A 57,177-nucleotide genomic window follows, 5' to 3' on the forward strand; every position below is an offset into this window, starting at 1 on the left:
CGATGTCACCCGGCTCCACCCCCGCTGTGGCGTCCACTAGTGCAAGCGCAATTCCGACCCCGAGCGTGGGCGAGAACGTCCCTGACGTCGTGACGCCGACCACGCCGCCGTCCGCCACGACGTTCTGTCCCTGCCGCAGTACCCCGCGGTCGAGAGCCTTGACGCCACGGAGGACTCGCGCCGGACCCGCCGCCTTTTCTGCCAGCAGAGCGTCCCTGCCCCAGAATCGGTCCTTCTTCCATCCGATCGCCCAACCACATCGGGCTTGAAGCGGCGAGATGTCCAGCGAGAGCTCATGTCCGTGGAGTGGATAACCCATCTCGGTACGCAAGGTATCTCGCGCGCCGAGGCCTGCTACCTGACCGTCGGAAAGCTTCACGACGTCGACGAGGGCACGGAAGAGTGCCTCGGCGTCGTTCCACGAGCAGACCAGTTCGTATCCGTGCTCACCGGTGTAACCCGTGCGGCACACGCGCACCGGCACCTCGTTGCCTTCGGCGTCGGACCACTGCGCGTCGACGAAAGCCATGTACTCCAAATCCACTGGGAGACCCAACTGCTCGACCACAGCGCGAGAATCTGGCCCTTGCACCGCGAACACGCCGAAATCGCGATGCTGGTCGCGAACGACGACGCCTTCGGGAGCCTCGGCGGTCAACGCGGCGACGACCGACGCGGTGTTGGCGGCGTTCGGAATCAGGAACACCTCTTCGGGCGAGACGAAGTAGGCGATCAAATCGTCCACCACTCCCCCGGACGTGTTGCAACACAACGTGTATTGCGCCTTCCCTGGGCCCACTCGGGTGAGGTCGTTGGTCAGCGTGGAGTTGACGAAGTCCGCCGCACCGGGTCCATCGACCGACGCCTTTCCGAGATGACTGACGTCGAAGACGCCGACGGAGGCACGGACTGCCTTGTGCTCCGCTACGACACCAACGTAGGAGACTGGCATTTCCCATCCGCCGAAAGGCGCGAACGTCGCTCCCAGTTCGACGTGGACGGCGTGTACGGGTCCGCGAGCAAGTTCTTCTGCACTCATAGCGGCCAACGCTAGCGGACGGCCGCCCGTCGGGCCCGAGTCACTACGATCGTGTACGACCGGGAACAATCAATACTTCAGGAGCTGCCACGTGCCATCGACTTCACCCCGCACTCTCGGACCCGAGCTGGCGCTGGCCGGCCGCCTCGGAAAAGATGTCGACGTTCTCGTCGTCGCACTCAGTACAAGTGAAGACGGACTGGAACTCGTCATCACCGACGACATCTCCGGAGATGCGCTCGCCGCCGAGTTGCTCGATGCCTTCGAGGCTGTCGGTGCAACAGGCAAGGCTGACGAGATCACCCGCATTCCCGCCCCCGCAGCGCTGGACGTGACGAGTGTCCTCGCAGTCGGGCTGGGTAAGTCGGCCGACATCGACATCGAACGCATCCGCCGGTCCGCCGGTACTGCAGCTCGCGCGCTGTCGGGTACTGCGATCGCGGCGACGACGCTCTCCGCCCTCGACTTGGGCGCTGCGGCAGAAGGTTTCTTCCTCGGTGCCTATACCTTCACCGAGTTCAGATCTGCACTGTCGGCACCTACTCCGGAAGCCGGGCCCCTCGGGCGCGTCGAACTGCTCGTCGCCGACCCCCGCGCACGTGAGGCCAAGGACGAGCTGACCCGTTCCGTTGCCATTGCGGAGTCAGTCGCGATCGCCCGCGACTTCGTGAACACCCCACCCAGCCACCTGTACCCGGAGGAGTTCGCCGCACGCGCGAAGGCACTGGGCACCGACGTCGGACTGAGTGTCGAAATTCTCGACGACAAGGCCTTGGAGAAGGGCGGCTACGGCGGAATCCACGGCGTCGGCAAGGGTTCTTCACGTCTGCCCAGGTTGGTGCGTCTGACGCATTCCGGTGGTAAACGTAAGTCCAAGAAGGTGGCGTTGGTCGGAAAGGGAATCACTTTCGACACCGGCGGCATCTCGATCAAGCCTGCTGCCGGCATGGAAAACATGACCTCTGACATGGCCGGTGCTGCGGCCGTGATCGCGACCGTGATTCTCGCTGCCAAGGTGGGCCTCGAACTCGACGTCGTCGCCACGGTCCCCATGGCGGAGAACATGCCGTCCGGCACTGCACAACGGCCGGGCGACGTACTGACGCAGTACGGCGGCATCACGGTCGAGGTCATCAACACCGACGCCGAAGGACGACTGGTACTCGCCGACGCCATCGTGCGTGCGTGCGAAGACGATCCCGACTACCTGATCGATACCGCAACGCTGACGGGCGCGCAGGTCGTTGCACTCGGCAACCGGACGCCGGGAGTCATGGGCACCGACGAGTTCCGCGACCGCGTCGCCGAGATTTCGCAGGCTGTGGGCGAAGACGCTTGGGCCATGCCGCTCCCAGGTGAAATTCGACGCGAGTTGGACTCGAGAGTCGCCGATCTCGCCAACGTCACCAACGGACGCGCGGGCGGAATGCTGGCTGCGGCATTGTTCCTGAAGGAGTTCGTGGCGGACGGCGTTCAGTGGGCGCATATCGACGTCGCCGGTCCGGCATTCAACACCGGCGGCCCGTTCGGCTACATCGGCAAGGGCGGAACCGGAGTACCGGTCCGCACGATGTTCGCCGTTCTCGAAGACATCGTCGAGAACGGTTAGACGCGTCACACCATGTGGTTGATTCGAGTGCGTCCGGGGGGGCGCTCGGATCAGTACCGCTATTCGGTAGCCCTGCGCTCGATAATTTTCTGTCGAGCATCGTGATCTCGCATCCGCTGGGGATAGCCCGTCTTTCGGACGTCGTAGACGGGGATCTTCAGGTCGGGTCCAAGCTTTCTGATGTGTTTCTCATCCACGACGCGCCGTGTCCACTCACCATCGTTTGCCACCAGAACGACAGTGACAGGAGTCACTGTCGTCTTCGGCTCCACGAATGCTTCGACGCCGATTCTCGCCGCCGTCCAGTCCGCGAGATACTGCGCTACCGACCCCTCTCGGGGGCCTCTACCTTTGCCACTGCGTCGAGTGAGGCGATCGAACAAACTCACTGAACCACTCCTGTCTTGGGTGCGTGAAGATCGACCTTCGCGTTCGCACAAGCCTTGTTACTCATGAGTTTGCCAGTGCGAGGGCGGCCCCTCGGGGAACGTGGGAACTCCAAGGATGGAAGGATGAGGATAGAGGGTTCAACTCTCTCGTTGTAGAGAACGATTTCCGGTCTCGTCGAAAGGGCGTCTACGTGTCTGCAGTAAAAGTCCGTGGATCGTGGAAAGAAGTTTTCTTCGATTCGGCGCGGACACAGACAGCGCCGAAGATCGCAATTAACGCAAGTATCGTCCGCGAACCTTGCAACGCCAGCACAATGGTCTACGACCACAAGTCGTAAGAACTAAATTACCCGCACACAACTGTCGAGGAGTCAACAGACATGGCCTTCTCCGTCCAGATGCCAGCTCTTGGTGAGAGCGTCACCGAGGGAACTGTCACCAGGTGGCTCAAACAGGAGGGCGACACCGTCGAGGTCGACGAGCCGTTGCTCGAAGTGTCGACCGACAAGGTCGACACCGAAATCCCGTCCCCCGCTGCTGGTGTTCTGACGAAGATCGTGGCACAGGAAGACGACACCGTCGAAATCGGCGCCGAGCTCGCTCAGATCGGCGAAGCCGGCGAGGCTTCCGGGTCTTCCTCCGAGCCCGAGCCCGCTGTCGAAGAGCCCGCCGCCGAACCTGTGGCTGCTGCAGAACCGGAGCCGCAGGCCGAGGAAGAAGCACCGGCACAGAGTGCGCCGGCCGCGAGCTCCGACTCCAGCTCTTCTGGTACCCCGATCAAGATGCCGGAGCTGGGCGAGTCGGTCACCGAAGGCACTGTCACGCGCTGGCTGAAGGCCGTAGGCGACGAAGTCGCCGTGGACGAGCCGCTGCTGGAGGTGTCCACCGACAAGGTCGACACCGAGATTCCTTCCCCGGTGGCGGGAACGCTCCTCGAGATCAGCGCCGAAGAAGACGACACTGTCGAAATCGGCGGCCAGTTGGCCGTGATCGGCACGGGCGCCCCTGCTGCCAAGGCTCCGGAGCCGGCAAAGCCTGCTCCCAAGCAAGAGGCCCCCAAGCAGGAAGCCCCCAAGCAAGAGGCCCCCAAGCAGGAAGCTCCCAAGCAAGAGGCACCCAAGCAGGAACCTGCGAAGACTCCCTCCGCAGACGCATCCCCGTACGTCACGCCTCTGGTTCGTAAGCTCGCAGCGGACAACGACGTGGACTTGTCCACGGTCAAGGGCACCGGCGTCGGCGGACGAGTCCGTAAGCAGGACGTCCTTGCAGCCGCCGAGGCGAAGAAGGCTCCGGCCGCTCCCTCTGCTGCTCCGGCCGCCGAGTCGAAGCCTGCCGCACCGGCTACAGCCGGAGTGCGACCAGAACTGGCGCATCTACGCGGAACCACACAGAAGATGAACCGCATTCGCCAGATCACAGCGAAGAAGACACGCGAGTCTCTTCAGTCCTCTGCTCAGCTGACTCAGACCTTCGAGGTCGATGTCACCCGGGTAGCAGGTCTGCGTGCCAAGGCCAAGGCCAAGTTCCAGGAGAACGAAGGCGTCAATCTGACGTACCTTCCGTTCTTCGCGAAGGCGGTTGTCGAAGCCCTCAAGGCTCACCCGAATGTCAACGCCAGCATCAACGAAGAAGCCAAGGAGATCACCTATCACTCCGAGGTTCACCTCGGTATCGCTGTGGACACCGAGCAGGGCTTGCTGTCCCCTGTCATCCACAACGCGGGCGACCTCTCCTTGGCTGGTCTTGCCCGGGCGATCAACGACATCGCCACTCGTGCTCGATCCGGTGGCCTGAAGCCCGACGAGTTGTCCGGTGGCACGTTCACGATCACCAATATCGGCAGTCAGGGCGCGTTGTTCGATACCCCGATCCTGGTACCGCCACAGGCAGCCATGCTCGGCACGGGCGCGATCGTCAAGCGTCCCGTCGTGGTCAAGGACGACGCTGGCAACGAGTCCATCGGTGTCCGGTCGATGTGCTACCTGCCACTGACCTATGACCATCGGCTGGTCGACGGCGCGGACGCAGGCCGTTTCCTGAGCACCATCAAGCAGCGGCTCGAGATCGCATCGTTCGAAGCGGACCTAGGTCTCTAGAGCGGGTCGAAAGGCGAGCAGTCTGTACTGTGGACTGCAGGTGAGCCAAGGTTCAGCGCTCGGCCGATCCTCGAATCAACGGGGACCGAACTAACAGTGTCGGGGCATCATCCGCTTGGCGGATGATGCCCCGGTTCTGTCGAGGAGGCTTTCGAATTCATGCGTGTAGTCATTGCGGGTTCATCCGGATTGATCGGTACCGCGCTGGTCGCGTCGTTGCGAGGCAAGGGGCACGAGGTTGCCAGATTGGTTCGTAGAGCACCTGCCGGTCCGGACGAGTTCGAGTGGGACCCGCCGCAGGGATCGTTGAACGATCGCGCGTTGCGTGGTGCAGACGCAGTTGTCAACCTTTGTGGGGTTGGCATCGGAGACAAGCGTTGGTCGGGCGCCTACAAGCAGAAGGTGCGCGACAGTCGGATAACTCCCACCGAGGTGCTGGCGGAGAACTGCGCAAAGTTTCAGGTTCCGACACTGGTCAATGCCAGTGGGATCAACTTCTACGGCGATACCGGCGACCGGGTGGTCGACGAAACGGCCCCTGTCGGCGAGGGGTTTCTGGCGGAAGTGTGTCGAGACTGGGAGAACGCGACTTCGGCCGCTACTTCCGGCGGAGTCCGCACCATCATGCTGCGCAGCGGCGTGGTCTTGTCGCAACGCGGCGGAATGCTGGACAAGCTGAGGCCTCTCTATTTGATGGCGCTCGGCGGACGCCTCGGCAGCGGACGGCAGTACTTTCCGTGGATCTCACTCGAGGACGAGATCGCGGCCACGATTCATGGCATCGAGAACGCGTCGGTATCGGGCCCGGTCAACATGGTCGGGCCAGCCCCAGTCACCAACGCGCAGTTCAACAGCGCCATGGCCCGTGCCGTCCATAGGCCTGCGCCCTGGGCTGTACCGGGCTTCGCCTTGAAAGCGATCATCGGCGAATTTGCCCAGGAAGCAATTCTGACCGGACCTCGCGCTATCCCGAAGGTGTTGGAAGACACGGGATTCGTTTTTGCGCACAACACGATCGGCGAGGCACTGCGAGTAGCTGTCGGTCGCTGACTCGGCGTAGCGTGCCTGGCATGACAATCGCGGGAATCTCCGCACGGGAGAGTTCGGATCCGGTCGACGTCCGGAGACTCGGTCGCATCGACTACCTCGAGGCGTGGGCACGTCAGCGCGAACTCGCCGACATGCGTGCCGAGGGGCAGGGGTTCGACACACTACTTGTCCTCGAGCATCCGCCGGTGTTCACTGCCGGCAGGCGTACGGCCCCCGAGGACCGTCCGCGCGACGGCGCACCTGTCATCGAGGTCGATCGCGGCGGCAAGATCACCTGGCACGGTCCGGGACAGCTCGTCGGATACCCGATCATTCGCCTCGCACAGCCCATCGACGTCGTGAAGTATGTGCGCCGGATCGAAGAAGCGCTCATTTCCGTATGCACCGAGATGGGTATCACTTGTGGCCGCATCGACGGCCGCTCCGGTGTGTGGTTGGCCGCAGGACACAGTGTCGCGGACGATTCGAATGACGGGCCGTGGTTGCCGGAGCGGAAGATCGCAGCCATAGGTGTACGCGTTCAGCGAGGTGTGACTCTGCATGGCTTCTCACTCAACTGCAATGCGTCCATGGCCGGCTTCGACGCGATCGTGCCCTGTGGGATCGCCGACGCGGGTGTGACCTCATTGTCCGCGGAACTTGGCCGAGACGTCACTGTCGACGAAGTCGAACCCACCGTCACCGAGGCCGTTCTGGCTGCTCTGGACGGCGGATTGCCAGTGACCGAACACGACGTCGCGCGCCCCTTGCTGGAGTCGGTCACCAGTAACCCGCACTTCACCACCACGAAGTTCGGCGCGTAGCATCGAACGTGTGACTGTGGCTCCAGAAACACCCTCGAACGCTGCGCCGTCCCTCGGGTCATCCCCCGACACTTCGCTCACCGCCAGCACCCCACTCGCCCCACCCGGACGCAAATTGCTTCGCCTCGAAATCCGAAACGCGGAGACACCGATCGAACGTAAGCCCAACTGGATCAAGACCAAGGCCAAGATGGGCCCGGAGTACACCGAACTCAAGGGTTTGGTCAAGCGCGAGGGTCTGCACACCGTCTGCGAAGAGGCCGGCTGCCCCAACATCTACGAGTGCTGGGAAGACCGTGAGGCGACGTTCCTCATCGGCGGTGAACAATGCACTCGCCGTTGCGATTTCTGTCAGATCGATACCGGCAAGCCCGACGACCTCGACCGCGACGAGCCCCGGCGTGTCGCGGAAAGCGTTCAGGCCATGGGCCTGCGCTACTCGACGATCACCGGAGTGGCGCGCGACGACCTCGAAGACGGCGGCGCTTGGCTGTACGCCGAAACGGTCCGTTACATCAAGAAGTTGAACCCCAACACCGGCGTCGAATTGTTGATTCCGGACTTCAACGCCAAGCCCGATCAGTTGGCCGAGGTCTTCTCTTCGCGACCGGAAGTTCTTGCGCACAATGTAGAAACGGTTCCGCGTATCTTCAAGCGAATCCGCCCGGCTTTCCGCTACCAGCGATCCATGGACGTCATCACCGCAGCTCGAGACGACGGCCTGGTCACCAAGTCCAACTTGATCCTCGGTATGGGCGAGACTCCGGAAGAAGTACAGGAGGCTATTCGCGACCTGCACGAGGCAGGCTGCGACATTCTCACCATTACCCAGTACCTGCGCCCGTCGCCACGCCACCACCCAGTGGAGCGGTGGGTCAAGCCCGAAGAGTTCGTCGAGCATTCCGATTACGCCACCGAGGTGGGCTTCGCCGGGGTGCTGGCAGGGCCGCTGGTCCGCTCTTCGTACCGGGCAGGGCGCCTGTACGCACAAGCGATGCAGCATCACGGTCGCGTACTCCCCGAGAGCATGAGTCACTTGGTGGACGGTGGCGAAGCTTCTCAGGAGGCAAGTTCGTTGATTGCTCGTCTCGCTGCTCGCTAGGCATCGAACCGGCTAGCGATGCACGTGACTTCAGCGCCGACACGTATCCTGTGAAGCATGGCGAACGGCGGTAAAGCGGGCAAAGCAGGTAAGCCCAGCAAAGAAGCAAAAGCGGCAGCGAAAGCTGCCCGTAAGCAGGCATCGAAAGAGCGTCGCGGCCAGTTGTGGCAGGCGTTCAACATGCAGCGCAAGGAAGACAAGCTTCTTCTGCCGCTGATGATCGGCGCCATCGTCGGTATCGGTCTGGTGCTGTTTCTGATCGGCTTGATCTTCGGTCTGCAGTGGTTCCTACTGCCCATCGGACTACTCGTCGGAGTGCTCGTGGCATTCATCATCTTCGGGCGTCGAGTCCAGAAGTCGGTGTACACCAAGGCAGACGGGCAGGCGGGCGCAGCTGCGTGGGCTTTGGACAACTTGCAGGGATCCTGGCGCGTGACCAACGCGATTGCCGGCACGACTCAGCTCGACGCAGTGCACCGCGTCATCGGCAAACCCGGGATCATTCTCGTCGCGGAAGGCGCGCCCCAGCGTGTGAAATCACTTCTCGCCCAAGAGAAGAAGAAGACCGCGCGGATCGTCGGCGACACCCCGATCTACGACATCGTCGTCGGCAACGGGGAGAACCAGGTTCCGCTGTCCGGTCTCCAGAAGTATCTGACGAAGCTGCCCAAGAACATCGACAGCAAGCGCATGGACACCATCGAGTCCAGACTCTCGGCACTCGGCACCAAGAGTGGTCCCGCGATGCCGAAGGGACCGCTCCCCGGCGGCGCCAAGATGAAGGGCGTTCAGCGAACGATCAAACGTCGCTGATCGCTAGCGAACCCGCACCATCGCGGTGCCCGTCGCCCGGTCGTGCATACCGCGACCGTCGTGGTCCGAGATCACGGCCGGGACGACAAAGATGATGAAGAACGTTCGAACCAGTGCACGCACGAATCCGACGCGGGCCTGCGCATCCACCCGCGCCACCTGAATTCCGGCGACCAGCTGACCTGGCGTGAACGAAAAAATACTCACCGAGCCGACGCCGAGAACGAACCAGACCAGCAAGGTCAAGCTGGACACCTGGATCGCGGCCCCGGTCGCGCCGACGATCAGTGCCGACACTCCCATCGACATCAACCAGTCCAGCAACAATGCGCCGGAACGACGGCCGAGCCCTGCTATCGCGCCGGGCCCTTCCGCTGGGAGTCCGAGTCGCTCTCCTGGAAACTTCTGCTCGGTTCCGTCCTCGGATCGAGCAGCCGAGGGTCCGGACAACCAAGAACCTGTCATTCGTGCCATGGACACCAGGATAGGCGCCGACGTGAATACCCGGATCGGCCGTCACCGTAGTGTGTGCGGTGAGCACGATTCTTTTTCTTCTGCACGCCGAGAGAGTGTCGCGGCTCACTCGAGTACACGCACTGATCGAAACGACGTGTAACACGGGCGAAACACAAGCTTGACCGGCGGGCAACACCAGGTCCATAACGTTTGGTCGACGGACTCAACAAAGGAGCAACAGCGTGGCGTTCAGCACGGCCGAAGAGGTCATCAAATTCATCGCCGACGAAAGTATTGAATACGTCGACATCCGTTTCACGGATCTGCCAGGTATTCAGCAGCACTTCTCGATCCCGGCTTCTGCATTCACGCAGGATGTCTTCGAAGACGGCCTCGCGTTCGACGGTTCGTCCGTTCGCGGCTTCCAGTCGATTCACGAATCCGACATGATGCTTCTGCCCGACGTGTCGACGGCGCAGGTCGACCCCTTCCGGGCCGCGAAGACGTTGAATATGAACTTCTTCGTTCACGATCCGTTCACCCGCGAGTCCTACAGCCGCGACCCGCGCAACGTCGCCCGTAAGGCAGAGGAGTACTTGCTCTCCACCGGCATCGCGGATACTGCGTTCTTCGGCGCCGAAGCCGAGTTCTACATCTTCGACTCGGTCAATTACGACTCGAGCATCAATGGCGCCTACTACGAACTCGACTCCATTGCGGGTTCGTGGAACACCGGCAAGAAGACGAACGCCGACGGCAGCCCCAACCTTGGTTACAAGGTCCGCGCCAAGGGCGGGTACTTCCCAGTGGCTCCGTACGACCACTTCGTCGATCTTCGCGACGAAATCTCCACGAACCTCACGAACGCGGGCTTCGAACTCGAGCGCGGACACTCCGAGGTCGGTACCGGCGGCCAGCAGGAGATCAACTACAAGTTCAATACGCTGCTCGCTGCTGCGGACGATTTGCAGCTGTTCAAGTACATCGTGAAGAACACCGCTTGGAAGAACGGCAAATCGGCGACCTTCATGCCGAAGCCCCTCTTCGGCGACAACGGCTCGGGCATGCACGTGCACCAGTCGCTGTGGAAGGACGGCAAGCCCCTCTTCCACGACGAGGCCGGATATGCCGGACTGTCGGATCTGGCTCGCCACTACATCGGCGGCATTCTCCATCACGCACCGTCGCTGCTGGCGTTCACCAACCCGACCGTCAACTCGTACCACCGTCTGGTGCCGGGCTACGAAGCCCCCATCAACCTCGTGTACAGCCAGCGGAACCGTTCGGCCGCAGTCCGAATCCCGATCACGGGAAACAACCCCAAGGCCAAGCGCGCGGAATTCCGCGCACCGGACTCCTCGGGCAACCCGTACCTCAACTTCGCCGCCCAGATGATGGCCGGCCTGGACGGGATCAAGAACAAGATCGAGCCGCTGGCCCCGGTCGACAAGGATCTCTACGAGCTGCCGCCCGAGGAAGCCAAGAACATTCCTCAGGCACCGACGTCGCTGGAGACTGTCATCGACCGCCTCGAGGCCGATCACGAGTACCTGACCGAGGGTGGCGTCTTCACCACGGACCTGATCGAGACCTGGATTTCGCTCAAGCGCGAGCAGGAAATTGCTCCGATCAACCTGCGGCCGCACCCGTACGAGTTCAACCTGTACTACGACGTGTGATCCACACTCTGCGTTGACGTGTGATCCACAGGTAGCGTTCGCTTCACCAGAGCCACCCGCCCTTGCCATAGAGCAGGGCGGGTGGCTCTGTTCGTGGGCATGGTTGTGTGTACGCACGGTAACGACTTGCGTGAAACGGGTTTGAATCCGGGTGACATCAGCCATTCTCGAACAGAAAGACTGGCACGGATTCTCCAAAGAAACCGTGTATACGGGAAGTTGGTGGGTTTACCTTCAATGGACGCACTCTGGAATTTCGTCTCCGGACGACGACAACAGTTGCTGACAGATTCGTATCTCCACGTCTCTGCCGTCATCCAGTCGATCATCATCGCTACGATCATCGCGGTCATCGTGGGAATTGCGGTCTACCGCTCCCCCGCGGGATCCGCGATCGCGACGGCGCTGGCCAGCACGATTCTGACCATCCCCTCCTTCGCCCTCCTCGGATTGTTGATTCCGATCCTCGGGTTGGGGGTGGCTCCGACCATCACGGCACTGGTCCTGTACGCGCTCTTGCCGATCGTCAGAAATACGATCATCGGCCTCGCAGCGGTCGATCCCGCCGTCACCGATGCTGCTCGCGGAGTCGGTTTGAACCGTGCCCGGATTCTCGCTCGGATCGAGATGCCGTTGGCGTGGCCGTCGATCTTGGCAGGCATGCGAGTCAGTACGCAGATGATCTTCGGCATCCTCGCCATTGCGGCGTACGCGAAGGGCCCCGGACTCGGCAACCTCATCTTTTCGGGCCTGTCCCGCGTCGGTAGCCCCACCGCTGTTCCTCAAGCACTGGTCGGCACCGTTCTGATCGTCATTCTCGCCTTGATTGTCGACGGCATCCTCGTTCTCGTCGGCCGTCTTACAACCTCGAAGGGCATCGCGTGACCCCAACAGCGAACAATCAGAATGTCTCGGGCGTCGATATCGTCCTCGAGTCCGTCAGTAAGCGCTATCCCGGCCAGAAGGCTGCAGCGGTGGACAACGTGTCGTTGACCGTCCCTGCAGGTGAGATCGTCGTCTTCGTCGGGCCTTCCGGTTGCGGCAAGACCACCACGATGCGCATGATCAACCGACTCATCGAGCCCTCCTCGGGAAAAATCACCATCGACGGTAAAGACGCTTTGTCGATCGACCCGGACGAGTTGCGACGGGGAATCGGTTACTCGATTCAGCAGGCCGGGCTGTTTCCGCACCTGACGATCGCAAAGAACGTCGGGACGGTGCCTGGGTTGATCGGGTGGGACAAGAAGAGGATCGCGGCTCGGACGGACGAGATGCTCGACCTCGTGGGACTGGATCCGGATACCTATCGCGATCGCTATCCGCGTCAGCTGTCCGGTGGCCAGCAACAGCGCGTCGGTGTCGCGCGAGCGCTCGCAGCTGATCCGCCCGTGCTGTTGATGGACGAGCCCTTCGGTGCGGTGGACCCGATAACCCGAGGGCTGCTCCAGGACGAGTTGATGCGACTGCAGTCCGAGCTCGGCAAGACGATCGTCTTCGTCACCCACGACTTCAACGAGGCAGTCAAGCTCGGTGACCGCATTGCGGTCCTGGGTGACCGCTCGACGATCGAGCAATACGACACTCCGGAGGCGATCCTGGCGAACCCTGCCAGCGACATGGTGGCTGGGTTCGTGGGCGCGGACGCGTCGCTGAAACAGCTCACACTCACCCGAATTCGTGATGTTCGCCTGATTCAATGTCCCACTGCGAAGGAAAGCGATCCGGTGGACGCGATCCGCGCGAAGATCGCGACCCGCAAGTGGCCGTGGGGATTGATTCTGGACGACCGAAACAGGCCGTTGCGTTGGGTCGGTCCCGCTCATTTGGCACACGCATCCTCGCTGCGAGGAGTCGGTCTACCGGTCGGCGAGCTCGTATCCATTCAGTCCACGCTTCAAGATGGGTTGGAAGCGCTTCTCGCCGAGAGCACCGCGTCGACGGTCGTCACCGGTCTTCGCGGTGAGTACGTCGGGTTGATCTCGATCGATGTTCTCGTCGGCCATCTTCAGCAGATGCGCGAAGCCCACGAGCACGATCACGACGACGATGATGCCGATGCCGATGGAGTCAGTGGGGAGTTGCCCGCATGACCGCATCCGTGGACAGTCTCCTCGCGGCCGAGATGGACGCGGCACCTGACGAAGGTGCCGCGGAGCGAAATGCCGTCAAACGCGCTGATCGCCTACGCCTGCTGGTGCAACCCGCCATCGTTCTGATTCTGGTTGTCGGCGTACTTGTCTGGGCTTTCAGTCGTGATCTGACAGCGACTCAACAGGGCAGCATCACTGCGAGCAACCTCGCCACGCTCACATGGCAGCACATCTTGCTCACCGCGGCAGTCGTGATCATCGTCGTGATCATCGCCGTCCCGCTCGGAACTCTGCTCACCCGACCCGGATACACCCGTCTCGCACCATTTTTCGTGGGCATCGCCAACATCGGCGCGGCTGCACCTGCAGTCGGTTTGCTGGTCCTCTTCTACCTGGCGACGCGTCAGACAGGTTTCTGGATAGGCGTACTGCCCATCGCCTTCTATTCGCTGCTTCCGGTGTTGCGCAATACGATTCTGGGATACCAGGAGGTCGACAAAACACTCATCGATGCCGGCCGCGGCCAAGGGATGTCCTCGCTGACAGTGCTCCGAAGGCTCGAGTTCCCGATGGCAGTGCCGTACATTCTCGCCGGCCTACGCACCTCCCTGGTCCTCGCGGTCGGAACAGCGACGCTGTGTTTCCTCGTGAGCGCAGGTGGACTCGGCATTCTCATCGACACCGGATACAAGTTGCGCGACAACGTCACCTTGGTAACCGGTGCCGTACTTGCGGTGTCCCTGGCACTGTTCGTCGATTGGCTCGGCGCCTTGGCCGAGCAGTTCCTGGGCCCCAAAGGATTACGATGAAGAAGACGACCACCGTATTCGCACTCGCCATGGCGGGGGCACTTCTGGCCGGCTGCGGACTCGAATCCGGGGGCGCGGTTCCGCTCTCGGTCGGTCCGGGAAGCATCCAGCCGGTCCCCGAACTCGAGGGCGTCAAGATGACCGTCGGTTCCAAGGACTTCACCGAACAAATCACGCTCGGCTACATAATCGAGTTCGCAATGGCCGCCGCCGGTGCAGAGGTTCGGGATCTGACCAACATTCAGGGCTCCAACAGCACACGTGACGCCCAGTTGAACGGCCAGATCGATCTCACATACGAGTACACCGGCACCGGGTGGATCAACTACCTCGGCAACGAGACACCACTACCCGACTCGACCGAGCAGTACGAAGCGGTGCGCGATGCCGACCTCGCGGCAAACGACATGGTGTGGGAACCTCCCGCCCCGATGAACAACACCTACGCGCTTGCGATGAACAAGCAGACCGCGGCAGAAACGGGTGTCAAGACGCTGTCGGACTACGCCAACCTTGTTCGAACCAACCCGTCCGCGGCCACGACCTGCGTCGAAACCGAGTTCAACGTTCGTCAGGACGGCTACCCCGGCATGGCCGCAAAGTACGAGTTCGATCCGAATCTTGCGCCTCGGCAGATTCTCCAGACCGGAATCATCTATCAGGCCACCGCCGACGGAACTCAGTGCAAGTTCGGTGAGGTGTTCACTACCGACGGACGCATCATCGCGCTCGATCTCGTTCTACTCGAAGACGATCGAGCGTTCTTTCCCAAGTACAACCCGTCACTGATCATGAAGAAGGACTTCGCCGATGCCCATCCCGAGGTGCAGGAAGTCATGGCGCCTATCACCGCGAAGCTCGACGATAAGGTCATGACCGAATTGAACCGCCAGGTGGACGTCGAGGGCAAGGAGCCCGCCGACGTCGCACGCGACTGGCTCGTCTCGGAAGGTTTCGTCACCACCGGCTGAACAACGGTGGAGTGGTCAGGCCCCGAAGGTCCGCTCCACCACAGCCTTTGCTCGACGCGTCACACGGAGGTAGTTGTCGAGGAACTCCCCCGCATCGGCGTTCTTCCACCCGGCCACCTTTGCGACGGCGGAGAGAACATGCCCCGGTGCAGGGAGTTGGTCCGTCGGCTTTCCGCGCACGAGTACGAGTGCGTTGCGTGCCTTCGTTGCGAGAATCCATGCTTCGCGCAATAGTTCGACGTCGGTCTCGCTCATCAACTCGGCCGCGCCGATTGCGTCGAGAGTTTGCAGAGTCGAGGTGTTGTGCAGGGACGGCACATTGTGCGCATGCCTGAGTTGGATGAGCTGCACCGTCCACTCGATGTCGGCGAGCCCCCCTCTACCCAGTTTGGTGTGGGTGGCGGGGTCGGCGCCCTTCGGCAGACGTTCGGAGTCGATTCGTGCCTTGATGCGGCGAATTTCTCGTACGGACTCCTGCGAGACGCCGCCTTCCGGATATCGAATCTTGTCGACCATGAGCAGAAACTTGATGCCGAGATCCTGATCGCCGGCAACCTGGTGGGCCCGCAGCAGCGCCTGGACCTCCCAGGCCTGAGCCCACTGCGCGTAGTACGCCTTGTACGACGCGAGAGTCCTGACCACCGGCCCGTTTCGGCCTTCCGGCCGCAAACCGGTGTCCACCTCCAACGGTGGGTCGGTACTCGGCGCACCGAGTAACTTACGAATCCGATCGGCAATACTGTTGGCCCACTTGACGGCGACACTGTCGTCGGAGCCCTCGACGGGTTCGCATACGAACAACACATCTGCATCGCTGCCGTAGCCGAGTTCTCCGCCGCCGAGTCGGCCCATACCGATCACAGCCAGGCTGGCAGGGGCAGGCTCCCCACGTTCGGCTTCGCTCGCCCGAATGGCAGCTGCCAGTGCAGCGTTGATCACCGCGGCCCATACCGAGGACAAAGCCGTGCACACCTGCGGCACATCGAGCATGCCGAGGATGTCGGCCGACGCTACCCGCGCGAGCTCGTGTCTACGCAGAGCCCGCGCGGCGTCGATGGCACGAACCGGATCGTCATACCGACCCGAAGACGACAGGATCGCTCGGTACGTTTCCTCGGGTTCGACGTCGAGAAGCCTCGGTCCGGTCGGTCCGTCGGCGAAGAGTCTGATGACCTCGGGAGCTTTGATGAGCAGATCCGGCACGTAGGCCGAGGATCCGAGCACGATCATCAAACGCTGAGCGACGGCACCTTCGTCGCGCAGTATCCGCAGAAACCAGGTTTGGTCCGTAGTGGCCTCGCAGAGCCGCCGGTAGTTGAGTAGGCCGGCGTCCGAGTCCGGGGTATCGGCCAGCCATTCGAGAAGTGTCGGCAGCAGCACCGCTTGAATCTGGCCACGTCGTGAGCCTGAACCGACGAGCGCGCGCAGGTGCCCTATCGCGTTCTGAGGCGCGGCAAATCCCAGCGCGGAGAGTTGGCGCACGGCGGCTTCCGGAGTCAGCCTGACGGTGTCGGAATCGAACCGTACGACGGAATCGAGTAGGGGTCGATAGAACAGTTTCGCGTGCAACCTGCGAATCCGGAGCGCGTTGCGTTTGATCTCGGCAGTCAGCACTCCGAGTGCGTCACGATTGCCGTCGGGGCGCATATGCGCTGCTCGGGCGAGCCAGCGCAGCGCTTCCTCGTCGTCCGGTGGTGGAAGCGTGTGGGTTCGCTTCATCCGCTGAAGCTGCAGACGGTGTTCGAGTAGTCGCAGGAATTCGTAGGACGCGGTCAGGTTCGCGGCGTCGTCGCGCCCAACGTATCCCCCGTCGCTGAGCGCGACCAGGGCGTCCACAGTGCCGAGAACTCGGAGAGTTTCGTCGGTACGGCCGTGGACGAGTTGCAGCAGCTGTACTGCGAATTCGACATCCCGCAGGCTTCCGCGACCCAGTTTGATCTCGCGTTCACGGAGCTCGGGTGGGACCATCTCCTCGACGCGACGGCGCATCGCGCGGACCTCGGGAACGAAATCCTCTCGCTGCGAGGCCAACCACACCATCGGGTTGAGTGCGGCGACGTAGCTGTGACCGAGCTCGAGGTTCCCGGTCATCGGACGTGCTTTGAGCAGAGCCTGGAACTCCCACGTCTTGGCCCACCGCTTGTAGTAGGCGACATGCGAATCGAGGGTGCGGACCAGTTCGCCACGCTTCCCCTCCGGTCGAAGCGCTGCATCGACCTCGAAGAACGCCGAGGAGCCGATCCGCATCATTTCGCCCGCGATCCGACTGGAAACCGCATCCGCAGGTTCGGCCACGAATACGACGTCGACGTCGGAGACGTAATTGAGCTCTCGCGCACCGCATTTGCCCATTGCGATCACGGCGAGTCGGGTCGGCATCGGATCGTCCGGGCAGACTGTCGCGACGGCGACAGCCAGCGCTGCGGTCAAGGCGGCGTCCGCCATGTCGGAGAGCTGATTTCCCACGAGCTGGTACGGCACGACGGGCTCGTTCTCCACGGTGGCAGCGAGATCCGCCGCGGCGAGAACCATCACTTGGTCACGGTAGGTTTTACGCAGTGCGACAACGGCATCGGGTCCGGTAAGACCCGCCCGGTACAACTCCGGTGAGGCATTCGGACCGGTCTCGGGCACTGCGTCGACAGCGGCCAGGAGTTCGTCGGTGAGCTGCTGCTTGCTGGGTAGTTCCACTCGCGCGGACGGACCCACGGCGCGGCCTTCGGGTGTGCTGAGCAGACGCCAGGTATCCGGATCGGAAACAAGGTGATCGGCAAGCGCGCTCGAGGCACCGCAGAGACCCAACAATCGACCGCGAAGGCCCTTGTCCGAACGCAAGGCCTGGTCGACTTCGGAGAAGCCGTCGCCGAGCAAATCCTGCAGCCTCGTCAGTGTCCGCAGCGCGAGATCCGCGTTGGCTGCACGCGACAACGACCACAGCAGTTCGAGACTGTTCTCGTCGACCCACCCGAGCTTCTGTAGATCAGCGGGCGCAGTGGCCTCGACCAGACCGAGACGTCCTGGCCCTGGGACGATCGAACGTGATGTGGGTGGACGCACCATCAGCGAACACCTCGACTCTGGCGTAACACAGGTTCACCTCACCGCGGGCGGGAACTAGCTCTTACTCGAACGAAGTAAAATCTAACCCATTCCACCGGCATCCGATGACAGTGCGCAGATCACAATCCCAAGTAGGCCTTCAGCTCGTACGGCGTGACATGCGAGCGGTATTCCTCCCACTCCCGACGCTTGTTGCGCAGGAAGAAGTCGAAGACATGCTCGCCGAGGGCCTCGGCGACGAGCTCGGAGCCTTCCATAGCGTTCAGAGCCTGATCGAGATTGCCTGGGAGTTCCTTGTATCCCATGGCGCGACGCTCGGCGGATGTCAACGCCCACACGTCCTCTTCGGCCTCTGGTGGCAACGTGTAGCCCTTTTCGATGCCACGTAGACCGGCAGCGAGCAGGACTGCGAAGGCAAGGTAGGGGTTGCAGGCGGAGTCGGGGCTGCGGATCTCGACGCGACGCGAGGACGCCTTGTTCGGGGTGTACATCGGAACCCGAATGAGGGCCGAGCGGTTGGACGGTCCCCAAGACGCTGCCGTCGGTGCTTCTCCACCGCGGATCAACCGCTTGTAAGAGTTGACCCACTGGTTGGTGACGGCGCTGATCTCGTTGGCATGTTCGAGGATTCCGGCGATGAACGACTTGCCGGTCTCCGAGAGCTGCATCGGGTCGTCGGGATTGTGGAATGCGTTGGTGTCGCCCTCGAACAGGCTCATGTGCGTGTGCATCGCCGAGCCGGCCTGATCACTGAACGGCTTGGGCATGAACGTCGCGCGGACGCCCTCGGCGATGGCAACTTCCTTGACCAGGTATCGGAAGGTCATGATGTTGTCGGCCATCGACAGTGCGTCGGCGTAGCGGAGGTCGATTTCCTGCTGACCGGGCGCAGCCTCGTGATGGCTGAACTCGACCGAGATACCCATCGACTCGAGCGCATCGATGGCGTGACGGCGAAAGTTCGGCGCCGAGTCGTGCACGGCCTGATCGAAATACCCACCGTTGTCGGCGGGCGTGGGTGGCGATCCATCCTCTGGCGAGTCCTTGAGCAGGAAGAACTCGATCTCCGGATGCACGTAGCAGCTGAACCCGAGGTCTGCGGCCTTGCTCAACTGGCGCCGCAGCACGTGGCGCGAATCGGCCCAGGACGGTGAGCCGTCGGGCATCGCGATGTCGCAGAACATGCGGGCCGAATGCTGGTGCCCCTTGCTGCTCGACCAGGGCAGGATCTGAAAAGTCGACGGATCGGGCTTGGCCACGGTATCCGCTTCGGAGACGCGAGCGAATCCCTCGATAGCGCTTCCGTCGAAGCCGATGCCTTCGTCGAAGGCACCTTCGAGTTCCGCCGGGGCGATGGCGACCGATTTCAGATAGCCAAGAACATCGGTGAACCATAGGCGGACGAAGCGGATGTCGCGCTCCTCCAGGGTCCGAAGCACGAATTCCTTTTGGCGATCCATATCCGCGAGACTAAGCAAACCGCGTTAAATCTGTGTTACATCGTGATCTCGGTCTCACGTCGGACGCTTCTCAGCGGCCACAGCGGCGACGTGAAGCTGGTCTCAGCACACTAGATCGTTGCCGGTGGGAACCAGATCGACGAGATAATCGATCAACGGATCGTCGACGCATTCCTCGCCGGAGAAGGCGACCGTATGTTGAGTCCCTTCGTAGGTGACCAGGTCCGCGCCGAGCTGGCGGGCAAGATCGACCCCTGCCTGGTACGGCGTGGCCGGGTCGAAAGTCGTGGACACGACCACGAGCTTCGGTAGCCCCGCCGCCGAGATCGTGTGCGGACTTCCGGCATTCGGCACCGGCCAGTATGCGCACAGGTCGAGAGGAGCGTTTCCGGTCCCGCGGCCGTCGTCGAGGAACGGGGCGGCCTGTCGATACCGCGTGTCGGCCTCGTCGGCCTCGGCTCGGTCGACGACCGGCGGATCATCGACGCACCGAATTGCATTGAAGGCGTCGTCGAGATTCGAGTACGACCCGTCCTCGAGCCGTCCGCTGTAGCTGTCGGCCAATCGGAGGAGCGTGTCACCGCGGCCGTCCCGGAGTTCGCTCAGGCCTGCTCGAAGAAGCCGCCACAGGCTTTCGGAGTACAGCGCCTGCTGGGTCCCCGTCAGCGCGTCGTCGTAGCTCAGGCCACGCGGGTCCGTCGTCTCGGCGGGACGCTCGACGAGCGGGTCGACGAGGGCACGGAACTGCCGATTCGCGTCGGCGACGTCGGTGCCGAGCGGGCAGGACGTCGATTGTGCACAGTCAGCGGCGAAACCGTCGAATGCGCCCTGGAACGCCGCCCCCTGCTCGACAGCTTCGTCGACGGGACTCTGCTCTGGATCGAGTGCACCGTCGAGCACCATCGCCCGCACGTTGTCGGGGAACGCCTCGGCATATGCGGTGCCGATCCGGGTGCCGTACGAGTAACCGACGTAGGTGAGTTTCGCGTCCCCCAGCACCGACCTGATCACGTCCATGTCCTGGACCACCTCGCGTGTTCCCACGTGCTCGAGAAGATCCTTGCCGCTCCGCGCTGCACATTTGGAGGCGTAGTCCTGATGCTCCGCTTCCGATTTCGCAATACCCGCCGGCGAAACGTCGACATCCGGCTCGCGTCGCTCCTCTTCGATCTCTTGCGTAGTCAGGCACCGCACGGCCGGAGTCGATGCACCGATTCCGCGAGGGTCGAAACCGATTCGATCGAAGCGTTCGGATAACTCCGACCCGTCCGCCTGCGTGGACATGTACAGCCCTGACGCCCCCGGACCACCTGGGTTGAACAGGATCGAGCCGATCTTGTCCCCACTCGCCTGCGTCCGCGAAATGGCGATCTCGGCCTTCTCTCCCGACGGCTCCTCGTAGTCCAGTGGCACTGTGACCTTCGCGCATTCCATATCGCTACGAAAACCCGTTCCGTCGGTGTCGTAGGAATCGCAGGGCCCCCACTCGAGCGACTGGGTGTAGAACTCGGCGAGGCCGTCGGGGACGATTCCGGCCCCGGGCTCGAAGGATTCGTCGGACGATGAAAGCCCCTCTGCTTCCGGGGTGCCCTCGGTTGTCGAGCCCTGCGCACATCCCGCCGCGGCCATCAATCCCGCCGCACCCAGGGCTACCATCCGGACCAGCGGAGTGCGACTCGTTCTCATTCCCACGATGGTGCCAGAACTTCGCGTGTGCGCTGCTCACGTAGGACAGCGACGAACCGCGCGCTTACCTGCACGACCCGTGGCCCGAGCCTTACGGTGTGACGGATTGCACTGCCGACTGCCCTTCGGTCGAGTAGGCGCAGGTGGCAGACTGGGGGCGTCATCAACCCCATCCCGGGGACCCGAAATCGGGCCTCGAGGAACCGAAAGGGACAAAGATGTCCGACAACACGATTTACGGTGGATCCGACGCATCCGCATCCGGTCTCACTCGCAAGACCCGCACACACCATCTTCTGCAAATGAAGGCCGAGGGTGAGCGCTGGGCAATGCTCACCGCTTACGACTACTCCAGCGCTCGCATCTTCGAGGAGGCGGGCATTCCGGTTCTGCTGGTCGGTGACTCCGCAGCCAACGTCGTCTACGGCTACGACACCACCGTTCCCATCACCATCGACGAACTCCTCCCCCTCGTTCGCGGGGTCGTGCGTGGAGCCCCCAACGCACTCGTCGTCGCAGATCTCCCCTTCGGCAGCTACGAGTCCTCCGCGCAACAGGCACTGGCCACAGCCACCAGATTCATGAAGGAAGGACTCGCCAACGCCGTCAAGCTCGAAGGCGGAGAGCGCGTCGCAGATCAGATCGCTGCCATCACTGCCGCGGGTATCCCGGTCATGGCACACATCGGATTCACCCCGCAAAGCGTGAACGGCCTCGGCGGATTCCGGGTTCAAGGCCGCGGCGATGCCGCAGACACATTGGTCGCCGACGCCATCGCCGTCCAAGAGGCAGGTGCGTTCTCCGTCGTCATGGAGATGGTTCCGGCCGACATCGCCGGTCAGGTGTCCCGCAAGTTGACCATCCCCACAGTCGGAATCGGCGCGGGTAACGAGTGTGACGCACAAGTTCTCGTGTGGCAGGACATGGCCGGTTACACCAATGGAAAGACGGCGAAGTTCGTCAAGAAGTTCGGCCATGTCGGAGACGAACTCCGATCTGCGGCCTCGTCGTATCTGTCCGAGGTGCGCTCCGGTGTCTTCCCGGGACCCGAACACAGCTACTGAGTCACCTCCGGTGGCGTGAGCTGATTACTGGAGCCGATCGAGATGGCACACTCGTTGCCATGAACTCAGCTACAAAGGCCCAGTCCAGGTTTCGTCGAATGACCCGAGTCGTCGTTTCTGTCGCGGGCGCGGTAGCAGTTTTCGCTGCTACCGGCGCTTGCGGCACGGATTCGACGACCACCGGTTCGTCGTCGACCCCGACCGCAACGGACACACCCACCACGGCCACCTCCCCCTCTGGGGCAGCCGGAATCACCGAGCAGCAGAGCCAGCAGCTGTGCAGCGATCTCGATGCGCAGCTGCAGGAATGGAGAATTCAAGGCCCGACAATCGGACGTGGCGGTCTCAATATCGTCGTCCAGACCTGGGCGGCGCAGAGCGGCACCATCAATCTTCAGGTTGTGCAGAACCGCTCGATCGTCGACGAGGTGACCATCGCTACATGCCCGGATGCCCGTGCAGAAGCTATGCGGTCGCTCGAGATTCCTGATCTCGCCTCCGGTCTCGTCGGGTTCTGACGCGTGACGTCGACATCACTGCGAGAGCTGTATCCGCCGATCGAACCGTTCGACGGCGGCCTCCTCGACGTAGGCGACGCCCAGCACATCTACTGGGAGGTCAGCGGTAACCCAGCGGGGAAGCCAGTTGTGTTCGTTCATGGTGGGCCGGGCGGCGGAACTGGTCCGATGCAGCGCCGTTATTTCGACCCCACTGTGTATCGCATCGTCCTGTTCGATCAGCGGGGGTGCGGGCGTTCCCAGCCGCACATCGCCGACGGCGGAGATCTGGCGGTGAACACGACCGATCGACTCGTCGCCGACATGGAAAAGTTGCGAACGCATCTCGTCATCGAACGATGGCTCGTGTTCGGTGGTTCCTGGGGTTCGACTCTCTCGCTCGTGTACGCACAAACGCATACCGAACGCGTCAGCGGTGTGATCCTCCGAGGAATCTTTCTTCTTCGACGCAGTGAGATCGACTGGTACTACAACGGCGGTGCGGGACATATCTTTCCGGAGCAGTGGGACAAGTTCCTCGCTCCGATCCCGAAGAACGAACGCGACGGGGACCTGGTCGAGGCCTACCACCGCCTGCTGACTTCCGACGATCGTGATATCGCGACCTCGGCCGCGGTCGCCTGGTCGGAGTGGGAAGCCTCCACCAGCTATCTCATTCCTCGGCCGGATCAGATTGCGCAGAACCAGGATTCACGATTCGCACTCGCGTTTGCGGGAATCGAAAATCACTACTTCCGCAACGCGGGGTTCCTTCGGGACAACCAAGTGCTCGACGACGCGCACAAGCTGGAAGGCATCGACGGAATCATCGTCCAGGGACGGTACGACGTCGTGTGCCCCGCGACAAGCGCGTGGGAACTCCACAAGGCCTGGCCCGGTGCCGAACTCGTGATGGTCGACGACGCCGGCCACTCGGCCGCCGAGCCTGGCATAGTCCACCATCTGATCGAGGCCACCGATCAGTTCGCGTCACTGCCCGATTCGTAGGCGAAGCCGATTCGACGGGAGTCGGTGTCGGCGACGGTGAGCCGCACCGTCACCTTCTCTCCTTCGGGTGGATTACCTGCGCATCTGCTGATGACGATCGGGTCGTGAACGAAGACTTCGGCCTCGCGCTTATCTTCGGCCCCGCGAAGCACCAACGCACCGAACCGTTCACCGACGCGGCCTGCGAGAATGGCCGCTTCGGCGAGATCGATACACGCCCGATCCACCTTGGACGCAACGGAATCGGACTTCCGCATGGTCGCCGGAAGTTCAGGGAGCGCGCTTGCGGCCCACTCCGGTACCTCCGTTCCCGCAACAACCGCCAAACACACCTCGGTGGAGAACCTGTCCGACAGTCGACGAAGCGGTGCCGTGACGTGCGCGTACGGCGCTGCGATGCCGGAGTGCTCGGTGTGTTTCGGCGCCGCGCCGTCGAACGCCGCGTAGTCGGCGCCGCGAAGCAGCCCTGTCGCCTGCGTCATCATTGCCAACGTTTCGGGCGCATCGGCCGGGAGAGCAGCGAGCACTGCGCCGGCCGATACGCCGTCCGGCCAATCGATTCCGAGCATCGAGGCGGTAGAATGCAACGTTGCCAACGCCGTGTCGGTTGCAGGCGGAAGTGTGCGCAGCAAGCCGATGTCGGCGCCGAGCATGATCCGCGCGGCACACATCCCGGTCAACAAGGACACTTCGGCGTTCCAGCCGTCTACCGAGGTTCTGGCCTGAAGATGGATTCGCCACGAGTCGCCGTCGGGAACCACTTCCTGTTCGGGCAGCGTGATGTCGACCGCACCCCGCCGAATCGAGGATTCCGCTCGCAGCCGCCCGAACTCGTCCAGACATGCAATCGACGGATGCGGACTCCCGGCATCGAATCCGGACTGCACGCCGGCGTAGTCCAGTCGCGCAATCGACCGGACCGATGCTCTGGTCACCGTCCACGACGTCGGCTCACCGAATTCGTCCAGCTCGATTCTCCACAGCGCTGCCGGCCGAGTCTCGTTCGGCAACAAGCTCGCCGAACCCTCCGAAAGGACCCGTGGATGAAGCGGAACCGAACCGTCCGGGAGATAGAACGTCTGTCCACGTTCACGCGTCTGAACATCCAGCGCTCCGCCGGGAACGACAAGTGCTCCGACATCGGCGATCGCATAGTGAAGCACGAAACCCGTCGGCAATGTCTCGATATGTACAGCCTGATCGAGATCCATCGACCCGGGCGGGTCGATGGTCACCAGCGGGATGTCCGTGCGATCGACGCGGTCACCGACGAAACGATCCCTAGCCGACCGAGCCTCCGCGAGAGCGCCTACGGAAAACTCGTCGTGGAGGCGAAACTCGGATCTGATCGCACGAAAATCGAACGCCGGTGCCGTCAGCCGGGTCAGAAACACCGGTCAGTTCTTCCAGTCGTCGTCAGCCTTGTCCGCAGCCTTGTTTCGCTCGGCCGCGATCGTCAAAGCGCGCTCGGCGGTCTGGCGGTCCGGGTAGGGCCCCATCCGGTCCAGTGCACCGGATTCCTTGCCCTGAGCCACGGTCTTGGTGCGGATGTCGTAGAACCAGGCGTCATCGTCATTACTCATGTTCACAGTCTGCCCGAAGAAGCCGGCTCAGCCTAAGACTCCGGCACCTCGAAAATCCGGGTCATTCCGCAGGCTCCACTCCCGACGAGTGCGAACGAGTCGGTATATAAGCCGGATCCTGTGATCCTTACCCTCGCCGAGGCGAGGAAAGGACCGACGACCATCCATCTGGGCACACCGTCGCCGGGTACCTCGAGCAGTCCACCCGCAGGCTCGGGCGAGCAGCCCTCGAGCACCTGCGCAGCCGAACCTTCGCTAGAAGGTACGGCCTTCGACCTTGCTCCGGGCGGGGTTTACCTAGCCACCCCAGTCACCTGGGGTGCTGGTGCGCTCTTACCGCACCGTTTCACCCTGACCCGTGTCGAAATCTCCCGAAGGAGATGTGTTCGACGCGGGCGGTCTATTTTCTGTGGCACTTTCCCGCGAGTCACCTCGGGTTGCCGTTAGCAACCGCCCTGCTCTGTGGAGTCCGGACTTTCCTCGGCCTGGAGCTTGGCAGAATCGCTCTGCCAGTCCTCCGAGCCGCAGCCGTCCAACCGACTCGTTCGCGAGATGAACTCTACTGTGTCCTCGCTCCGAACTACAGTTTCACTCATGAAGCACGTCGTCCTTCTGCGTGGAATCAACGTAGGTGGCATCAACATCAAGATGGTCGAACTGCGCGCAGCCTTGACCTCCGCGGGATTCGACGACGTTCGAACAATCCTCGCGACTGGCAACGTTGTGCTCGAAAGCACGCTCACTGCGCCCGAAGTGAAGAAGTCCGTCGAGAAGGTTCTGTCGGCGACCTTCGGATACGAGGCGTGGGTGATCGTCCTGGACGAGCCGTCATTGAAGTCGATCGTCGAGAGCTACCCGTTCGACGCCGAACGTGACGGTTGGCATCCTTACGTCATCTTCGGCAACGATGCCGACCCTCTGCGCGAAGTCGCAGGTATAGCAGACACTCTCGACCCCGAGCTGGAATCACTCGCCCCGGGCCACCGCGTCGTGTACTGGGAAGTGGTGCGGGGCCACACCACGGACAGTCGCGTCGGGAAGTTCATGGCCAAGGCAAAGTACAAGCCGACCACCACTACTCGTAATCTGCGGACGCTCGTCAAGATGCTGGCGTGAGCGTGGTCGCTGCGGCACTGGTTGCCGCAGTGCTGATCTTCGCGATCTTCGCACCACGTTCCCTACCGGAGATCACGGTCGCGATCCCTGCCGCCGTTCTGACGCTCCTGCTGGGACTGGTGACCGTGGATGACGCACGCGAGCAGATTCTCGTGCTACTGCCGACGGTCGTATTCCTGGCTTTCATTCTCGTACTGGCTCATCTGGCGGACGCACTGGGATTGTTCGCCTGGGTCGCATCGGTCATGGCGCGATCCGCGAAGGGAAGCCCACACCGACTCCTCCTGTCGGTCTTCCTCGCTGCTGCAGTCACCACGGCAGTATTGAGCCTCGACGCGACGGTGGTACTTCTGACACCTGCGGTCATCGGTGCGGCACGGGCGCTGCGGATGCCTGCTCGTCCGCACAGTTATGCCACTGCGCACCTGTCCAATTCGGCGTCGACACTTCTGCCGGTGTCCAATCTGACGAACTTGCTGGTGTTCTCGGCGACGGGGTTGACGTTCGCACATTTCGCCGCGTTGATGGCGTTGCCGTGGATTGTGGCGATCGTCATCGAAGGTGCTGTGTTCTGGGTGTTCTTTCGCAAGGACTTGATGAGCGCAGAGCCAGTGGTAAGCAGGGAGGCAGCTAACCCGACTCCCGATGTGGCTGCGCCGATCGGCACGATCGTCGTCCTGGGGATCACTCTCGTGGGTTTCGGCGTGTCCGGATTTTTCGGTGTCGAACCGTTCTGGGTAGCAGCGGCCGGATCGCTCGTCCTCGCTGTACCGGCATTACGCGGTGGGTTCACCGTTCCCCGTCGAATCCTGCGGGCAGCGGATCTGAAGTTCTGCGGATTCGTGCTGTTGCTGGGCATCGTCGTCGAAGGCGTCACTTCGGGCCCCATCGGCCGATGGCTCGGCGACATCCTCCCGACCGACACCACGTTCTTCGGCCTGCTCTCGGCGGCCGCTATCGCTGCCGTCGCGGCCAACGTAGTCAACAACCTGCCCGCGACGCTGATGTTGTTGGCGGCGTTCGGCCCATCGGCGTCGCCCGGTCTACTGCTCGCCATGATCATCGGGGTGAATCTCGGACCCAACCTGACCTACGTCGGATCGCTGGCCATCATGTTGTGGCGTCGAGTGGGGGCCGCCAACCACGAGCCCGCAGACCTGCGAACCTTCACCACGCTCGGCCTCATCACGACTCCGCTGACCATTCTCGGTTCGACGGCCGCGCTCTGGCTGGTGCTAGGTGTGTAAGTAGGACGTCTCATTGACCAGTCGTACCGATGCCCCGCCGTCCGGGTAGAACTCCGCGATGCTCAGGGAGGCCAGATCGAGGTGCAGTCGGTAGAGGATCGAGGGACCGACATCGAGCGCCAGTTGCAGCAACATCTTGATCGGCGTCACGTGTGTGACCACTACGACGGTGGATCCCGCATGCGCGGAAATCAGTTTCTCCCGTGCTGACTGGACTCTGTCGCGAACGACGTCGAAACTCTCGCCGCCCGGCGGTGCTACCGATGTATCCCCGAGCCACTTCCGATGCACATCCGGATGATTCTCGCCCGCCTCCTTGAAGGTCAGGCCCTCCCAAGCGCCGAAATCCGTCTCGGTCAGCTCATCCAGAGTCGAGACGGGAAGCCCCATCTTGGCGGCGAGGGCGCCTGCCGTCTGTTGCGCTCTGGCCAGCGGCGAGGCGACGATCGCGGCAATGTCGTCACGCTGCGCAAGATACGCCGCGGCGGCCGTTGCCTGCCGCGCACCCAGTTCGGTGAGAACCGGGTTTCCGCGCCCGGAGTATCGGCGTTCGACGGACAACGGTGTCTGACCGTGACGCAGCAGCAGCAAACGCGTCGGTGCACCGACGGCACCGGTCCATCCTGGTCCAGCCGACTTGTCGGCAGTCGGAGCAGCCGACTTCTCGGCCACCGGCGCTGTCGGCCTGTCGGCCACGTGCACGGCAGGCTCGCGATTCTTACCCGCGGCAGCGTCCATCGCCTCGTTCGCAAGACGATCCGCATGGGAGTTCTCGGCACGTGGAATCCATTGATACGACACTCGATCGAAGCCGTGGACCAGAGCAGCCGCCTCGCGATTGAGCGGAATCATGTCCGGATGCTTGACCTTCCACCGACCCGCCATTTGCTCGACGACGAGCTTCGAGTCCATCCGTACGTCGACCTCACGGGCGCCGACGTCAGCGGCTGCAGTCAGACCGGCGATGAGGCCGCGATACTCGGCCACATTGTTGGTCGCGATGCCGAGCGCAAGGCGACGTTCGGCCAGAACCTCGGAGCGATCCGGGGACAACACGACCGCACCGTATCCAGCTGGTCCCGGATTTCCCCGAGAGCCACCGTCAGCTTCCACGATCACTCGGGTGTGGGCTGCGGAACTGTGTGCTGCGGAACTCAAATTCCGGACTCTTTCGTCCGCACGAGAATGGCGTTGCACTCCGAGCATCGGACGAGTTTGTCGGCCGGCGCGGCGGCGATTCGCGAGATCTCCCCGCGGTCCAGCTCGATTCGGCACGCGCCGCAACGGCGAGCCTGAAGTAGAGCGGCACCGCGGCCGGACAGCGCGCGTTGCTTCTCGTAGATCGCCATCAGATCTTCGGGGAGGCCTGACGCGAGTTCGGTTCGGCGGGCAGTCGCGCGTTGCTCGGCGGCGTCGATGTCCGCTACTGCATCATCGCGGCGCCGACCCGAATCGATGAGTTCGTCCTCGATCTGCGTCACCTGCGCGCCGGCATGGTTGTAGTCGGTCTGGGACGCCTCACGACGTTCCATGACCTCGAGAAGCTCTTCTTCCAACAGGCCCTGACGGCGTTCGAGGCTGGCGAGCTCGTGCTGCAATTCCGACATTTGCTTGGGTGCGATCGTTCCGCTGTCGAGCATCTTTCGGTCACGGTCTTCGCGCTGACGGACAGCGTCGACTTCGTTTTCGAGTTTCTTGATATCGCGGTCGAGATCGTCCATCGACATCTGCACTGCGACGGCAGCGTCTCGACGTGAGACTCGCTCGGCCTCGAGCTTCTCGAACTCGGTCTGCTCCGGAAGCGTTCTACGCCGATGAGCGATCTGCGACAGTTCGGTATCCACTGAGGCCAGTTCGAGAAGTGAGGCCTGCACTCGGGGGTCGACATTCACGCGTGATGACTCCTGCGACTATGGAAGTTGATTCAGGTGAACCTTACCGGCTCGCGCACCGACGGCGGACAAGAGTTGGTCGAGGGACTAGTCCGACGCGGTCGTCGCCGCACCGAGGGTCCAGGGGTCGGTTCTCGTGCTACTGACGCAGCTCCCCCATCCTGCGGTTTCGGCAAATGCTGCGTCGACGATGCTGCGGGCCTGCTCACACCACGGGTACTCCGACGCCCAATGCGCAACGTCGATCACCGCAGGGCCACCGCTGCGGAGATGTTCGTCGACGGGATGGTGCCGCAAATCCGATGTGAGGTAAACGTCGACTCCCGATGCCCGAACGGCGTCGAGAAACGAATCCCCCGCGCCACCGCACAGCGCAACAGTCTGCACGACGGTGTCGGGATCGCCGGCTGTGCGCACACCCCACGCTGTGTCCGGCAGTGCACGGCGCACCCGTTCGCTGAATTCGCGAAGCGTGGTCGGCGACGCGAGCGTGCCGATCCGTCCGAGGCCGGTCGAAGTCGGCAGGCGGGCCTCCTCGAAGATGTCGAATGCGGGCTCTTCGTAGGGGTGCACGGCGGTCAGTGCGGCGAGGACGGTCTGCCGGGCCGACGCCGGGGCAACCACTTCGATCCGGTCCTCGCTCACCTGCTCTAGGGTGCCGACCGCACCGATCGCCGGATCGGCCCCGACCTCCGGACGAAACTGGCCCATTCCTTCGACGGTCCAACTGCATTCGCGGTAGTTGCCGATCGCACCGGCGCCTGCGCCGAACAATGCCGAGCGAACGGCGGAACTGTGAGACTTCGGAACGAGAACGACCCACTTGTCGACCGCGGGCGCTTCGATCGGCTCGATGGGACGCGAGACGGAGACCCCGAGAACCGCGGCCAACGCGTCGGACACGCCGGGATCTGCGGAGTCGGCGTTGGTGTGGGCGGTGAACAACGCACATCCCGCCTTGACGAGGCGGTGGATCAGGGCACCTTTCGGCGTATTCGCCGCGACGGTGTCGACTCCTCGCAGGAGTAGCGGGTGGTGTGCGACCAACAGATCGGCACCCCACTCGAGTGCCTCGTCCACGACGTCCGCGGTCGCATCGACGGTGTACATCACCTTGCGCACACGATCGGATGGATCTCCGCACACCAGGCCGACCGAGTCCCAATTCTCGGCGAGCCGAGGAGGGTATGCAGCGTCGAGCACCGCCACCACGTCGGCCAACTTCACTGTCTGATCGCTCATGATGATTCTCCCTCTGCACGTGCTCTGGCCAGAGCTTCGACGAGTATGTCGACTTGTTCGCGCCCGCGGACCGCCACCCGCAGATGGTCGGTGGTCAATCCTGGAAAGGTGTCGCCTCGCCGCACTGCCACGCCTTGTGCGCGTAGTCGAATCCTCAGGTCTGCGGCACCGGGGATTCGAAGCAGGAGGAAAGGAGCGCGGGCGTCGGGGGCGACGTCGATACCGAGGCTTCGCAGTCGGTCGGTCATCGATGCCCGGTCGGCGGCGATAGTCTCGGCCTTCGCCGCAGCCGCGCCCACTGCTGCGGGTTCGCTGCATGCGGTGATCGCCTCTATCTGGAGAGTGCCCAGCGGCCAGTGCGCTCGGCCGCGGGTCAACCTGGCCAGCAGGTCGGGGTGGCCCAGTGCGTAACCGCATCGCAATCCCGCCAACGCCCACGTCTTGGTCAGACTTCTCAACACGAGGACGTCGGGAAGCCTCACTGACGCCAACGAGTGCTCCTCCCCCGTTATCGCGTCGGCGAATGCCTCGTCCACGACCAGCACCCGCCCGGGCCTTCGCAGGGCCAACAGTGCTTCGCGTTCGTGGAGAACCGAGGTCGGATTGGTGGGATTGCCGACCACCACCATGTCCGCTTCGTCGGGAACGGCTGCGGGATCGAGCCGATACGGCTCCTGCAGGAGAACCTGCACGGTATCGACGTCGGCTTCTCGCAGCGCCCACTCGGGCTCGGTGAACGATGGGTGCACGACAGCAGCGAGACGCGGCTTCAGTCTCGGCAACATGGCGAATCCTTCGGCACCCCCGCCGAGCAGAAGGACCTCTTCCGGTGACCGGCCGTGGCGTCGTGCCACCATCTCGCGGGCCGCGCGATCGGCGTTCTCGGTTGGATAGGCACCCAGCTTCGTGAGACTCGCAGCGAGGCGCGTCCGTAGCCACTCCGGCGGAGCGGTGCCTTGGACGTTGACTGCGAAGTCGACCATCCCGTCGTCGACCTCTGCGTCACCGTGATGACGCAGAGGTGACAGTGCCGCCGGTTCGGTGAGTTCGTTCATTGCCGGTGAGCGTAGTCGGCGGCCTCACCGATATGGTTTTCGTCATGACAAAGCTCGACCCACCGACTGCCCGTGCCCAGGTCGTGCTCTTCGATCTCGATGGAACCCTCACCGATTCTGCACCCGGGATTCTGGCCGGATTCCGCCATTCATTGGCCACCGTCGGAGCGCCCGAACCGACGGAGAAGCAGCTGGCTCTGGTCATCGGTCCGCCACTGCTCGATTCGTTCCGAACGATGGGGCTTGCCGAGGACGTGGCACAGCGGGCGCTCGCTGCCTACTTCGAGCGTTACGACGCGCAGGGCTGGGCCGAGAACTCGGTCTTCGAGGGTATCGGGCCGGTCCTGGCAGAATTGAAGGCCCGCGGCGTCCGGTTGGGTGTCGCCACGTCGAAGTCGGAACGGTTCGCGCACCGCATTCTGGACCACTTCGGACTGTCGGAGTACTTCGAGTTCATCGGTGGAGCGAGTAACGACGGTGCACGCAGGTCGAAGCCCGATGTGATCGCACATTCGCTGCGCAATCTCGGTCTCATTCCCAAGGAAGTGGCCGACGGCGGAACCTCCGGCGTTCTGATGGTCGGTGATCGGGACCACGATGTTCACGGCGCGGCTCGGTTCGGCATTCCGACGGTCTACGTCGAGTGGGGCTACGGCATCGAAGGCGAGGACGATGAAGCGTCGTTCGTCGTGACGACGATGGACGAGCTCGCAAAGGTGCTCGATGAGAACACCGAATAGCGCGGTCGATCGACGCACGCTCCATGTGACGTTCGTCTGTACCGGCAACATCTGCCGGTCCCCGATGGCCGAGAAGGTGTTCGCCGAGCATCTCCGGGAGGCGGGACTCGAAGAATCCGTCCGGGTGTCCAGTGCAGGGATCGACGGCTGGCACGAGGGCGAAGGGGCGGATCCGCGAACAGTCGCCGAGCTGCAAGCGCATGGCTACGAGAGCGATCATGAGGCCGCTCAGGTCGGAGACGACCATCTGACGGCCGATCTCATCGTCGCCTTGGACACCGGCCACACCGAGGCGCTTCTTCAACTCGGGGCACCCGCAGAGCGAATCTGCCTGTTGCGATCGTTCGACGAGGATGCGAATTCGCAGTCCGTCGCAGACCCTTATTACTCCTCCGACGATGCGTTCGTCGAGATTCGTGAGCAGATCGAGGCGGCTATGCCCGGACTCGTGGGTTGGGTGACCGGACGCCTCTGAGCCGCCGTGAGTGGCACGGTTGGTCGCTGAGGCTAACCTAGAGGCGTGCGAAGGTTCAGATTTCTGCTCCGTCCAGGCTGGTTGGCGTTGGCAGCTGTGGTTGCCATGTTCGCCTACTTCTGCTTTTCGGTTCTCGCCCCATGGCAGCTGGGCAAGAACACTGCGACGACACAACGAAACGCGCTGATCGACCAGTCGGTGAATGCCGAGCCGGTCGATATTTCCGAAGTTCTGGGCTCGACCGGATTCTCCTCGAACGACGAGTGGCGGCGAGTGGTCGCCACGGGCTCGTACCTTCAGGACAAAGAAGCGCTGGTTCGTCTACGCAGCATCCGTGAACAGCCTGCATACGAAGTCATCACACCGTTTCAACTCCAGGACGGGCAGATCGTCCTCGTCAATCGCGGATACGTCCTACCTGTGCAGGGAACGCAGCCTCCACCCATCGATCCGCCGCCTACCGGGGAGCTGACCCTCGACGCTCGACTTCGTCAGGCAGAGGGCACCTCACGTGAGCCGATCGAGGAAGCCGGGCGTCTGCAGGTCTACAACATCAATCCGGAGCAGATCGGAACGGCTGTCGGTGTCGATGCCGTCGACGGGTATTTGCAACTCGACGACGCTCAACCCGGTGGTCTAGGGCTGATCGAACTCCCGCAGACCGAGTCCGGGCCGTACTTGTCCTACGGCCTGCAATGGCTTGCTTTCGGCATCATGGCACCACTCGGGCTCGCGTACTTCGCCCGTGCCGAGTGGCGTGAGCGACGCAAGTCCAAGCAGCAGGACATCCTCGACACCGCATCGTCTTCAGTCGACTCGACCGATCCCTCCGCGGACACACCATCGACGAGCAGGCAAGACGCGGAACCCGAATTCACGTTGCCCACTCGTAGAGAACGACGTTCGAAGTCGAAGTCCAAGACGGAGTCATCGAATCGATCGGCCAACGATGTTCGCTTGGCCGATCGCTACGGCAAGAACAGCTGACACCACAGTCGTGGCGACCTGCACGATGAGGGACAGCGTTGCAGCCCTATCCAGATCGCTCGGCGTCGGAGCACGTCCGTGACCGAGGGTTGGCCGTATCTCCACGCCGTGCGCATACTCGGTGCGGCCCCCGAGGCTGATTCCGAGTGCACCCGCAGCAGTTGCCTCGGCCACACCGGCATTGGGGCTCGGGTGACGTGAGGCGTCACGGCGCCAGGCACGCAGGGACTCCGTCGATCGTCCGCCCACCAAGGGTGCTGTAATCACCGTCGAGATACCGGTCAGTCGAGCCGGGATCAGGTTCACTGCGTCATCGAGGCGTGCGGCGAACCAACCGAAGCGCAGGTACCTCGAAGAGCGGTACCCGATCATCGCGTCCAACGTATTGATCGCCCGGTACCCGAGAATGCCGGGCACACCTGCCACAGCGCCCCAGAACATGACACCGACCGTGGCGTCGGAAGTGTTCTCGGCAATCGATTCCAGCGATGCCCGTGCCAGCCCGTCGGTGTCGAGCACACTCGGATCTCGACCACAGAGCGATGGAAGCAACGCACGCGCAGAGTCGAGATCGTCTGCCTCGAGGTGGCGGGCCATCTGTGATCCCGTGCGGGACAGTGATGTCCCGCCGAGCGCTACCCAGGCGGCGGCTGCGGTCATCGCGGTGTCGGCAATACCGCCGCGTCGACGCGCGAACGACGCCGCCAGCACGCCCAATCCGATGGTGCCTCCCACCAGCGTCGCCGTGTGAACGACACCTGCCGACTTCGAATCCCGATAGGTACTCGATTCGAGCAGTCCCGCGATCCGGCCGAAGCCTGCAACAGGGTGGAACCGTCGTGGATCCCCCAGCCCCCGGTCGAGGGCGAGCCCGAGTACCAGCCCCGCGGCACGTGATCGTGGGTCCCTCGCGCCATCCTTCACGACTCGACAGTTCATGGTTCGACGGTAGCGAGCCGGAAGCCGAGCCGGTGCAGTGGGCGGGCACACCGCGTGCCATTGCCGGAGTCTTACTTGGAGAACCGTCGACGTCGGAAGCATCCAACCGCTCGCCCAGCGTGTGCTCCCTTAGAATCGACCGTATGACTGCCGAAGGCACGACCCCCACCACCACGACGACCGGCATGCCTAGCTGGGCCAAGAAGAGCATCGTCATAGGCGTAGGCGTGCTGGCGTTGGTGATCGCGTACTTCATCCTCGCAGCGTTCCTGCCGAGATGGTGGAGCATCCGCGTCGGAAATCTTTCCGATCAGGCGTTCAGCAAAGGTATTTTCTGGGGCTTGACGTTCGGCACTCTCTGCACATTGGTGCCATTGCTGTTGTTCACGGTGGCATGGGCCGTCCGCAAACGCCGGGGCGGCAAAGTCATCGCCATCATTGCCCTCGTGCTGGCCGTCGCGACTGCTGTTCCGAACCTGCTGACGCTCTCGATCGTTCTCGGCGGCAACAATGCTTCCCACGCGGGTGAAAGAACTCTCGACACCGAAGCTCCCGGATTTCGGGGTGCCAGCCTGGTCGGCGCAGTCATCGCGATCGTGCTGTTCGCGCTCTTGACGTTCGTGGTCGTCCGGGGTCAGCGTCGTAGAGCGCAGAAGCGTCTGAACGCAGCAACGGCAAACCCGGCGGCATCCGGCCCAACTCAGGGAACGACAGGGGCCTTGCCGCCGTCGTAAGGCTCGATCGTCACCAGCGCCTCTGGTTCGAACGTCAAGGTCACCGGTTCACCACCGTCGGAGACAGTCACGACGACCGACAAGCCTTCCTGACCGACCGACTCGATGCGCCCTCGCGAATCCCCCGCTTCATCCACGAGCGAATAGTCGCCTACCTGGACGAGCAGCTCTTCTGCCGCGACGGTACGACGGCCACCGAAATCTTCCACAGTCATTCCCTCACCGTAGGCGAGGAATCGCCGTGCGTCATTCGTGCCCGTCGGGCGGATCGGTCACCAGCACATCATCTGCCGGAATGACAATGGGGAGTTCGACGCGGCGCTCTTCCCAGCTCGGATATCCCGGACGGATCCACACGCGAGTGTCATCCAGCTGGACCAGCACCATCCGGCGCCACCGCCAGGACGGTTCGGGGCTGCGCAGGTCGGTCTCACGTGAAATAGGTATCGGCGCAAACGCCCAACAGGGCACCGACAGTGACGAGAGCCCCGCCGTGACGAGGACTTCGGCAGCATCGAGCACATGCAGTCCGGTCGCGACGAGATGACCGACCGGATTGACAGCATCGACGCAGTATTCGTCGTAGTTCTCCGACAACGTCCATCCCACGAGCTCGCCGTCCGACGGACGTGTCACCGGGAGCCTGCTGCGCCACCGACCGATATCCACCCGCACCACTGTACGGTTCCGGATCCTGCACCTCACTGCACGATCCCGCACCTCACTGCACAATCCGGGGCCGAAACGGCGGGATCGCGTCGAAAGCGGACAGTAGTGTGCAGTCAGTTGCGCTCTTGTGCCGATAAGAGGAGTCGAACCATGGTTGCCCACATCTCGTTTCCGAGATTTCTGAAGCTCGGCCCAGGCGCCGTCGAGGAACTCGGGTCGGTTCTAGTGGACCTGAATGTCGAACGCCCGCTACTCGTCACCGATGCATTCATGGTCGGCAACGGTTCTGCCGAGCGACTGATTGGCATCATCGAGGCAGCAGGCAAGAAGGTGGCACTCTTCTCCGACACGGTCCCCGACCCCACGACCGACTCGTTGCAGGCCGGCGTCGACGCGGTGAAGGCACACGATGCCGACGTCGTCATCGGGTTCGGTGGCGGCAGTCCGATGGACACAGCCAAAGCGCTGGCGGTGCTGGCCGGGCAGGGCGGTGCGATGCGCGAGTACAAGGCGCCGCGCAGCTACGCAGGTCCAGCACTTCCCATCATCGCCATCCCCACTACCGCGGGAAGCGGTTCGGAAGCAACGCAATTCACCATTATCACCGATCTAGCAACCGACGAAAAGATGCTGTGTCCGGGATTGTCGTTTCTGCCGATCGCGTCGATCGTGGACTCGGAACTCACGATGTCGATGCCTGCCCGCCTCACAGCGGATACGGGTATCGATGCCTTGACGCATGCCATCGAGGCCTATGTCAGCAAGAAGGCGAACCCGATCTCCGACGGACTCGCACTGTCCGCGATGAAGTCGATCGGTCTGTTCCTGTTGAGGGCTTATCGTGACGGGTCCGACCGCGAGGCCCGAGATGCGATGATGCACGCGTCGACACAGGCAGGTATGGCATTCTCGAATGCGAGCGTCTGCCTGGTGCACGGCATGAGCAGGCCTATCGGTGCACATTTCCATGTGGCGCACGGGCTTTCCAACGCGATGCTTCTGCCTGCTGTCACCAAGTTCTCCATCCCTGGCGCGCGTGATCGATACGCCGATTGTGCACGCCAGCTCGGTGCCGCAGAACGTTCCGACTCCGACGAGGTTGCCTCGTCGAAGCTCATCGAGTTCATCGTTACCCTCTGCGCCGCCGTCGAGGTACCCGCACCCAGCACCTACGGAATCGACAAGGCACGCTGGGAGGAACTCATCCCGCTCATGGCGGAGCAGGCACTGGCGTCGGGCTCCCCGTCGAACAATCCGGTGGTGCCGACGGCCGACAATATCGCCGAGCTGTACCGCAACGCGTACTGAAGTCCGGACCTGAAAGAGGTTGGCGTCGAGGAAAGCTCACGCCCTGCCTCATGACGAAAGAACGCACACGCGTCGAGGTGTCGTGTTCGACGCCTACGCTGAGGGCGTGAGCCCTTCATCGGACGTTGTCACCATAGTCGGAGCCGGCATGGCAGGCGCTGCGTGTGCCGCAGTTCTTCGTGCCGCCGAGGTGCCGTTTCGTCTCGTCGAGCGTGGTCGCGCTGTCGGTGGACGAATGGCGTCCCCGCTACTGCACGGCCGTCGGGTCGATGCCGGAGCGGGTTACTTCACGGTTCGTGACCCGGAGTTCGCCGACGTCGTAGATCGGTGGCACAGTGCCGGTTCGGCCCGACCGTGGACCGACACGTTCGGAGTGCTCGTCCCCGGCGAAGCCCCCGGCACCAGCGCCGGACCCACACGGTGGGCGACACCGGACGGTCTCCGGTCCCTGGTCCGTGCACTTCTCGACGAAATCGAGGTGGACCACGAAGACATCACCGAACTTCCCGCGGGCGACGTCGTGCTCGCGATGCCCGATCCGCAGGCCGGGCGGCTCACTCCTGTTCCCGACGCCGTCGACTACGACCCCGTTATCGCGATCGTCCTCGGTTTCGATTCGTTGACATTGCCTTTTCGAGACGCGGCGTTCGTCAACGAACATCCTGACATCCAATTCGTCGCCGATGACGGTGCTCGACGCGGCGACGGTGCCCCGGTGCTCGTTGCCCACACGACGCCCGAGTGCGCGCGAGCGCATCTGCAGAACCCCGACAGTGCCGTCGAACCGGTAGTGAAGGCCCTACGGGATGTGCTGAACACTCCTGCGCCGATATGGACTCACGTACATCGGTGGTCCTTCGGCAAACCTGCCGGCCGCCATGCGAGCACCTTTTCCATCACCGAATCCGGCTGCCGCACAATCGGTTTCGCGGGTGATCAATGGAGTCCATCCGGCCCGCCTCGCGTCGAGAGTGCGTGGAGGTCTGGAACAGATCTGGGCAGAGCATTGGCCGCGTTACGCGTATGAAGCACGCCCGATCATTACTAATTGCTTAGTGTACGAACTATTCGCGTACACTCGAACTCATGCCTGTCACCGAAGACGATCCCCTCGCACTCGACCGCCAAGTGTGTTTCGCGTTGGCCGTGGCAAACCGCGCGGTGCTGTCGGTGTATCGCCCACTTCTCGAACCGATGGGTCTCACTCATCCGCAGTACCTGGTGATGCTTGCTCTCTGGGGTGAGTCACCGATGTCCGTGAAATCGATCGGCGCCGCACTGTCGCTCGATTCACCCACGCTCTCGCCACTGCTCAAAAGACTCGAGGCTAACGGCCTCATCTCCAGAACCCGCAGCAGCAGCGATGAGCGCCAACTAGAGATCCGCCTTACCGAATCCGGTCTCGCCCTGCGAGATGAAGCGGTCGCGATTCCACCCGCCGTAGTGGCGAAGCTGGGGGTCGACATCGCGGAACTGGAAGAACTTCACCGAGTGCTCGGACGAATCAACCGGGCTGCCATCACAGCAGGAGCATTGTCGTGACATCACCGGTTTTTCGAAGCAACGAGAATCGACCGGCCGCCACCAAGCCGAATTTCGTGCAGTGGCTCGGCTACGTCGCGGGAAAGCGTCTGCCTCCGTCGATGCAGGACTGGGTGAGGAACGACCTAGTCGGTAAAGGCGCAGTGTCGCGCCACCTCTTTCGTTCGATGATTCCGTTCCTACCGATTTTCGTTGGATTCCTCGTGCTGTTTCCTGGCGCACTGTGGCTCCGCGGGTCCATGGTGTTGCTTTCCGTTCTGCTCGCAATGTTCTACACAGTTGCGTTCATGGAACTCAACCGCGGCAGAAGACTCCAGGTGCACGGCCTACCTGCGGATCTGCAGAGTGATCGCAAGCGAGCTGCCCTCGACGACGAACGGGCGCGTTACGAGAAGTTGCACCTTCGAGATCGTTGAAGACAATCAGCCGAACCCTCAGTCGGCGAACACGATCCGTGTCGAGACCGCAACCAGTGCGCGCAGAAGACTCTTCGATGGGTGCTTACTCAGCGGACCGTCGTCCATGCGCAATGTGTGCACCGTCATCAGTAGTTCGATGAGCGATCTCGTCGACAACGAGTGCGATGCATGCTCGATCGCTGCAGCGCGTTTGCTGGCGGGTACCGGACTCGGCGACAGGTACTCGAAGGCCTGCTGAACATGCTGGTCCTCGAACTCTCGCCGGACAGCTGCCGCCCCCGACGTCGCGCCCGGCATCTGACAATGCACCAACCGCGACTCGTTCGGATGAGCCTCCACCCAGTGCCACACTGCGACGATCATCGCTTCGAGTGACGGGTCAGAGTTGGGATCCTCCTCTGCCCGAACACCTGCCACAACTTCGTCGACCATGTCCAGCACCCGACGCATCGCCAGTTCGAACAATTCGTCTTTGCCCGCGAAGTGGTAGTACACGGCCGAGGGCACTACTTCCGCCTCGTCGGCAACATCCTGAACACTGGCGTCCGCAAAACTCTTCGCAGCGAAGACGCGAATGGCAGCGTCGACGATATCTTCTCTGCGAGATGGCCGGTGCGGTGACTTCTTCTCCACCTGTTGCTTCGCCCCCTGCTCGATCAACGCTCCCCTTACCCCCGTAAGTCGAAGCACTAGTCTTGCATGACCCGAGTCCCAGGAGAGTGAATGTCAGCAACAGTGAGGCGTCCTGCGCATCGTCCTTCCCGTCGTGGAGTCATCGTCGAGGCGGCGTTCGAACTCTTCGCATCGGGTCCGGTCGACGACGTGACCGTTGTCGACATCGCGACTGCCGCCGATATGACCTCGGCGGCGATCTACTACCACTACCCCTCCCGTGAGGAGATCCTGCTCGAAGGGCTTCGCGAATTTTCCACCGGCTACATCGCCGAAATCGAACGTATCGCTACCAAGGAAGTCTTACCGGCGGCCAGTATGGGAGCCTTCGTCGAACCGTTCATGACGTGGCTGGAGCAAAATCGAACGCGCGCTCTTGTCTACTTCGTACAGTCCAGGGGCGCGAGTCAGCAGGTGGAGGCGATCCGACGCGACAACAGCGGCTCGCTGATTCCGATCTTCGCGCGGGCGGCCAAGAAAACACGCGAGAAGCTACCGGCAGCGGAAGCAAGCATCATTGCCCTCGGGCTGATCGCACAGATCGAAACGTTCGCATCGGCATTCTTGTCCCGAGATGCTTCGTACTCGACCCTCGGCCGGCGCGCATTCATTCGATCCGGCGCAGAACTGGCAGATCACATCGCAGGTACGACGGCGGTTTGATACCCGGGGCCTGTTCGTCGGCACAAGACGAGTAGGTGGTGGGCGCAGAGGGGTTCGAACCCCCGACCGCTGGTGTGTAAATTACCGGTTCCTGCGGAAATGCGGTTTTGACGACTTCCGGGGACTTCCGCTCACTTCCACTCTTTATCCCTATTGACCAGCGCAAACAGGCGTTTCCATCCGATCGCTTCATTCCCTCTATTTTCAGTTCTGCGGACCAGTTGCGGACTGGCTGCGGACTGGCTGCGGACTGGAGATCCCGCTCACCGGTGACAGTCACCGAACGCTGAGCAACTCGAAACATGTTTTCGCCGTGGATTGCTCGAAGCGACTGTGTTTCGACCCGATCGCGATAATCGGCGGTCTCGGGCGTCGACGGAACAGGTAACCGCCGCGCGGCCCGTCGTTCAATGCGCTCGGTTCGTTCATGCCGCTGTGTTCGTTCACGACGCGAGACCCATCAATCCGCGGATACGGCTCAGAGACTCGTCGGCCTGCTGGCGGTGTTCGGCGCGCTCACGTTGTTCTGCTGCGTCCCGCTCTCTGCGCTCCCGCTCGGCCTCGGCGTCCCGCTGTGCGTCCTGGGCTTGCTGCCGACGCTCGGCCCGTCGCTGCGGTGTCGAGTCCGGTTCGGCGAACTGCCACCCCGACTCGAAGTGAACCAAGGCCGTAAATCTCGGCATCCTCGACCGTCCGTGAACCTCGCGTTGCCGCTTGTAACTCTCAGGCTCGATCAACTCGGCCGGTACCGCTCCGCTCGGAAACTGCGCACGCCAGCATTCCAAGCGGACACACACGACACACTCGAACCCGGTCGGTGTCTGGCCTGAGCGCGCGGCGTCGGCGCCGGTATGGCGAACGCTGGTGGTCCTCGGTTCGAGGTGGTGGCCGGCGCGGCAGGTGGCCGGTACCACCAGCGTTGGGTTTGGGGTCGACGTAGGGATCACAGCGACTCTTCCCACCGTGCGAGATCGGTCGAAGTCCAGCCGCGGATCGGTCTACCGGCCGACGTCGTGAGGTCTCGGTCCTCGAGCCACTGCGTGTATGCCCGACGTTGCCGCTCTGCTGCGTGCATCTCTCGAGCTCGGTCCGACTCGACTCCTGCGTCGACCGCCTCGCGGATCTGCCCGGTCGAGGTCTCGTCGAGGAACTTTTGCCAACGGCTCGGCCGAAACCGCTTGGGCACGTCGGCCAACGTGAGCGGTCCCGACTGCGCGTTCGTTCCGCTGTCTCGAGAAGTTGCTAGGCGAGCCACTAGGCCCCCCTACCGGCTCGCGGCCGTGCGGTACGACCGACTCCACGTCTCGCGTTGGTTTTTGCGTCGCGAGCCTGATTGGGTGAGCCGTTTCCGGTGTAAACCCCGCGTACCCCGGTCTGTCCACCGACTGTTCCCGCTGTGCCTGCCGTTGCCGACAGGATCCGCGCGTCGATCACAGAGGCCAACCGAGCGCGGGTGACTCGAAGTTGCCGAACCGCTGCCAATGCTGGGTGCACCTTGATCGTTCCGCTCTGTGTCGTGATCGTTCGGCCGTCGGTTCTGAGGGCACGGTCCAATGCCGCTATGTCGTCCGTGCTGGCCTGCAGGTCTGCCACTATCGCGAGATCGTCAGCCTCGAGCACAATCCCGGCCGTTTCCGCTTTCGCGGTATAGAACTCGAGCACGGTCTCGGTGTCGGCGGTCTGGCGCTTGCCGGTCATCCTCGGGCACCCTGCTCGCGGTAGCGGCCGACCCCGCGGTTTTGTGCGCTGTCCGACGACCTCGGTGGTGGTCGGCGTTCCGCTGTCACCGAGCGGGCCAACGCTCCGATAGCGGCTCTCACGCGGGCAACGTCGACCGTCCCGTCACCGCTCAGGAACTTCGACCTATCGACCGCTGCGAGCAGATCCGAAACGTCGGTGCGCTTGATACCGGCGGTGTCGAGTTCCCGCTCGATCGCCGCGTCGACGATCTGGCCTCGGAGGTCGTCGATCACACGGACCGCGTCGAGTCCGTCGCGCTCGAGCTCGTCGATCAATTCATCACGTTCTGCGACCAGCCAGCGGCCTATTTCAGCGTCTCTATTCATCTGTCGAGGATACGGGTACCCCCTATGGGTATTGCGAATCTTCCAACTCACGTACACGTAAACCGCTGAGCGGCAGGGGTATTCGGCGTATCGGTCGACTATTGCTCAGTGCAACGTGGCGGTGCCGGCCACCTTCGGACCTGCCTCGCGCTGCGTTTGCCCTGCTCAGGGGCTCTCAGGGGCCTAAAACGGGCCAGAAAACAAACTCTTACGAACGAAAGGCAGCAGATTTCGCAGTACCCTGCTGCCTTTCGCTGCGCGAGGGTGGGAGGGGGTCCCACCCCTACCCCTCGCCTCGCCTCGGTGGTAGTCACCGCTCAGGTCAACGCTCCCGCGTTGCGTCGACCGAAACGACGGCAGGCTCACCAACCGAAGTCGATGAGCCTGCGTCGATCTGAGCGTGGTGGTGGTGTCATGGCTAGCTCGGCGTGTCTGTCCCCGTTGCGTATCGAGCCATGCCTCGGGCGTTCGAATCTGCGATCTCGGTTCGATGCTCGAGTGCTTCCTTGGCCCGCTTGACTCTCGCCGCTTCACGCTCCCTGTCGCGCTGCTCCCTCTCCGCTTTCTCACGCGTCAAGAAATCTTGACGGACCTTGGGGTCGCGTGCGATCCGTGTTAGTTCGTCGCCATGCTTAGACCCGATGCTCGTCACCTGTGCCGGACTCTCGCGGTCCCTCGCTGCCTTGCTCTGCTGTGCTTGGATCGACTGCTGTGCACTCAGTGGTGGATCGGTGAGATGGCGACCCATCCCGGTCTCACCTGTGTTTGCTCGCGAGCCGCTCACAGGGACACCCCTGCGTGAGCGGTGATGGATAGACCGGTCTCGCGTTCGGCGTACCAAGCAAGCGCGGCCTCGGGAGTGTCGACGTCGATCTCATGGCCGACAAACTGCGAGGTCCACACCTCCCGCTCGAGCATCTGGGTTTCTGTCCTGAACAAGCGGTCTGGGTGCCGCTCTTGAAACCCGTTGCTCTCTGCCAGCACCACCCAGACGCGGACACAATTCGCGTCCTTCCATCGGGCAACGAGACGCGGCCATTCTTGAAACGCTGCGAGGACTTCGGGCCGTCCGTCGGCTATCACCGCCTCGGCGTTCCCTGTTTCGCCGATCGCATCCACCAGCGTTCGGTATGCGCTGACAGCGGACTCGAGGATCTCGATTGTTTCGCGACCAAGGATTTCCTCGATGTCTTTCCGAGCGGCCATAACAGCCTCTCGGTTCTCGAAAGCCCAATGCTCGCGCATCCGCTCGACTAGACCAGCACGCCGTGCTGTCGGGTGCGTGAGAGGAACCGTCGACCGATCGAACTCGAGCGCGGGGACCATGATCGCCGGAACCGCTTGCTTGGCCGTAGCCGCTTCCCACGCGGCACCCAGTAGCTCACCGTCGCGCTGGCCGGCCGCCAGACCGAGAAGGTGCTTGTGTTCCTCGTCGAGGCGGTGCTCGACCTTGCCAGCCGCTGCAGCGTTGAGCGCGAGCCCTCGCAGCGGCCCGTCGGTGAGACGCTGACCGAGCGGATTGTCCAAGCTCGGCCCGACCCCAATGCCCGAAGCTCTATCCCGCTCGTGCGCGGCCCGCTCCCGCTCTGCCGCTTCGGCGGTCTCGGCTACCTGCCGACGGTGCTCGTCGGCATCGGTACTTCCGACGATCTGCTGAGCTTCCCGCTCGCCGATACCCGCGAAACCTCGGCTACCCCGATCCCATCCGCTCGACTCGATGCCGCTTCCTTGGGCGTTGTCTGTACTGCTCACTGTGTTGCTCCTCTGTTGGGATTTCTCGGATCGGTCGACCCGAGTTGATTGGTCGTATTGATCGGAATATCGGCCCTACTCAATTCCTGCCGAGCCCCACGGCCCGGTCAGGTGCACTACGTACACCTGACCTGACCGGGTCAGGTGGGAAAAACACCTGACCGCTGTCAGACCCGGTCAGCCTGACCAGCGCAAACGCGGCTGGAAACCTGACCGCTGAAACCTGGCCCGGCCAGGTCCGCTCAAAAAACCTGACCCGGTCAGCTTTTCGCCAATTTCGGCACGGTTCGGCGTGGCTTCGTGAGCATCGAGACGCAAGTTGGACATAGCGTTTTATCGCTGCTTTCGGTACGCGAGCGCCGCTCGCCACACCGACGTTTCGTAACTGCCCTCGAGCTTGGGAACGGCTTTGGTGCGTGCACGATCCCGACCCCACTCGACAGGGATCTCGAGCCGGTCCAACTCCGCAACCAACGCTCTCTCCCGAGCATCGCGAGGACCGCTCACCTTCGGCCCCGACACAGCCTCGGCGACGACTGCATCGGCGTTGTGCGCGTCGGCCGCTGAGTCGAGTTCTTCGGCGGTCGGCGACGACACAGCACCGAGGACACGGCCCGCTTTGTCTTTTCGTACCCGCACGTGACCGAGCGGACCGTCCAGACGTTTGATACTCACCCGCTCGGGTAGCGATCCGCTGCGATCCTTCAACCGCGTCAGTGTGAGATCGTTCGGCCGCTCCGCGCGCGGGACCGTGAGCGTCCACTCGGCGTCGAGTTTGGATCGCTTCGCCGACGACCCTCGAGCTCCCAAACTTGGATCCTTGCCGCTGTGGTCCGCGTAGATGACGGTATGACCCATCGCTTTGAGCGGCAACGTAATTCGGTTATCGAACGTAATCCACGTGTCCGAGTCGTTCTCGGCCCCGTCGATGAAACTCGACAGCGTATCGAGGATCACGACGTCGGGCCGGTACCGCTCGACCAGCCCCGCCATGTCCCGCGCTCCCGCGGCTGTGGTCAGCGGTGCGATCGACTCCATGCTCACCACGAACAGGTTCGGCAGGTCCAGCGGTGCGTCCATCCTGTCGAGATAGTCGCGCCACCACAGTTGCCCGACCTCACCGTCGACGTAGAGAACACGCTTCGGGCCGTCGAGTTCGCGAGCCTTACCGTCCGAGCCTCGGTCGAGTGCGGCGCACCCCAACGACCAGTGCACAGCAAAGTCTGCGAGTAGAACAGTCTTGCCGACACCGGACCCGGCGACGAACTTCGTTACCTGTCCCTCGGCGACGAGATCGTTCTCGAGCATGACCCGCGGCTCGCGCGGCCCGGTGCGGAGCTTGACCAGATCGAGCGCGGTCGGTGCGTCGTCGTCCTCGAGATCGTCCACCGCCTCGTCTGAATCTGGTCCAGCGGTATCGGGCATATCTTCCTCGGTCATCGTTTCGGTGGTTGGTTCGTCCGTCTCCCAGATCGGGCCGGTACCGGTCATTGCTTCGCACAGTTCGGCCGTCCACCCGACCGCCGGCAATGGTGGGTCGAAGTCGTCGAGGTTGAGTCCAGCGGCATGGAACCGTCGGGACAGTTCAGCGGTCGGTAACCCGACCCCGGCATCGAACACGACCACTCCGGGGAAGCTCTCGAGGTGCGACGGATCGAGTAATTGCGTTGTCGCTGAGTTCATTTCGAGAAACAGAACGAGCGGCGCGTCGTCGTCGGGAGAACCACTGAGTGCGTGATCCGAGCGCCAGATCCGGCCGGCCGATTCCGCTTCGTTCACAAAGCGGTCCCCCGCGGTCTCGAACCATATGTGCTCGCCGCCGGCCTCGAGAGCTTGGGCCGGTATGTCCTCCGGCCGGTCCAGGACCTCGGCCCACGTGTCGAGTTGCTGCTCACCGAGCGGGAAGTAAACCCCCACGCGGCCGACCAGATATTCGGCGATTGCTCGGGCCGCTGCTCGCTCGGACGCTTCCCGCTCGACCGACCGATACTCGCGGACTATCGCCGAGAATCTCCGGTTGTCCTCGGACGTTGCGACCGTTGGACTCAGTCGTTCCTGCGGGATCGGTTCATGCTCAATCGCTTGCGGCATTTCGGGTCTCCGTATCGAGGGTTAGGTATAAGTCATCGCTGCACTCCTGTGGTGGTGTGTGGTGGATTTGGTGCTGCCGTGCCGCTGTCAGCTACCGACCAAGGTGGCCGCTTTGCATCGAGCGATGTAGAGATCCAGGTCTCGCCGGTCGTACATGACCCGGTTGCCGAGCTTGTAGCTGGCGGGGCCGGTGCCTGCGCTTCGGTGGTTGTAGAGCAGACCCTTTTTCATGCCGAGATATTCAGCGGCCTGCTCGATGGTGAGCCGCTCCAACCGCTCGAGCTCGGCTCGGTACATCGTCAACGTCGTGTCGGTTCCCATTGCGTGTCTCCTCGAATTGTTCTGTGCCCCTTAGCCGCTGGGGCCGTGTGAGAACAACAGAAGCACAGCGGCAGGACCGACCACAAATGTTCGAGACTTTCGAGTTGACAAAACAGATCGTGAACGTGTAAGGCTTGCGTCTCGACCCGTTCACAACCCGAAAAGGGGCCGCTGGTCAGACAGGACACGGACCGGACACCGTGCGAACAAAAAACGCCCTTTGTGATGTGCGTCACACACCCACGACCGCTTAATGTATTGCGGACCGGATACTCTCGTTTCATGCCTACCGATGCTGTTTACGAATCCATTCCGACAAAGCGGGTAACCGGCTCCCGCGTCGAGGATCGGTGGAAGCGGCGCGACGGCTCACCGTCGGCTCGAGCCGGTAAAGGTCTGCAATGGCTCGCCCGATATGTCGGCACCGACGGACAGGAACACACCAAGGCATTCCGCACCCAGAAACAGGCGAAGGTGTGGCTCAGCGAGGAAAGCGCGGCCGTAACCCGCGGGGATTGGGTCGACCCGACCAAAAGCGCGGCCACGGTGCATTGGGTCGCTCAGTCGTGGCTCGCGGGCAACGCGTCGAAAACTGCGTCGACAGCAGAGGGGTACGGAAACGTCTGGCGTACCCACGTCGAACCGCGCTGGGGTTCGGTCGAGCTACGCAACGTCGACCACGACGAGATCGTGGCGTGGGTCGGTGGGCTCAGCAACGGCACGGCCGCGTCTCTGCGAAAAGACAAGACGACCGGCGAACGTATCCCGCTTGCCGCGTCGTCGGTGCGGCACTGTCACGCGGTGCTGCACCAGATACTTCAGATAGCCGTGCGTTCGAAGCGGCTCCGATCGAATCCGGCGAAGGACGTACCGCTGCCGAAGATGCGCGCCAGCGAAAAAGTGTTTCTGTCTGCTGCCGAGATCGACCGCCTCGCTCGGGCTGCGGATCACCGGGCGAGCACAACTACCGAACGCATGAAAGCGGGCCGGTCCCTCGAACCCGATGCCGTGGCATCCGACGCACCAGCGAGTGCAAGCGGTCTCGCGCTGCGACTGCTCGGCGGTTGCGGTCTGCGCTTCGGTGAGTTGAGCGGTCTACGGATCTCACGCGTGAACCTCGAGCGTCGAACCCTACGGATAGACACCGCTGTCTCGGAGGTGGGCGGTCGGCTCGTCGTCGGCAGTCCGAAGAATCATCGTGAGCGCACCGTCCCGATACCGGCTCGGCTAGTGGCTCACTTGCGCGAGGTGTGCGACGGTCGCGACGGCTCCGAGTACGTGTTCACTTCAGCGGCAGGTTCGCCGCTGAGAAGAAACAATTTCGCCAAGCGTGTCCTTGCGCCAGCGGCCGAACTAGCCGGGATCGACGATGCGGTGACGCTGCACTCGCTCCGGCACAGTTTCGCGTCCATCTGCCTGAGCAATGCGGTACCGCCGAAACAGGTACAGGAATGGATGGGGCACCACTCGCTCAAACTCACTGCCGATCTCTACGGCCACCTGTTCGCCGACGAGACCGACAAGGCTCAAAGCCTGCTCGATGCGGCGTTCGAGTGATCGGCGGTGAACGCGTGGAATGCACCGCAAACAGACGCCGGTATTTTCTACTGCGGACCAGTTGCGGACTGGCGAGCTTTGCGGACTGGCCGAAGAGCGAGCTTAGGGCCGCTGACCTGGGTAAATAGTGGTGGGCGCAGAGGGGTTCGAACCCCCGACCGCTGGTGTGTAAAACCAGAGCTCTACCGCTGAGCTATACGCCCGAGTCACATGTGGGCCGAGACCGTTTGTGACGCTTGGAGAAATTTATCGTGTCTGAGCGATTTCTCCAATTCCGCATGTCAACGCCCTGCTTGTGAGTGGAAATGTGTCCGGTGGGGCGCATTTCCACTCACAAGAGGCGAAGTTCGTCTACGTGTCCAGAACGGACAGTGCTTTGTCCCACGCAGACGGATCACGAGCTTCGCCGGGTTGATTCATCTCGGCGAAACGGACAGCGCCCGATTTGTCGACGACGAACGTTCCCCGGTTGGCGAAGCCGGCTTTGTCGTTGAAGACGCCGTACGCCTGCGCCACGGCACCATGTGGCCAGAAATCGGACAGAAGCGGGAAGGTGTAACCCTGCTCTGCTGCCCAGATCTTGTGCGTCGGAGGCGGCCCCACTGAAATTGCAAGGATTGCGGAATCATCGTTCTCGAACTTGGGCAGTTCGTCGCGCACCTTGCATAGCTCACCCTGGCAGGTGCCGGTGAAAGCTAGCGGATAGAAGACCAGAAGGACGTTCTTGACGCCGCGATACGACGACAAGCTCACTTCCTGATTGTTCTGGTCTTTGAGGGTGAAGTCCGGCGCTTGTGCGCCTACCTCGAGTGGCATCGAATCGGATTCCTGTTCTCGGGCACTACCGCTTGGTTGCCCGCGTCTTGGGCTGAACCAGTCGGCTACCGATCCAGTCTCCGAGATTGGCCGCCGAAGTCTGCGTCAACCCTGCGGTCGGTGCCGATTCGGCGATTTCACTCGGTTCGACGTGTCCCGGGAGTCCGGTTTTAGGACTGAGTACCCAGACGAAACCGTCGTCCGAGAGAGGTCCGATCGCGTCCATGAGGGCGTCGACAAGGTCACCGTCGCCGTCGCGCCACCACAGCAGCACTACGTCGATCACCTCGTCGGAGTCCTCGTCGAGGGTCTCACCACCAATGGTGTCCTCGACATCCGCACGCAGATCGTCGTATGTGTCCTCGTCCCAGCCCAGTTCCTGAACGACCAAGTCGCGAGTGATACCAAGTTTCTGAGCGTAGTTCTGAGCGTCCGCCGCGGCGACCACGGTGGTGACCTCCTTGCATAGTGGGTGAAGTAGTGCAAGCGAACAGGGTTTGCGCCGTATCCGCAAGCTGACCGCGCCGAAGTTGCGTAGATAAATTTCTACTGGTGGGTATTGGGACTCTCCTTTACCTGCCTCGGAGATGTGTAGGAGGATTGATGAGAATCACCGGAATGAGGAATGTCGATCGCCGTCACAGAAGGCGAAAGGCCTGGAACGGTTGCCCCACCGAGCGACCGCCACATTGAGGAGTACACACGTTGTCCGAGTTGAACCAGGACGACCGGCAGAACACACATGCTGCCGGCAAGACACCCGCGCCTACAGGCTCGGACGGTCGAGTACGCGTCATCCGCGAGGGTGTCGCGTCTTATCTGCCCGACATCGACAGCGACGAGACCAACGAATGGATCGAATCCTTCGACGGTCTGCTGGAGCGGTCGGGCCCGTCCCGCGCCCGGTACTTGATGCTGCGTTTGCTGGAGCGGGCTGGTGAACGGCGGGTCGCGCTGCCGTCACTGACGTCGACGGACTACGTCAACACCATTCCTACCGAGAACGAGCCCTGGTTCCCCGGTGACGAAGAGGTCGAACGCCGCTACCGTGCCTGGATCCGCTGGAACGCCGCGATCATGGTGCACCGCGCGCAGCGCCCCGGCGTCGGCGTGGGCGGGCACATCTCGACGTATGCGTCGTCGGCAGCGTTGTACGAGGTCGGGTTCAACCACTTTTTCCGTGGCAAGGATCACCCGGGCGGTGGCGACCACATATTCATTCAGGGCCACGCCTCCCCCGGCATCTATGCCCGCGCATTCCTCGAAGGACGCATTCCTGCCGAGCGCATGGACGGCTTCCGTCAGGAATACAGCCACAGCGATTCCGGCGGCGGTCTGCCGTCGTACCCGCACCCGCGCTTGATGCAGGACTTCTGGGAATTCCCGACGGTATCGATGGGCCTCGGGCCCATGAACGCCATCTACCAGGCACGATTCAATCACTACCTGGAAGATCGCAAGATCAAGGACACCTCCGACCAGCATGTGTGGGCATTCCTGGGCGACGGCGAGATGGATGAGCCCGAGTCGCGCGGTCTGGCGCACGTAGCCGCGACGGAGGGTCTCGACAATCTGACGTTCGTGGTGAACTGCAACTTGCAGCGCCTCGACGGCCCGGTCCGCGGAAACGGGAAGATCATCCAGGAACTGGAGTCCTTCTTCCGCGGCGCGGGCTGGAATGTCATCAAGGTCGTCTGGGGCCGCGAGTGGGATGCGTTGCTACATGCAGATCGCGACGGCGCGTTGGTCAACCTGATGAACACCACGCCCGACGGCGATTTTCAGACGTACAAGGCCAACGACGGTGGCTATGTTCGCGACCACTTCTTCGGGCGTGACCCCCGCACCAAAGAACTGGTCAAGGATTTGACCGACGCCGAGATCTGGAATCTCAAGCGCGGTGGCCACGATTACCGCAAGGTCCACGCGGCGTATGCCGCTGCCATGGCACACAAGGGCCAGCCGACGGTCATCCTGGCGCACACGATCAAGGGCTACACGCTCGGCAAGCTCTTCGAGGGCCGCAACGCGACGCACCAGATGAAGAAGCTCACCCTCGACGATCTCAAGACTTTCCGCGACCTGCAACGTATCCCGATCTCCGACGAGGAGCTCGAGAAGGATCCGTACATGCCGCCGTACTACCACCCCGGCAAAGATTCACCGGAGATCGCGTACATGCTCGATCGGCGCAAGACACTCGGCGGATTCGTTCCGGAGCGTCGGGTGAGTCCGGCTCCGCTGCCACAGCCTGACGACAAGACGTACGCAACGCTGCTCAAGGGCTCCGGCAAGCAGGAAGTCGCCACCACCATGGCACTCGTGCGAGTGATGAAGGAACTGCTTCGGGACAAGGAGATCGGTCACCGAATCGTGCCGATCATCCCCGACGAGGCCCGCACCTTCGGCATGGATTCGTGGTTCCCGTCGCTGAAGATCTACAACCGGAACGGCCAGCTCTACACGTCGGTGGACTCCGAACTCATGCTCGCCTACAAGGAAAGCTCGATCGGACAGATCCTGCACGAGGGCATCAACGAGGCAGGCTCGACGGCGTCGTTCACCGCCGTCGGAACGTCGTACGCAACGCACGGCGAGGTCATGATCCCGCTGTACATCTTCTACTCGATGTTCGGTTTCCAGCGGACCGGTGACGGCCTGTGGGCGGCAGCCGATCAGATGGCACGTGGATTCGTCCTCGGTGCCACCGCCGGCCGCACCACGCTGACGGGTGAGGGTCTCCAGCACGCCGACGGCCATTCGCTGTTGTTGGCGTCGACCAACCCGGCCGCGGTTACCTACGATCCGGCGTTCGGTTACGAGATCGCGCACATCGTCAAGGACGGCTTGCGCCGGATGTACGGCGGGACAAAGGGGCCGGACGGTGAGTTGCTGCCAGGCTTCGGCGGGGAGAACATCTTCTACTACATCACCTTGTACAACGAGCCGTATCAGCATCCGGCGCAGCCCGAGGACCTCGATGTCGACGGGTTGCTCAAGGGCATCTACCTGTTCGAGAAGCCGCAGGAGGGCGACGGGCCGGAGGCGCAGATCCTCGCGTCGGGTGTCGGAATCGTCGCGGCCCGCAAGGCCCGCGAACTACTCGAATCCGAATGGCACGTCCGCTCGGGTGTCTGGTCGGTCACCTCGTGGGGTGAACTGCGCCGAGACGGCGTCGAGTCGGAAAAGGATGCGCTGCGCGATCCAGGGGCCGAGAAGCGGGTTCCGTACATCACTCAGGCCCTGTCGAGCGCTGCTGGTCCAGTTGTAGCCGCATCGGATTGGATGCGTGCGGTCCCGGACCAGATCCGTCAGTGGGTTCCAGGCGACTACGTCACGCTCGGGACCGATGGGTTCGGATTCTCCGATACCCGTCCCGCAGCAAGACGGGTGTTCAACGTCGACGCCGAGTCCATCGTCGTCGCAGTGTTGTCTGCGCTGGCGACGTCGGGCGAGATCGATCGGTCCAAGGCCGTCGAGGCAGCCGAGAAGTACCGCATCGACGATGTCCTCGCGGCTCCCACGTCGTACACCGACACCGGCTCCGCGTAGCTCGCGGAGTCCGGTACGCCCGCCTGCTCGTGTCCATGTCCTCGGACGCGAGCAGGCGGGCGTAGGTTTTGCCTATGGTCCACGACAAGAGCGCAGCCCGCGGAGTGACCGCGGGGCACGACAGCGCAGACTTCGAAGTGACCGAAAAACACGAGAGCGCACCGAAGACCGGGACGCATCACCAGGACGACCAGGACGGCCACATCACCGACAACGAGGTACATCTACCGGTGAAGGCAATCACGCCCTCCAGAGCGAAGCGCGACCCCCTTCCCGACGCTCTTCTTCGGCGCGTGAAGCAGTTCTCGGGTCGCCTGTCCACTGAAGCTGTGACGACGATGCAGGATCAGTTGCCGTTCTTCGGCGGCCTGGATGCGGCGCAGCGGGCGAGCGTGCAGTTGCTGATTCAGACGGCGGTGGACAACTTTCTTGAGTGGCTGAAGAATCCGCAGAGCGATATTCGTTTCAGCCTCGATGCTTTCCAGGTCATTCCTCAGGATTTGGCGCGGCGGTTGACTCTTCGCCAGACGGTCGACATGGTCCGGGTCGCCATGGAGTTCTTCGAACAGTGGCTTCCGGCTCTTGCGCGCAATGATCAGCAATTGGTTGCTCTGACCGAGGCGGTGTTGCGGTACGGCCGTGAGCTGGGTTTCGCGGCGGCGTCGGTGTATGCCAGTGCGGCGGAGTCGAGGGGTGCGTGGGATACCCGCCTGGAGGCTCTCGTCGTCGATGCGGTCGTTCGCGGGGATACGGGGTCCGACATGCTTTCGCGAGCTGCCACGTTGAACTGGGATGCCACTGCGCCTGCGACAGTTCTGGTCGGCACTCCACCCGAGGATCAGGGTGTATCCGTGGTCAGCACGGTGCACATGGTTGCGCAGAAGCACAATCGCGCAGCTCTCGCGGTCGTGCAGGGGACGCGGCTCGTCATGGTTGTCAGTGGCCAGCTTATCGACAGCGCCGCGAACACTGCATTCCTGACTGACATGTTGCAGAATTTTTCCGAGGGCCCTGTTGTCATCGGTCCGACGACTCGCACGTTGGGCGCTGCCCATTCGAGTGCGGTGGAAGCGTTCGCGGGCATGCAGGCGGTTGCGGGATGGCGCGGTGCCCCTCGGCCCGTTCACGCTGGAGAGCTGCTACCAGAGCGTGCGTTGCTCGGCGACTCGGCGGCCATCGCGACGCTCAACGAGCACTTGGTCGCACCTTTGGCTGCGGCCGGTTCTGGCTTGGCGGACACCCTCGACGCATACCTCGATTGTGGTGGCGCCGTCGAGACCTGTGCGCGACAGCTGTTTGTTCATCCAAATACTGTCCGGTATCGGCTGAAGCGAATAGCCGAAGTTACGGGACGGGACCCGACGCAATCGCGTGATGCGTACGTGCTTCGTGTTGCGGCAACGGTAGGTCGACTGGCTCGAACTCATCACGAACCGCAGTATCCTGTCCCACAGACCACACACGTAACATTCGGTGAGGTAGTTACGTAACGTAGTAGTACGTGCCGGCGATGCGAACACTCCACAAGGCAATTTGTTGGATCCCCACAAATTGAGTGCCGAGAGTTCATCGAGAGCGACATCTCCCAAACAGGCCTTCACAGTGTTCTCTTAACGAGTGATTGCGTTGCTTGCGCCCGGACAGGGCTCCCAGACACCCGGCATGCTCGTGCCGTGGCTCGAACTACCCGGTGCCGCGGACCGTGTTGCTTTATGGTCCAAGGCATCCGGACTCGACCTTGCTCGGCTGGGCACCACAGCTACAGCGGAGGAAATCACCGACACGTCGGTGACACAGCCACTCGTCGTCGCTGCCGCGCTCCTCGCCTTCGAGGAGATAGCCAGCCAGGGATTGCTGCAAGATGACGCGATCATCGCCGGCCATTCGGTCGGCGAACTCGCGGGCGCAGCGATAGCCGGGGTGATTTCGGCCGACGAGGCCGTCACACTGGCGGCCGTGCGCGGCGCTGAGATGGCCAAAGCCTGTGCACTCGAACCGACTGGGATGTCTGCGGTGCTCGGCGGCGCCGAGTCCGAGGTTCTGGCTCGTCTCGAAGAACTCGGTCTCGAACCAGCCAATGTCAACGCCGCCGGACAGATCGTGGCGGCCGGGTTGCTGACAGCGTTGGCCGAACTCGCCGCCAACCCCCCGGAGAAGGCCCGCGTTCGCGCATTGCCTGTCGCCGGCGCTTTCCACACCCGCTTCATGGCACCGGCACAGGACGCGGTCGCGACGGCGGCAGCAGCGATCACGCCTTCGCAACCAACGCGGACTCTGCTCTCGAACTCCGACGGCAAAGCAGTCACCTCGGGCGCGGATGCGCTGACCAAGCTCGCCGCCCAGGTCACCAAACCTGTTCGATGGGATCTGTGCACTGCGACTTTGAAAGATCTCGCGGTGTCGTCCGTCGTCGAACTACCACCGTCAGGCGCCCTCGTCGGAATTGCCAAGCGCGAGATGCGCGGTATTCCGAACCTCGGATTGAAGAAGCCCGAGGATATTGCGGCACTGGCCTAGCTCGACAAAAGACCTCCCGTAGCTGATTCGTTACGGGTTCAGGGTGCGCTCTCGTAAGAGATGCGCGCGTGGCGTGTAGATACACAGCACGCCGCAGAATACGCAGGATCAGCATCGAACTTCGGCGCATCGATTCACGGTGCACCGACACAATGAAGGGAGCCACGCAGTGGCCAGCCAGGAAGACCTCATCGCCGGACTTGCAGAGATCATCGAGGAGGTCACGGGTATCGAACCCTCCGAGGTGACCATCGACAAGTCCTTCGTGGACGACCTCGATATCGACTCGCTGTCGATGGTCGAGATCGCCGTTCAGACCGAAGACAAGTACGGCGTGAAGATCCCCGACGAAGACCTCGCAAGCCTGCGCACCGTCGGTGACGCAGTTGCGTACATCCAGAAGCTCGAAGCAGAGAACCCCGACGCTGCCGAAGCAATCAAGGCCAAGCTCGACGACTCCGCGAGCGAGTGAGAGAAACCATGACCAACCCATCCACAGCCAATGGACGCTTCCCGAATGTCGTCGTCACCAGCCTCGCTGCGACCACGTCCATCGCGGGCGATGTCGACGCGACGTGGAAGGGTCTGCTGAACGGCGAGAGCGGCATTGGCGTACTCGAAGATGACTTCATCGCCGAGTACGACCTCCCCGTTCGAATCGGCGGACACCTCGCGGTCAGTCCGTCGAGCCTGCTCACGCGAGTGGAGATGCGGCGACTGAGCTATGTGGAGCAGCTTTCCACTGTGCTCGGCCGCGAGGTATGGAAGAACGCTGGCAGCCCCGAGGTGGATCCGCTCCGCCTCGCCGTCTCCATCGGCACCGGTCTCGGCGGTGGTGACTCGCTCATCGATGCCGTCGACAAGCTCAAGACCGGTGGGTACCGCAAGGTCTCTCCACTCGCAGTTCAGATGGTCATGCCGAACGGCCCCGCAGCGGTGGTCGGTTTGGAACTCAAGGCACAGGCCGGAGTCATCACTCCGGTATCTGCGTGCTCTTCAGGGTCGGAAGCCATCGCTCACGCGTGGCGAATGATCGTGATGGGCGACGCCGACATGGTTGTCACCGGTGGCGTCGAGGGATTCATCGACGCGGTGCCGATCGCGAGTTTCTCGATGATGCGCGCGATGAGCACCAACAACGACAATCCGAAGGGTGCGTCGCGGCCGTTCGACAAAGACCGGGATGGGTTCGTGTTCGGCGAGGCCGGTGCGCTCATGGTCATCGAGACCGAAGAGCACGCCAAAGCGCGTGGAGCCACGATCCATGCACGTCTTCTCGGCGCCGGTATCACCTCGGACGGATTCCACCTCGTGGCACCCGATCCCGAAGGAACCGGAGCGGCTCGGGCGATGACCCGGGCGATCGAAACAGCAGGACTGCAGAAGTCCGACATCACGCACGTGAATGCACACGCGACGGCAACACCGATCGGTGACACCGCCGAAGCGCTTGCAATCAACAAGGCGGTCGGTAACCATGCAGCGGTTTATGCACCGAAGTCCGCACTGGGACACTCGATCGGCGCCGTCGGCGCACT

At 62.7% G+C, this 57,177-nt stretch carries 57 protein-coding genes, 1 tRNA gene and 1 other RNA gene (2 of these 59 only partly in view); 31 read left to right on the forward strand and 28 right to left on the reverse strand.

What is annotated here, in order from left to right; translation table 11 throughout:
* On the reverse strand, positions 1-1,039 hold the 5' portion of the coding sequence (gcvT, locus tag BJD99_RS10005) for a glycine cleavage system aminomethyltransferase GcvT (protein ID WP_084346654.1). Its footprint begins 77 nt before the window's first position; the window shows 1,039 of its 1,116 coding nt (coding positions 1-1,039); it begins with the start codon at positions 1,037-1,039; its stop codon lies off the left edge, out of view.
* A gap of 91 nt (positions 1,040-1,130) precedes the next feature.
* Between gcvT and BJD99_RS10010 the strand changes: the two genes are divergently transcribed.
* On the forward strand, positions 1,131-2,648 hold the full coding sequence (locus BJD99_RS10010) for a leucyl aminopeptidase (RefSeq protein WP_084346655.1): 1,518 nt from the start codon (positions 1,131-1,133) through the stop codon (positions 2,646-2,648).
* A gap of 59 nt (positions 2,649-2,707) precedes the next feature.
* Here the strand turns inward: BJD99_RS10010 and BJD99_RS10015 are convergent, their stop codons facing one another.
* Entirely contained in the window at positions 2,708-3,037 is a 330-nt protein-coding gene (locus BJD99_RS10015; RefSeq protein WP_084346656.1) for an oxidoreductase, read from the reverse strand.
* Between the two features lie 380 nt (positions 3,038-3,417).
* Here BJD99_RS10015 and sucB point away from each other — a divergent pair, with 380 nt between their 5' ends.
* From sucB to BJD99_RS10045, 5 genes are all read left to right on the forward strand, one after another.
* The gene (gene sucB / locus BJD99_RS10025; protein WP_084346658.1) at positions 3,418-5,133 is read left to right on the forward strand and encodes a 2-oxoglutarate dehydrogenase, E2 component, dihydrolipoamide succinyltransferase; all 1,716 of its coding nucleotides are present in this window, start codon (positions 3,418-3,420) and stop codon (positions 5,131-5,133) included.
* Positions 5,134-5,292: 159 nt separating this feature from the next.
* Complete coding sequence (locus tag BJD99_RS10030; RefSeq protein ID WP_084346659.1) at positions 5,293-6,183, forward strand: TIGR01777 family oxidoreductase; 891 nt, start codon at positions 5,293-5,295, stop codon at positions 6,181-6,183.
* 20 nt (positions 6,184-6,203) lie between these two features.
* On the forward strand, positions 6,204-6,986 hold the full coding sequence (gene lipB, locus BJD99_RS10035; protein ID WP_084346660.1) for a lipoyl(octanoyl) transferase LipB: 783 nt from the start codon (positions 6,204-6,206) through the stop codon (positions 6,984-6,986).
* 10 nt (positions 6,987-6,996) lie between these two features.
* Positions 6,997-8,088, forward strand: a complete 1,092-nt coding sequence (gene lipA, locus BJD99_RS10040; RefSeq protein ID WP_373270529.1) for a lipoyl synthase — start codon at positions 6,997-6,999, stop codon at positions 8,086-8,088.
* 57 nt (positions 8,089-8,145) lie between these two features.
* Positions 8,146-8,901, forward strand: a complete 756-nt coding sequence (locus BJD99_RS10045) for a DUF4191 domain-containing protein (protein WP_084346661.1) — start codon at positions 8,146-8,148, stop codon at positions 8,899-8,901.
* A 3-nt stretch (positions 8,902-8,904) separates the two neighbouring features.
* Here BJD99_RS10045 and BJD99_RS10050 read toward each other — a convergent pair whose 3' ends face one another.
* A complete protein-coding gene (locus BJD99_RS10050; protein WP_084346662.1) occupies positions 8,905-9,375 on the reverse strand; it encodes an RDD family protein in 471 nt (156 codons plus the stop codon).
* A gap of 224 nt (positions 9,376-9,599) precedes the next feature.
* Between BJD99_RS10050 and glnA (BJD99_RS10055) the strand changes: the two genes are divergently transcribed.
* From glnA (BJD99_RS10055) to BJD99_RS10075, 5 genes are all read left to right on the forward strand, one after another.
* A complete protein-coding gene (gene glnA / locus BJD99_RS10055; RefSeq protein ID WP_084346663.1) occupies positions 9,600-11,036 on the forward strand; it encodes a type I glutamate--ammonia ligase in 1,437 nt (478 codons plus the stop codon).
* A gap of 237 nt (positions 11,037-11,273) precedes the next feature.
* Entirely contained in the window at positions 11,274-11,921 is a 648-nt protein-coding gene (locus tag BJD99_RS10060; RefSeq protein ID WP_084346664.1) for an ABC transporter permease, read from the forward strand.
* The gene (locus BJD99_RS10065) at positions 11,918-13,129 is read left to right on the forward strand and encodes an ABC transporter ATP-binding protein (RefSeq protein WP_084346665.1); all 1,212 of its coding nucleotides are present in this window, start codon (positions 11,918-11,920) and stop codon (positions 13,127-13,129) included. Before BJD99_RS10060 ends, BJD99_RS10065 begins: the two co-directional genes overlap by 4 nt.
* Positions 13,130-13,161: 32 nt before the next feature.
* Positions 13,162-13,938 (forward strand): ABC transporter permease, encoded by a 777-nt coding sequence (locus BJD99_RS10070; protein WP_256895604.1) that lies wholly within the window; start codon positions 13,162-13,164, stop codon positions 13,936-13,938.
* Complete coding sequence (locus BJD99_RS10075) at positions 13,935-14,909, forward strand: glycine betaine ABC transporter substrate-binding protein (protein ID WP_084346667.1); 975 nt, start codon at positions 13,935-13,937, stop codon at positions 14,907-14,909. The genes BJD99_RS10070 and BJD99_RS10075 overlap by 4 nt, the downstream gene beginning before the upstream one ends.
* Positions 14,910-14,924: 15 nt before the next feature.
* Here BJD99_RS10075 and BJD99_RS10080 read toward each other — a convergent pair whose 3' ends face one another.
* The 3 genes from BJD99_RS10080 to BJD99_RS10090 form a co-directional block, all read right to left on the reverse strand.
* On the reverse strand, positions 14,925-17,969 hold the full coding sequence (locus BJD99_RS10080; RefSeq protein WP_084346668.1) for a bifunctional [glutamine synthetase] adenylyltransferase/[glutamine synthetase]-adenylyl-L-tyrosine phosphorylase: 3,045 nt from the start codon (positions 17,967-17,969) through the stop codon (positions 14,925-14,927).
* Between the two features lie 119 nt (positions 17,970-18,088).
* Positions 18,089-19,429 (reverse strand): type I glutamate--ammonia ligase, encoded by a 1,341-nt coding sequence (gene glnA, locus BJD99_RS10085; RefSeq protein WP_084346669.1) that lies wholly within the window; start codon positions 19,427-19,429, stop codon positions 18,089-18,091.
* Positions 19,430-19,531: 102 nt separating this feature from the next.
* Entirely contained in the window at positions 19,532-21,115 is a 1,584-nt protein-coding gene (locus BJD99_RS10090) for an alpha/beta hydrolase (protein WP_256895582.1), read from the reverse strand.
* A gap of 218 nt (positions 21,116-21,333) precedes the next feature.
* Here BJD99_RS10090 and panB point away from each other — a divergent pair, with 218 nt between their 5' ends.
* The 3 genes from panB to pip are packed head-to-tail and all read left to right on the forward strand — an operon-like array spanning position 21,334 to position 23,684.
* On the forward strand, positions 21,334-22,179 hold the full coding sequence (gene panB / locus BJD99_RS10095) for a 3-methyl-2-oxobutanoate hydroxymethyltransferase (RefSeq protein WP_084346671.1): 846 nt from the start codon (positions 21,334-21,336) through the stop codon (positions 22,177-22,179).
* 59 nt (positions 22,180-22,238) lie between these two features.
* Positions 22,239-22,697 carry a hypothetical protein gene (locus tag BJD99_RS10100; RefSeq protein ID WP_256895583.1) on the forward strand — a complete coding sequence of 153 codons (459 nt, stop codon included), beginning with the start codon at positions 22,239-22,241 and terminating at the stop codon, positions 22,695-22,697.
* Between the two features lie 3 nt (positions 22,698-22,700).
* Positions 22,701-23,684: a prolyl aminopeptidase gene (gene pip, locus BJD99_RS10105; protein WP_256895584.1), complete on the forward strand. Its 984-nt coding sequence runs from the start codon at positions 22,701-22,703 to the stop codon at positions 23,682-23,684.
* Here the strand turns inward: pip and BJD99_RS10110 are convergent.
* The 3 genes from BJD99_RS10110 to rnpB all read right to left on the reverse strand — a co-directional run bounded on the left by BJD99_RS10110 (position 23,657) and on the right by rnpB (position 25,811).
* Positions 23,657-25,072, reverse strand: coding sequence for an RNB domain-containing ribonuclease (locus BJD99_RS10110; protein ID WP_084346787.1), 1,416 nt, complete (start codon positions 25,070-25,072; stop codon positions 23,657-23,659). The two genes, pip and BJD99_RS10110, sit on opposite strands and share 28 nt — an antisense overlap.
* A gap of 9 nt (positions 25,073-25,081) precedes the next feature.
* A complete protein-coding gene (locus BJD99_RS10115; protein WP_084346673.1) occupies positions 25,082-25,267 on the reverse strand; it encodes a hypothetical protein in 186 nt (61 codons plus the stop codon).
* A 91-nt stretch (positions 25,268-25,358) separates the two neighbouring features.
* An RNA gene (gene rnpB / locus BJD99_RS10120) (RNase P RNA component class A) lies at positions 25,359-25,811 on the reverse strand.
* Between the two features lie 50 nt (positions 25,812-25,861).
* Between rnpB and BJD99_RS10125 the strand changes: the two genes are divergently transcribed.
* Positions 25,862-26,383, forward strand: a complete 522-nt coding sequence (locus tag BJD99_RS10125; RefSeq protein WP_084346788.1) for a DUF1697 domain-containing protein — start codon at positions 25,862-25,864, stop codon at positions 26,381-26,383.
* On the forward strand, positions 26,380-27,630 hold the full coding sequence (locus tag BJD99_RS10130) for an SLC13 family permease (protein ID WP_084346674.1): 1,251 nt from the start codon (positions 26,380-26,382) through the stop codon (positions 27,628-27,630). The genes BJD99_RS10125 and BJD99_RS10130 overlap by 4 nt, the downstream gene beginning before the upstream one ends.
* Here BJD99_RS10130 and BJD99_RS10135 read toward each other — a convergent pair.
* From BJD99_RS10135 to cobC, 4 genes are all read right to left on the reverse strand, one after another.
* On the reverse strand, positions 27,619-28,788 hold the full coding sequence (locus BJD99_RS10135; RefSeq protein WP_256895585.1) for a bifunctional RNase H/acid phosphatase: 1,170 nt from the start codon (positions 28,786-28,788) through the stop codon (positions 27,619-27,621). The two genes, BJD99_RS10130 and BJD99_RS10135, sit on opposite strands and share 12 nt — an antisense overlap.
* Positions 28,785-29,522: a zinc ribbon domain-containing protein gene (locus BJD99_RS10140; RefSeq protein WP_179142269.1), complete on the reverse strand. Its 738-nt coding sequence runs from the start codon at positions 29,520-29,522 to the stop codon at positions 28,785-28,787. Before BJD99_RS10140 ends, BJD99_RS10135 begins: the two co-directional genes overlap by 4 nt.
* A gap of 87 nt (positions 29,523-29,609) precedes the next feature.
* Positions 29,610-30,764, reverse strand: coding sequence for a Nif3-like dinuclear metal center hexameric protein (locus BJD99_RS10145; RefSeq protein ID WP_084346677.1), 1,155 nt, complete (start codon positions 30,762-30,764; stop codon positions 29,610-29,612).
* Positions 30,761-31,819, reverse strand: coding sequence for an Rv2231c family pyridoxal phosphate-dependent protein CobC (gene cobC / locus BJD99_RS10150; RefSeq protein WP_179142270.1), 1,059 nt, complete (start codon positions 31,817-31,819; stop codon positions 30,761-30,763). The genes BJD99_RS10145 and cobC overlap by 4 nt, the downstream gene beginning before the upstream one ends.
* A gap of 44 nt (positions 31,820-31,863) precedes the next feature.
* On the opposite strand from cobC, the gene BJD99_RS10155 reads away from it, so the two are divergent.
* Genes BJD99_RS10155 through BJD99_RS10165 form a run of 3 tightly spaced genes read left to right on the forward strand, consistent with a single transcriptional unit; the run spans position 31,864 to position 34,021 of the window.
* Positions 31,864-32,559: an HAD-IA family hydrolase gene (locus tag BJD99_RS10155; RefSeq protein ID WP_084346790.1), complete on the forward strand. Its 696-nt coding sequence runs from the start codon at positions 31,864-31,866 to the stop codon at positions 32,557-32,559.
* Complete coding sequence (locus BJD99_RS10160) at positions 32,543-33,034, forward strand: low molecular weight protein-tyrosine-phosphatase (RefSeq protein WP_179142271.1); 492 nt, start codon at positions 32,543-32,545, stop codon at positions 33,032-33,034. The genes BJD99_RS10155 and BJD99_RS10160 overlap by 17 nt, the downstream gene beginning before the upstream one ends.
* A 45-nt stretch (positions 33,035-33,079) precedes the next feature.
* Entirely contained in the window at positions 33,080-34,021 is a 942-nt protein-coding gene (locus tag BJD99_RS10165) for an SURF1 family protein (RefSeq protein ID WP_084346679.1), read from the forward strand.
* Here BJD99_RS10165 and BJD99_RS10170 read toward each other — a convergent pair.
* The gene (locus tag BJD99_RS10170) at positions 33,962-34,945 is read right to left on the reverse strand and encodes a cobalamin biosynthesis protein (protein ID WP_256895586.1); all 984 of its coding nucleotides are present in this window, start codon (positions 34,943-34,945) and stop codon (positions 33,962-33,964) included. The two genes, BJD99_RS10165 and BJD99_RS10170, sit on opposite strands and share 60 nt — an antisense overlap.
* A 158-nt stretch (positions 34,946-35,103) precedes the next feature.
* Here BJD99_RS10170 and BJD99_RS10175 point away from each other — a divergent pair, with 158 nt between their 5' ends.
* Positions 35,104-35,694 carry a permease gene (locus BJD99_RS10175; protein WP_084346681.1) on the forward strand — a complete coding sequence of 197 codons (591 nt, stop codon included), beginning with the start codon at positions 35,104-35,106 and terminating at the stop codon, positions 35,692-35,694.
* Here the strand turns inward: BJD99_RS10175 and BJD99_RS10180 are convergent.
* Both BJD99_RS10180 and BJD99_RS10185 read right to left on the reverse strand, forming a co-directional pair.
* On the reverse strand, positions 35,661-35,909 hold the full coding sequence (locus BJD99_RS10180; RefSeq protein WP_084346682.1) for a hypothetical protein: 249 nt from the start codon (positions 35,907-35,909) through the stop codon (positions 35,661-35,663). The genes BJD99_RS10175 and BJD99_RS10180 overlap by 34 nt on opposite strands.
* 31 nt (positions 35,910-35,940) lie before the next feature.
* On the reverse strand, positions 35,941-36,363 hold the full coding sequence (locus BJD99_RS10185) for a hypothetical protein (protein ID WP_256895587.1): 423 nt from the start codon (positions 36,361-36,363) through the stop codon (positions 35,941-35,943).
* Positions 36,364-36,513: 150 nt separating this feature from the next.
* Here BJD99_RS10185 and BJD99_RS10190 point away from each other — a divergent pair, with 150 nt between their 5' ends.
* From BJD99_RS10190 to BJD99_RS10205, 4 genes are all read left to right on the forward strand, one after another.
* Positions 36,514-37,671: an iron-containing alcohol dehydrogenase gene (locus tag BJD99_RS10190; protein ID WP_084346684.1), complete on the forward strand. Its 1,158-nt coding sequence runs from the start codon at positions 36,514-36,516 to the stop codon at positions 37,669-37,671.
* Between the two features lie 106 nt (positions 37,672-37,777).
* Positions 37,778-38,698, forward strand: coding sequence for an NAD(P)/FAD-dependent oxidoreductase (locus BJD99_RS10195; RefSeq protein ID WP_256895588.1), 921 nt, complete (start codon positions 37,778-37,780; stop codon positions 38,696-38,698).
* Between the two features lie 59 nt (positions 38,699-38,757).
* A complete protein-coding gene (locus BJD99_RS10200) occupies positions 38,758-39,213 on the forward strand; it encodes a MarR family winged helix-turn-helix transcriptional regulator (RefSeq protein WP_084346685.1) in 456 nt (151 codons plus the stop codon).
* On the forward strand, positions 39,210-39,629 hold the full coding sequence (locus tag BJD99_RS10205; protein WP_084346686.1) for a DUF5313 family protein: 420 nt from the start codon (positions 39,210-39,212) through the stop codon (positions 39,627-39,629). Before BJD99_RS10200 ends, BJD99_RS10205 begins: the two co-directional genes overlap by 4 nt.
* Before the next feature lie 18 nt (positions 39,630-39,647).
* Here the strand turns inward: BJD99_RS10205 and BJD99_RS10210 are convergent, their stop codons facing one another.
* Positions 39,648-40,292: a TetR/AcrR family transcriptional regulator gene (locus BJD99_RS10210; RefSeq protein ID WP_084346687.1), complete on the reverse strand. Its 645-nt coding sequence runs from the start codon at positions 40,290-40,292 to the stop codon at positions 39,648-39,650.
* A 63-nt stretch (positions 40,293-40,355) separates the two neighbouring features.
* On the opposite strand from BJD99_RS10210, the gene BJD99_RS10215 reads away from it, so the two are divergent.
* Complete coding sequence (locus BJD99_RS10215; protein ID WP_084346688.1) at positions 40,356-40,967, forward strand: TetR/AcrR family transcriptional regulator; 612 nt, start codon at positions 40,356-40,358, stop codon at positions 40,965-40,967.
* Between the two features lie 443 nt (positions 40,968-41,410).
* Here BJD99_RS10215 and BJD99_RS20750 read toward each other — a convergent pair whose 3' ends face one another.
* The 8 genes from BJD99_RS20750 to BJD99_RS10255 all read right to left on the reverse strand — a co-directional run bounded on the left by BJD99_RS20750 (position 41,411) and on the right by BJD99_RS10255 (position 47,197).
* Positions 41,411-41,650, reverse strand: a complete 240-nt coding sequence (locus tag BJD99_RS20750) for a hypothetical protein (protein ID WP_143542104.1) — start codon at positions 41,648-41,650, stop codon at positions 41,411-41,413.
* Positions 41,651-41,910: 260 nt separating this feature from the next.
* Positions 41,911-42,222, reverse strand: a complete 312-nt coding sequence (locus tag BJD99_RS10225; RefSeq protein ID WP_084346690.1) for a hypothetical protein — start codon at positions 42,220-42,222, stop codon at positions 41,911-41,913.
* Positions 42,222-42,665, reverse strand: coding sequence for a hypothetical protein (locus BJD99_RS10230; protein WP_084346691.1), 444 nt, complete (start codon positions 42,663-42,665; stop codon positions 42,222-42,224). The genes BJD99_RS10225 and BJD99_RS10230 overlap by 1 nt, the downstream gene beginning before the upstream one ends.
* Positions 42,662-43,033 (reverse strand): hypothetical protein, encoded by a 372-nt coding sequence (locus BJD99_RS10235; RefSeq protein ID WP_084346692.1) that lies wholly within the window; start codon positions 43,031-43,033, stop codon positions 42,662-42,664. The genes BJD99_RS10230 and BJD99_RS10235 overlap by 4 nt, the downstream gene beginning before the upstream one ends.
* Before the next feature lie 418 nt (positions 43,034-43,451).
* Positions 43,452-43,817, reverse strand: a complete 366-nt coding sequence (locus BJD99_RS10240) for a hypothetical protein (protein WP_084346693.1) — start codon at positions 43,815-43,817, stop codon at positions 43,452-43,454.
* Positions 43,814-44,785, reverse strand: a complete 972-nt coding sequence (locus BJD99_RS10245; protein WP_084346694.1) for a hypothetical protein — start codon at positions 44,783-44,785, stop codon at positions 43,814-43,816. The genes BJD99_RS10240 and BJD99_RS10245 overlap by 4 nt, the downstream gene beginning before the upstream one ends.
* A gap of 333 nt (positions 44,786-45,118) precedes the next feature.
* Positions 45,119-46,876: an AAA family ATPase gene (locus BJD99_RS10250; protein WP_084346695.1), complete on the reverse strand. Its 1,758-nt coding sequence runs from the start codon at positions 46,874-46,876 to the stop codon at positions 45,119-45,121.
* A gap of 87 nt (positions 46,877-46,963) precedes the next feature.
* Positions 46,964-47,197, reverse strand: coding sequence for an AlpA family transcriptional regulator (locus BJD99_RS10255; protein WP_084346696.1), 234 nt, complete (start codon positions 47,195-47,197; stop codon positions 46,964-46,966).
* 282 nt (positions 47,198-47,479) lie between these two features.
* On the opposite strand from BJD99_RS10255, the gene BJD99_RS10260 reads away from it, so the two are divergent.
* Positions 47,480-48,754, forward strand: a complete 1,275-nt coding sequence (locus tag BJD99_RS10260; RefSeq protein WP_179142272.1) for a site-specific integrase — start codon at positions 47,480-47,482, stop codon at positions 48,752-48,754.
* A 128-nt stretch (positions 48,755-48,882) separates the two neighbouring features.
* Here BJD99_RS10260 and BJD99_RS10265 read toward each other — a convergent pair.
* The 3 genes from BJD99_RS10265 to BJD99_RS10275 all read right to left on the reverse strand — a co-directional run bounded on the left by BJD99_RS10265 (position 48,883) and on the right by BJD99_RS10275 (position 50,018).
* A tRNA-Val gene (locus tag BJD99_RS10265) sits at positions 48,883-48,957 on the reverse strand.
* 148 nt (positions 48,958-49,105) lie between these two features.
* Complete coding sequence (locus BJD99_RS10270; RefSeq protein WP_084346698.1) at positions 49,106-49,570, reverse strand: peroxiredoxin; 465 nt, start codon at positions 49,568-49,570, stop codon at positions 49,106-49,108.
* A gap of 25 nt (positions 49,571-49,595) precedes the next feature.
* Positions 49,596-50,018, reverse strand: a complete 423-nt coding sequence (locus BJD99_RS10275) for a DUF3052 domain-containing protein (protein WP_084346699.1) — start codon at positions 50,016-50,018, stop codon at positions 49,596-49,598.
* A 257-nt stretch (positions 50,019-50,275) separates the two neighbouring features.
* Between BJD99_RS10275 and aceE the strand changes: the two genes are divergently transcribed.
* From aceE to BJD99_RS10300, 5 genes are all read left to right on the forward strand, one after another.
* On the forward strand, positions 50,276-53,122 hold the full coding sequence (aceE, locus tag BJD99_RS10280) for a pyruvate dehydrogenase (acetyl-transferring), homodimeric type (RefSeq protein WP_084346700.1): 2,847 nt from the start codon (positions 50,276-50,278) through the stop codon (positions 53,120-53,122).
* A gap of 74 nt (positions 53,123-53,196) precedes the next feature.
* Positions 53,197-54,612: a PucR family transcriptional regulator gene (locus BJD99_RS10285; protein ID WP_373270530.1), complete on the forward strand. Its 1,416-nt coding sequence runs from the start codon at positions 53,197-53,199 to the stop codon at positions 54,610-54,612.
* A gap of 127 nt (positions 54,613-54,739) precedes the next feature.
* Entirely contained in the window at positions 54,740-55,639 is a 900-nt protein-coding gene (locus BJD99_RS10290; protein WP_084346701.1) for an ACP S-malonyltransferase, read from the forward strand.
* Positions 55,640-55,808: 169 nt separating this feature from the next.
* Positions 55,809-56,111, forward strand: coding sequence for a meromycolate extension acyl carrier protein AcpM (acpM, locus tag BJD99_RS10295; protein ID WP_084346702.1), 303 nt, complete (start codon positions 55,809-55,811; stop codon positions 56,109-56,111).
* An 8-nt stretch (positions 56,112-56,119) separates the two neighbouring features.
* Positions 56,120-57,177 carry the 5' portion of a KasA/KasB family beta-ketoacyl-ACP synthase gene (locus tag BJD99_RS10300; protein ID WP_084346703.1) on the forward strand. Its footprint extends 193 nt past the window's final position, so only the first 1,058 of its 1,251 coding nucleotides appear in the window; its start codon is at positions 56,120-56,122; the stop codon falls past the right edge of the window.

This window comes from Rhodococcus sp. 1163 (genome assembly GCF_002091985.1).
Lineage (GTDB): Bacteria > Actinomycetota > Actinomycetes > Mycobacteriales > Mycobacteriaceae > Rhodococcoides.

Bases quoted from the DNA above. Each gene is read 5' to 3' on its own strand.
- BJD99_RS10250 (WP_084346695.1), bottom strand. From the start codon at position 46,876: ATGCCGCAAGCGATTGAGCATGAACCGATCCCGCAGGAACGACTGAGT.
- BJD99_RS10175 (WP_084346681.1), top strand. From the start codon at position 35,104: ATGACTGCCGAAGGCACGACCCCCACCACCACGACGACCGGCATGCCT.
- BJD99_RS10155 (WP_084346790.1), top strand. From the start codon at position 31,864: ATGACAAAGCTCGACCCACCGACTGCCCGTGCCCAGGTCGTGCTCTTC.
- lipB (WP_084346660.1), top strand. From the start codon at position 6,204: ATGACAATCGCGGGAATCTCCGCACGGGAGAGTTCGGATCCGGTCGAC.
- BJD99_RS10180 (WP_084346682.1), bottom strand. From the start codon at position 35,909: ATGACTGTGGAAGATTTCGGTGGCCGTCGTACCGTCGCGGCAGAAGAG.
- BJD99_RS10260 (WP_179142272.1), top strand. From the start codon at position 47,480: ATGCCTACCGATGCTGTTTACGAATCCATTCCGACAAAGCGGGTAACC.
- BJD99_RS10125 (WP_084346788.1), top strand. From the start codon at position 25,862: ATGAAGCACGTCGTCCTTCTGCGTGGAATCAACGTAGGTGGCATCAAC.
- glnA (WP_084346669.1), bottom strand. From the start codon at position 19,429: ATGGATCGCCAAAAGGAATTCGTGCTTCGGACCCTGGAGGAGCGCGAC.
- BJD99_RS10060 (WP_084346664.1), top strand. From the start codon at position 11,274: ATGGACGCACTCTGGAATTTCGTCTCCGGACGACGACAACAGTTGCTG.
- BJD99_RS20750 (WP_143542104.1), bottom strand. From the start codon at position 41,650: ATGCCGAGATTTACGGCCTTGGTTCACTTCGAGTCGGGGTGGCAGTTC.
- BJD99_RS10080 (WP_084346668.1), bottom strand. From the start codon at position 17,969: ATGGTGCGTCCACCCACATCACGTTCGATCGTCCCAGGGCCAGGACGT.
- panB (WP_084346671.1), top strand. From the start codon at position 21,334: ATGTCCGACAACACGATTTACGGTGGATCCGACGCATCCGCATCCGGT.
- BJD99_RS10050 (WP_084346662.1), bottom strand. From the start codon at position 9,375: ATGGCACGAATGACAGGTTCTTGGTTGTCCGGACCCTCGGCTGCTCGA.
- sucB (WP_084346658.1), top strand. From the start codon at position 3,418: ATGGCCTTCTCCGTCCAGATGCCAGCTCTTGGTGAGAGCGTCACCGAG.
- BJD99_RS10115 (WP_084346673.1), bottom strand. From the start codon at position 25,267: ATGAGTAATGACGATGACGCCTGGTTCTACGACATCCGCACCAAGACC.
- BJD99_RS10145 (WP_084346677.1), bottom strand. From the start codon at position 30,764: ATGAGCGATCAGACAGTGAAGTTGGCCGACGTGGTGGCGGTGCTCGAC.
- BJD99_RS10285 (WP_373270530.1), top strand. From the start codon at position 53,197: ATGGTCCACGACAAGAGCGCAGCCCGCGGAGTGACCGCGGGGCACGAC.
- cobC (WP_179142270.1), bottom strand. From the start codon at position 31,819: ATGAACGAACTCACCGAACCGGCGGCACTGTCACCTCTGCGTCATCAC.
- BJD99_RS10200 (WP_084346685.1), top strand. From the start codon at position 38,758: ATGCCTGTCACCGAAGACGATCCCCTCGCACTCGACCGCCAAGTGTGT.
- BJD99_RS10255 (WP_084346696.1), bottom strand. From the start codon at position 47,197: ATGGGAACCGACACGACGTTGACGATGTACCGAGCCGAGCTCGAGCGG.
- BJD99_RS10075 (WP_084346667.1), top strand. From the start codon at position 13,935: ATGAAGAAGACGACCACCGTATTCGCACTCGCCATGGCGGGGGCACTT.
- BJD99_RS10270 (WP_084346698.1), bottom strand. From the start codon at position 49,570: ATGCCACTCGAGGTAGGCGCACAAGCGCCGGACTTCACCCTCAAAGAC.
- BJD99_RS10030 (WP_084346659.1), top strand. From the start codon at position 5,293: ATGCGTGTAGTCATTGCGGGTTCATCCGGATTGATCGGTACCGCGCTG.
- BJD99_RS10190 (WP_084346684.1), top strand. From the start codon at position 36,514: ATGGTTGCCCACATCTCGTTTCCGAGATTTCTGAAGCTCGGCCCAGGC.
- BJD99_RS10100 (WP_256895583.1), top strand. From the start codon at position 22,239: ATGAACTCAGCTACAAAGGCCCAGTCCAGGTTTCGTCGAATGACCCGA.
- BJD99_RS10045 (WP_084346661.1), top strand. From the start codon at position 8,146: ATGGCGAACGGCGGTAAAGCGGGCAAAGCAGGTAAGCCCAGCAAAGAA.
- BJD99_RS10090 (WP_256895582.1), bottom strand. From the start codon at position 21,115: ATGAGAACGAGTCGCACTCCGCTGGTCCGGATGGTAGCCCTGGGTGCG.
- BJD99_RS10235 (WP_084346692.1), bottom strand. From the start codon at position 43,033: ATGAATAGAGACGCTGAAATAGGCCGCTGGCTGGTCGCAGAACGTGAT.
- BJD99_RS10160 (WP_179142271.1), top strand. From the start codon at position 32,543: ATGAGAACACCGAATAGCGCGGTCGATCGACGCACGCTCCATGTGACG.
- BJD99_RS10070 (WP_256895604.1), top strand. From the start codon at position 13,162: ATGGACGCGGCACCTGACGAAGGTGCCGCGGAGCGAAATGCCGTCAAA.
- BJD99_RS10215 (WP_084346688.1), top strand. From the start codon at position 40,356: ATGTCAGCAACAGTGAGGCGTCCTGCGCATCGTCCTTCCCGTCGTGGA.
- BJD99_RS10230 (WP_084346691.1), bottom strand. From the start codon at position 42,665: ATGACCGGCAAGCGCCAGACCGCCGACACCGAGACCGTGCTCGAGTTC.